Annotated in this window: 45 protein-coding genes; 26 read left to right on the top strand and 19 right to left on the bottom strand. The window is 70.2% G+C overall.

Annotated elements, in window-relative coordinates:
• Nucleotides 1-161 precede the first annotated feature (161 nt).
• The 7 genes from KQ305_RS06585 to KQ305_RS06555 form a co-directional block, all read right to left on the bottom strand.
• Complete coding sequence (locus tag KQ305_RS06585; RefSeq protein WP_259724622.1) at nucleotides 162-1,787, bottom strand: urea transporter; 1,626 nt, start codon at nucleotides 1,785-1,787, stop codon at nucleotides 162-164.
• Nucleotides 1,784-1,912 (bottom strand): hypothetical protein, encoded by a 129-nt coding sequence (locus tag KQ305_RS06580; RefSeq protein WP_259724621.1) that lies wholly within the window; start codon nucleotides 1,910-1,912, stop codon nucleotides 1,784-1,786. The genes KQ305_RS06585 and KQ305_RS06580 overlap by 4 nt, the downstream gene beginning before the upstream one ends.
• Before the next feature lie 330 nt (nucleotides 1,913-2,242).
• Nucleotides 2,243-2,710, bottom strand: coding sequence for a Fur family transcriptional regulator (locus KQ305_RS06575; protein WP_399230824.1), 468 nt, complete (start codon nucleotides 2,708-2,710; stop codon nucleotides 2,243-2,245).
• A 32-nt stretch (nucleotides 2,711-2,742) separates the two neighbouring features.
• Nucleotides 2,743-3,777: a lysylphosphatidylglycerol synthase domain-containing protein gene (locus tag KQ305_RS06570; protein WP_259724620.1), complete on the bottom strand. Its 1,035-nt coding sequence runs from the start codon at nucleotides 3,775-3,777 to the stop codon at nucleotides 2,743-2,745.
• Nucleotides 3,774-4,988, bottom strand: coding sequence for a LarC family nickel insertion protein (locus KQ305_RS06565; RefSeq protein WP_259724619.1), 1,215 nt, complete (start codon nucleotides 4,986-4,988; stop codon nucleotides 3,774-3,776). Before KQ305_RS06565 ends, KQ305_RS06570 begins: the two co-directional genes overlap by 4 nt.
• The gene (locus KQ305_RS06560) at nucleotides 4,985-5,626 is read right to left on the bottom strand and encodes a hypothetical protein (protein ID WP_259724618.1); all 642 of its coding nucleotides are present in this window, start codon (nucleotides 5,624-5,626) and stop codon (nucleotides 4,985-4,987) included. The genes KQ305_RS06565 and KQ305_RS06560 overlap by 4 nt, the downstream gene beginning before the upstream one ends.
• A 1-nt stretch (nucleotide 5,627) precedes the next feature.
• Nucleotides 5,628-6,368 carry a hypothetical protein gene (locus KQ305_RS06555; RefSeq protein WP_259724617.1) on the bottom strand — a complete coding sequence of 247 codons (741 nt, stop codon included), beginning with the start codon at nucleotides 6,366-6,368 and terminating at the stop codon, nucleotides 5,628-5,630.
• Nucleotides 6,369-6,485: 117 nt separating this feature from the next.
• Between KQ305_RS06555 and KQ305_RS06550 the strand changes: the two genes are divergently transcribed.
• On the top strand, nucleotides 6,486-7,337 hold the full coding sequence (locus tag KQ305_RS06550) for a tetratricopeptide repeat protein (protein WP_259724616.1): 852 nt from the start codon (nucleotides 6,486-6,488) through the stop codon (nucleotides 7,335-7,337).
• On the opposite strand, the gene KQ305_RS06545 is transcribed toward KQ305_RS06550, so the two are convergent.
• The gene (locus tag KQ305_RS06545; protein WP_259724615.1) at nucleotides 7,267-7,641 is read right to left on the bottom strand and encodes a hypothetical protein; all 375 of its coding nucleotides are present in this window, start codon (nucleotides 7,639-7,641) and stop codon (nucleotides 7,267-7,269) included. The genes KQ305_RS06550 and KQ305_RS06545 overlap by 71 nt on opposite strands.
• 82 nt (nucleotides 7,642-7,723) lie before the next feature.
• On the opposite strand from KQ305_RS06545, the gene xth reads away from it, so the two are divergent.
• On the top strand, nucleotides 7,724-8,557 hold the full coding sequence (gene xth / locus KQ305_RS06540; RefSeq protein WP_259724624.1) for an exodeoxyribonuclease III: 834 nt from the start codon (nucleotides 7,724-7,726) through the stop codon (nucleotides 8,555-8,557).
• 14 nt (nucleotides 8,558-8,571) lie between these two features.
• Here the strand turns inward: xth and KQ305_RS06535 are convergent, their stop codons facing one another.
• The gene (locus tag KQ305_RS06535) at nucleotides 8,572-9,162 is read right to left on the bottom strand and encodes a PAP/fibrillin family protein (protein WP_259724614.1); all 591 of its coding nucleotides are present in this window, start codon (nucleotides 9,160-9,162) and stop codon (nucleotides 8,572-8,574) included.
• A 113-nt stretch (nucleotides 9,163-9,275) separates the two neighbouring features.
• On the opposite strand from KQ305_RS06535, the gene mqo reads away from it, so the two are divergent.
• Complete coding sequence (gene mqo, locus KQ305_RS06530; protein ID WP_259724613.1) at nucleotides 9,276-10,763, top strand: malate dehydrogenase (quinone); 1,488 nt, start codon at nucleotides 9,276-9,278, stop codon at nucleotides 10,761-10,763.
• Here mqo and crtL read toward each other — a convergent pair.
• Nucleotides 10,760-12,016, bottom strand: coding sequence for a lycopene beta cyclase (gene crtL, locus KQ305_RS06525; protein WP_259724612.1), 1,257 nt, complete (start codon nucleotides 12,014-12,016; stop codon nucleotides 10,760-10,762). The genes mqo and crtL overlap by 4 nt on opposite strands.
• Before the next feature lie 15 nt (nucleotides 12,017-12,031).
• On the opposite strand from crtL, the gene KQ305_RS06520 reads away from it, so the two are divergent.
• Nucleotides 12,032-13,036, top strand: coding sequence for a hypothetical protein (locus tag KQ305_RS06520; RefSeq protein ID WP_259724611.1), 1,005 nt, complete (start codon nucleotides 12,032-12,034; stop codon nucleotides 13,034-13,036).
• Between the two features lie 16 nt (nucleotides 13,037-13,052).
• Here the strand turns inward: KQ305_RS06520 and gyrA are convergent, their stop codons facing one another.
• Complete coding sequence (gyrA, locus tag KQ305_RS06515; protein ID WP_259724610.1) at nucleotides 13,053-15,731, bottom strand: DNA gyrase subunit A; 2,679 nt, start codon at nucleotides 15,729-15,731, stop codon at nucleotides 13,053-13,055.
• 30 nt (nucleotides 15,732-15,761) lie between these two features.
• On the opposite strand from gyrA, the gene KQ305_RS06510 reads away from it, so the two are divergent.
• The 7 genes from KQ305_RS06510 (at nucleotide 15,762) to rsmD (ending at nucleotide 21,774) form a co-directional block, all read left to right on the top strand.
• Entirely contained in the window at nucleotides 15,762-16,919 is a 1,158-nt protein-coding gene (locus tag KQ305_RS06510) for a homocysteine biosynthesis protein (protein ID WP_259724609.1), read from the top strand.
• 71 nt (nucleotides 16,920-16,990) lie between these two features.
• The gene (locus KQ305_RS06505) at nucleotides 16,991-17,602 is read left to right on the top strand and encodes a CAAD domain-containing protein (RefSeq protein WP_259724608.1); all 612 of its coding nucleotides are present in this window, start codon (nucleotides 16,991-16,993) and stop codon (nucleotides 17,600-17,602) included.
• Between the two features lie 72 nt (nucleotides 17,603-17,674).
• Nucleotides 17,675-18,838: a GuaB3 family IMP dehydrogenase-related protein gene (locus KQ305_RS06500; protein ID WP_259724607.1), complete on the top strand. Its 1,164-nt coding sequence runs from the start codon at nucleotides 17,675-17,677 to the stop codon at nucleotides 18,836-18,838.
• Between the two features lie 282 nt (nucleotides 18,839-19,120).
• Nucleotides 19,121-19,444: a thioredoxin gene (gene trxA, locus KQ305_RS06495; protein WP_015110798.1), complete on the top strand. Its 324-nt coding sequence runs from the start codon at nucleotides 19,121-19,123 to the stop codon at nucleotides 19,442-19,444.
• Nucleotides 19,445-19,481: 37 nt separating this feature from the next.
• Nucleotides 19,482-20,540 carry an LOG family protein gene (locus KQ305_RS06490; RefSeq protein WP_259724606.1) on the top strand — a complete coding sequence of 353 codons (1,059 nt, stop codon included), beginning with the start codon at nucleotides 19,482-19,484 and terminating at the stop codon, nucleotides 20,538-20,540.
• Nucleotides 20,537-21,160: an imidazole glycerol phosphate synthase subunit HisH gene (hisH, locus tag KQ305_RS06485; protein ID WP_259724605.1), complete on the top strand. Its 624-nt coding sequence runs from the start codon at nucleotides 20,537-20,539 to the stop codon at nucleotides 21,158-21,160. Before KQ305_RS06490 ends, hisH begins: the two co-directional genes overlap by 4 nt.
• The gene (gene rsmD, locus KQ305_RS06480; protein WP_259724604.1) at nucleotides 21,157-21,774 is read left to right on the top strand and encodes a 16S rRNA (guanine(966)-N(2))-methyltransferase RsmD; all 618 of its coding nucleotides are present in this window, start codon (nucleotides 21,157-21,159) and stop codon (nucleotides 21,772-21,774) included. The genes hisH and rsmD overlap by 4 nt, the downstream gene beginning before the upstream one ends.
• Nucleotides 21,775-21,827: 53 nt before the next feature.
• Here the strand turns inward: rsmD and petG are convergent, their stop codons facing one another.
• A complete protein-coding gene (petG, locus tag KQ305_RS06475; protein WP_006170345.1) occupies nucleotides 21,828-21,941 on the bottom strand; it encodes a cytochrome b6-f complex subunit V in 114 nt (37 codons plus the stop codon).
• A gap of 110 nt (nucleotides 21,942-22,051) precedes the next feature.
• Between petG and KQ305_RS06470 the strand changes: the two genes are divergently transcribed.
• The 11 genes from KQ305_RS06470 (at nucleotide 22,052) to KQ305_RS06420 (ending at nucleotide 30,425) form a co-directional block, all read left to right on the top strand.
• Nucleotides 22,052-22,444 carry a cytochrome c gene (locus KQ305_RS06470; RefSeq protein ID WP_259724603.1) on the top strand — a complete coding sequence of 131 codons (393 nt, stop codon included), beginning with the start codon at nucleotides 22,052-22,054 and terminating at the stop codon, nucleotides 22,442-22,444.
• A complete protein-coding gene (locus KQ305_RS06465) occupies nucleotides 22,441-23,184 on the top strand; it encodes an RNA methyltransferase (RefSeq protein WP_259724602.1) in 744 nt (247 codons plus the stop codon). Before KQ305_RS06470 ends, KQ305_RS06465 begins: the two co-directional genes overlap by 4 nt.
• Nucleotides 23,185-23,214: 30 nt before the next feature.
• Entirely contained in the window at nucleotides 23,215-24,279 is a 1,065-nt protein-coding gene (locus KQ305_RS06460; protein WP_259724601.1) for a serine hydrolase, read from the top strand.
• Nucleotides 24,276-25,733, top strand: a complete 1,458-nt coding sequence (locus KQ305_RS06455; protein WP_259724600.1) for a DUF3370 domain-containing protein — start codon at nucleotides 24,276-24,278, stop codon at nucleotides 25,731-25,733. The genes KQ305_RS06460 and KQ305_RS06455 overlap by 4 nt, the downstream gene beginning before the upstream one ends.
• Nucleotides 25,730-26,815, top strand: coding sequence for a magnesium chelatase ATPase subunit I (gene bchI / locus KQ305_RS06450; protein WP_259724599.1), 1,086 nt, complete (start codon nucleotides 25,730-25,732; stop codon nucleotides 26,813-26,815). Before KQ305_RS06455 ends, bchI begins: the two co-directional genes overlap by 4 nt.
• Nucleotides 26,812-27,294: a crossover junction endodeoxyribonuclease RuvC gene (ruvC, locus tag KQ305_RS06445; RefSeq protein ID WP_259724598.1), complete on the top strand. Its 483-nt coding sequence runs from the start codon at nucleotides 26,812-26,814 to the stop codon at nucleotides 27,292-27,294. Before bchI ends, ruvC begins: the two co-directional genes overlap by 4 nt.
• Nucleotides 27,291-27,911, top strand: a complete 621-nt coding sequence (locus KQ305_RS06440) for a 5-formyltetrahydrofolate cyclo-ligase (RefSeq protein ID WP_259724597.1) — start codon at nucleotides 27,291-27,293, stop codon at nucleotides 27,909-27,911. Before ruvC ends, KQ305_RS06440 begins: the two co-directional genes overlap by 4 nt.
• 69 nt (nucleotides 27,912-27,980) lie before the next feature.
• On the top strand, nucleotides 27,981-28,157 hold the full coding sequence (locus KQ305_RS06435; RefSeq protein ID WP_259724596.1) for a hypothetical protein: 177 nt from the start codon (nucleotides 27,981-27,983) through the stop codon (nucleotides 28,155-28,157).
• 7 nt (nucleotides 28,158-28,164) lie between these two features.
• Complete coding sequence (locus KQ305_RS06430) at nucleotides 28,165-28,638, top strand: hypothetical protein (protein WP_259724595.1); 474 nt, start codon at nucleotides 28,165-28,167, stop codon at nucleotides 28,636-28,638.
• A 17-nt stretch (nucleotides 28,639-28,655) separates the two neighbouring features.
• Nucleotides 28,656-29,075, top strand: coding sequence for a SufE family protein (locus tag KQ305_RS06425; protein WP_259724594.1), 420 nt, complete (start codon nucleotides 28,656-28,658; stop codon nucleotides 29,073-29,075).
• Nucleotides 29,076-29,108: 33 nt separating this feature from the next.
• A complete protein-coding gene (locus tag KQ305_RS06420; RefSeq protein ID WP_259724593.1) occupies nucleotides 29,109-30,425 on the top strand; it encodes a homoserine dehydrogenase in 1,317 nt (438 codons plus the stop codon).
• 13 nt (nucleotides 30,426-30,438) lie between these two features.
• On the opposite strand, the gene KQ305_RS06415 is transcribed toward KQ305_RS06420, so the two are convergent.
• A complete protein-coding gene (locus KQ305_RS06415) occupies nucleotides 30,439-31,263 on the bottom strand; it encodes a hypothetical protein (RefSeq protein WP_259724592.1) in 825 nt (274 codons plus the stop codon).
• A 183-nt stretch (nucleotides 31,264-31,446) separates the two neighbouring features.
• On the opposite strand from KQ305_RS06415, the gene KQ305_RS06410 reads away from it, so the two are divergent.
• The 3 genes from KQ305_RS06410 to KQ305_RS06400 all read left to right on the top strand — a co-directional run bounded on the left by KQ305_RS06410 (nucleotide 31,447) and on the right by KQ305_RS06400 (nucleotide 34,933).
• Nucleotides 31,447-32,229, top strand: coding sequence for a hypothetical protein (locus KQ305_RS06410; RefSeq protein WP_259724591.1), 783 nt, complete (start codon nucleotides 31,447-31,449; stop codon nucleotides 32,227-32,229).
• Nucleotides 32,230-32,333: 104 nt separating this feature from the next.
• Nucleotides 32,334-33,917: an ABC transporter substrate-binding protein gene (locus KQ305_RS06405; RefSeq protein ID WP_259724590.1), complete on the top strand. Its 1,584-nt coding sequence runs from the start codon at nucleotides 32,334-32,336 to the stop codon at nucleotides 33,915-33,917.
• Nucleotides 33,914-34,933, top strand: a complete 1,020-nt coding sequence (locus KQ305_RS06400) for an ABC transporter permease (protein ID WP_259724589.1) — start codon at nucleotides 33,914-33,916, stop codon at nucleotides 34,931-34,933. Before KQ305_RS06405 ends, KQ305_RS06400 begins: the two co-directional genes overlap by 4 nt.
• A 2-nt stretch (nucleotides 34,934-34,935) precedes the next feature.
• On the opposite strand, the gene KQ305_RS06395 is transcribed toward KQ305_RS06400, so the two are convergent.
• Nucleotides 34,936-36,540: an alpha/beta hydrolase gene (locus KQ305_RS06395; RefSeq protein ID WP_259724588.1), complete on the bottom strand. Its 1,605-nt coding sequence runs from the start codon at nucleotides 36,538-36,540 to the stop codon at nucleotides 34,936-34,938.
• Here KQ305_RS06395 and KQ305_RS06390 point away from each other — a divergent pair.
• Nucleotides 36,528-37,751, top strand: a complete 1,224-nt coding sequence (locus KQ305_RS06390; RefSeq protein ID WP_311134326.1) for an MFS transporter — start codon at nucleotides 36,528-36,530, stop codon at nucleotides 37,749-37,751. The two genes, KQ305_RS06395 and KQ305_RS06390, sit on opposite strands and share 13 nt — an antisense overlap.
• Here the strand turns inward: KQ305_RS06390 and KQ305_RS06385 are convergent.
• From KQ305_RS06385 to KQ305_RS06365, 5 genes are all read right to left on the bottom strand, one after another.
• Nucleotides 37,725-37,946 (bottom strand): hypothetical protein, encoded by a 222-nt coding sequence (locus KQ305_RS06385; protein WP_259724587.1) that lies wholly within the window; start codon nucleotides 37,944-37,946, stop codon nucleotides 37,725-37,727. The two genes, KQ305_RS06390 and KQ305_RS06385, sit on opposite strands and share 27 nt — an antisense overlap.
• 34 nt (nucleotides 37,947-37,980) lie before the next feature.
• Nucleotides 37,981-39,150: a lipocalin-like domain-containing protein gene (locus tag KQ305_RS06380; RefSeq protein ID WP_259724586.1), complete on the bottom strand. Its 1,170-nt coding sequence runs from the start codon at nucleotides 39,148-39,150 to the stop codon at nucleotides 37,981-37,983.
• Complete coding sequence (locus KQ305_RS06375; RefSeq protein ID WP_259724585.1) at nucleotides 39,147-41,771, bottom strand: ABC transporter permease; 2,625 nt, start codon at nucleotides 41,769-41,771, stop codon at nucleotides 39,147-39,149. Before KQ305_RS06375 ends, KQ305_RS06380 begins: the two co-directional genes overlap by 4 nt.
• Entirely contained in the window at nucleotides 41,768-42,487 is a 720-nt protein-coding gene (locus KQ305_RS06370) for an ABC transporter ATP-binding protein (protein ID WP_259724584.1), read from the bottom strand. The genes KQ305_RS06375 and KQ305_RS06370 overlap by 4 nt, the downstream gene beginning before the upstream one ends.
• Nucleotides 42,488-42,549: 62 nt before the next feature.
• On the bottom strand, nucleotides 42,550-43,316 hold a 767-nt coding region (locus KQ305_RS06365), incomplete at its 5' end, for an NAD(P)-dependent oxidoreductase (RefSeq protein WP_259724583.1).

Here is a 43,316-nt window from a genome sequence, read left to right as displayed (position 1 = left end):
GGGGAGGAAGCGGTAGCGCATCGGAGAGGAGCGCCCTTATTGCGAACTGCTCGCAACCTAGACGCGCCGCCGCCCCTTTTGCAAGCGATTCTCAATAGCAGCTGGAGATTGCGAAGCGGCAGGCCGCTGGTCGGCTGGCCGGAACCGCGGCACCCGGGCCCTCAGGTGAGCAGCAACCGGTCGAAGAACGCGTGCCAGGACAGCCCGGAAAGCTCAGGCCCGAACACCGCCCGCTGCTCCCTTTGATTGAGCGGGAGTTGGCCGATGCTGCCCAGCAGCCGGTCCATCTCGCCGGGGTCGAGCCGCTCATCGCCATCCGCATCCACCGGGATCAGGTAGCGCTTCAGCCGCTCCTGTCCGTCGGAGAGTCGGCGCAGGCGCAGCATCACCTCGATGAACTCGGCCCTGTCCACCGCCCCGTCGCCATCGAGATCCATGGCCGCCAGCACCCTGGCCAGGGCCGCCACAGGGTCGCTGGGGCCCTGCTCGATCCCCTCGACCAGTTCCGACAGGCTCAGCTGGCCGTCCTGGTCGCGGTCGAGGCGCTCGAACAGCTCCTCGAGCCGCCCCAGCAGCGCTGGATCCGCCGACGGGGCCAGGCTGGTCCAGCCGCCCCCGCCCACGGCCCCGCGCAGACGGGAGCGGAAATCGTTCAGCAACCGCCGGGTCACCAGATAGCGCTGCAGATGCTCCTCCGGCGTGAGGATCGCGTGCAGCGCCACCGGTACAACGGTGGGCAGCGCCCGGCGCACCACCAGCAGGGTGGCCAGGGTGGCGACGATGAAGGACAGCGTGAGCGACGGCAATCCGAGCGGCATCAGCCGCTCCAGTGGCGGGGTGAGCAGGCTGGCGGCGAGGGCCGCCAGGGCCGCCGCCCCCAGGCTGCGCTTGGTGGGGGCATGGAAGATGCCACCGATGGCAATGGCGCTGAGAACGCCGTCGTAGCTCCAAAGGCCCATGCCGACGGCGCCAGCGGCACCGCTGGCCAGGCCCGCCAACGCCCCGATCGCCGCCCCCATCAGACCCACCCCTGCCGCCATCGGGCTGGCGACGGCCGTGGCCGCCAGCACCAACCAGCCACTGGCCAGATCAGCACAGAAGAAGACCTGACCGAAGCCTCGCGGCAGGGCCAGCAGAAAGGCCTGCAGGGCCGAACCCGCAGGTGGCACCATCGCGGGACTGTGGAGCTGCAGCGGCGGCACGTCCGCCAGGGTGACCAGCGCCAGCAACCCCCAGGTCACCAGGCAGAACGGCAGCGTCATCGGCGGCAGGCCGGTGGCGGCATGCAGACGACGGCCCGGGCCGTGGACCAGCACGGAGCTCAGCGCCCCACCCCCCAGGGCCGCCAGAGCCCAGAGAAGAACAGCTCCCGGAGGACCCAGATCGGCGAAGGTGGCGATGGCACTGCCGACCAAGGCTCCGTTGAAACCGTAGATGCCGTTGTGGCGGTCTTCCCAGGCGCTGCCGAGGGCCTTGGCCGCCAGATGGGCCGCCACGATTCCGAAGCCGGCGAACAGCGCCACCGACGGCGACTGAAGCAGCAGAGCCAGCAGCAGCAGCAGGCCGCTGAGCGGATTGTTGATGAAGATCACCTGGCCCAGGCTGCGAAAGCCCGCCACCACGGCAACGACGGCGCGCCGATCCCTCCAGCGGCTGGTGAGCTGGGGCAGGGTGCCGCTGCAGGGCAGTAACCGCTCGTACCAGCTCGCGAGCGGAGCTTCCGGCACCAGCAGGGAGAGCAGGAGCTGGTGAACGGGAAGGGGGTCTGGGGGGCCGGTGCGGTTCATGGCCAGGGTGCCGTGGCTTCGATCACCCCCGCCAGGGTGGAGATGGGGCGCAGCCGTCCCCGGGGGTTCCGGTGGGCCCCCTGGCGGAAGCCCCCATCACTGGTGGATGGATGTGGTTCAGTCACGGCGGCAGCGGCAGTTGCGCTCGGGAGGAGCGGATCGACCGCCTCCGATTGCTTGCACCGGCTCTGTCTAGGGGGATCGGCGAGTCGCTGCCTCGGATCATCAGGAGCTGCGCACCTCCCGCTGGTGGCCTCCGCCGGTGTCATCCGCTGCCCGGAGCCGTGCCATCGATCGCGCCGGCCCAGGGGACGGGCCCCAGCCTGGGGGCCGACCTTTCACCCTGCCCCCCATGCTCCGCATCCGTGGCGATCGTTCCAGCCTGCTGGCGGCCCTGGCCGCCCACTGGGCCGATCAGCAGCTGCAATTGCCGGCACGCAGCCTTGGCAGCCCCGTCAACCCTGCTCCTCAGCCGCGCAGGTCGGACAGAGGGCCCGCACGTTGAGCACGCACTCCAGCAACCGGAAGCCGAAGGCCCCAGCCGCCGCCTCGCCGGCGGCGAGCACGGGGCCGCTCTCGAACTCCTCGGTGCGGCCGCAACGGACACAGAGCAGGTGGTGATGGTCGCGGTGGGCGTCGCCGGCCAACTCGAAGCGGCGCCCCCCCTCCGGCAGTTCGAGTTCCTGCAGCAACCCCATCGAGCTCAGCAACCGCAGGGTGCGGTAGACGGTGGCCAGGGACACCCGCTCCTGGCTGCGCACCAGGCGCAGGTGCACTTCCTCCGCGCTCAGGTGGCTGCCCTCACCGATCCGTTCGAACAGATCCAGCACCCGCTGGCGCTGGGGCGTCAGGCGCTGGCCCCGATCGTTCAGGGTGGTGCGCAGGCTGCTGGGCTGGGCCAGACCGGTGGGGGGAGTGTTCACCACGCGATCCCAGATGTTCGCAAAACTAGAACCTATTGAGAAGGACTGCCTGATGACGGTGTCGCCGCTGACGGCTCCCGCACCAGTCGGCGGTCCAGGGCCACAAGGGCGGCCGCCAGCAGATCAGTGAGCGTGACGATCAGGCGGTAGCTGAGGGCCACCGCCAGCAGGGGTGCCTCCGGCAGGGCCACCCCCATCCGCAGCAGCAGCACCGCCTCGAACACCCCCAGCCCACCGGGTGCTCCGGGCACCACCAGGCCGGCGGTCCAGGCCAGGGCGAATCCCGCCAGCCAGACGGGAGCGTCGCTCCCCAGGGGCAGATCAAAGGCCCGGATGCAGCAGCAGAAGCCGGCGAAGCGCAACATCACGAACACCAGTTCCGCCAGCAGCGGCTGCCAGGGATAGCCCCGCAGCCCGATGGAGCGCACCAGGGGAGCCGCCTGTTCCAGCTCCTGCTGGATCTCCTCCTCCAGGCCCAGGTCGCGGGCCCGACGCCGCTGCAGCCGCGCCAGCAGGGGATCGAGCCAGCGGGGCAGCAGCAGGCCCAGGGGCAGCAGGCCCACCAGGCCCAGGCCACCCTGCCAGCCGCCCAGGGACACCAGGGCCAAGGCCGCCACCGCGGCCACCAGGGGGTCGAGCAGCACCGCCACCAGGGCCATGCTCGTGCTCACGGGGGCCGCCAGGGGGGCGCCCTCGCTGCGCAGCCGCTGCACCCGGGAGGCCAGGTGCCAGATGCCACCCGGCAGGAACTTACGCAGGTTGGTGGCCACGTGCAGTTCCACCACCGCGGCCCACTCGGGGCGCAGGCCCAGCCAGCGCAGGATCACGCCCCAGGCCACGCCGTTGATCAGCAGGCTGAGCAGGCTCACCCCGACGCCCAACACCAGCCACAGCCAACCCTGGCCATCGAGCCGCAACTGCACCAGCTGGCGGCCGTGGCTGAGCAGGGCCGCCATCACAAAACCGAGGCTGCCCAGGGTGATCCAGGGGCGCAGACCGCCCGGAAGCGCCGGCAGGGGCGGAAGGGCTGCCAGGGCGGGAAGGCGCAGGCGGGACCAGGGGCTCATGGCGTTTCCCCCTCAGACGCCAGGGCGCGGCGGACCTCGTCGCGCACCTCCTCGATGGAGCGACCCAGGCGCCCGGCCAGCTCCACCAGATCGGCGTGTTCGGCCTTGGCACGCCGGCGACCGTCGGGCAGGGTGGCCCACTTGATGCGCACCGGTCCGAGGTCGGTGGCGAGGGTGGCGCTCCGGCGGGGCAGGATCCAGCGGCTCTGCAGCTGCTCGCGCACCCCCAGCGTCGTGCCGTGGCGCCACCACACCTGGCGCAGCGCCGGCCCCAGCTCCGGGGGCACCAGGGCCGTCAGCAGGGTGCCGGTGCGGCCCTTCTTCATCGCCACCGGCTGGCTGAACACCTCCAGAGCCCCGCCGTTGCGTAGGGCCTCGGCCAGGTAGGCCAGGTCCTCAGCGCTGGCGTCGTCAATTTGGGCCTGTTGCTGCAACAGGACTTCGCTCACTTCGTTGGCTCCACCCACGCCATCGTCCCCCAGGGGACGGGCCAGGGTGAGGCGCAGCAGGTTGGCCCGATCCAGCTGGCGCGTGCCCAGCCCCACCCCCACCCCCAGCGGCACGGCCCCGGGGGAGGGGCCGAAACGGTCCGCCCAGCAGGCCATCAGGGCCAACCCGGTGGGGGTAGTGAGTTCGCCGGGTGGAAACCCCTCGCTGGAGGCCAGCGGCAGACCCCGCGAGCGGGCGATCTCCAGCACGGCCGGCGCCGGCAGGGGCAGGGCTCCATGGGCGGTGGTCACGCTGCCATGGCCCGCCGGCGGCACGCCGCAGACCAGCTGATCCACCTCCAGGTGCAGCAGCCCGGCACAGACGCCCACAATGTCCACCAGGGCATCGATCGCCCCCACCTCATGAAACGCCACGGCCTCGGCGGGGTGGCCATGGACCGTCGCTTCAGCCTCCGCGAGCAGGCCGAACACCGCCAGCACCTTCTCCTGCAACGTCGGCGCCAGGGGCGCCGCCTGGATCTGCTGGCGCAAGGCCCCCCAGGGGCGATGGGGCGGCTGTGTATCCAGGGCCTCCACGTCAAGATGCAGCCCCCGCAGCCCACCGCTGCGCCGTTCCTTGATCCGCAGCCGGTAGCGCCCCTCCAGACCCAGGGCCGCGAGGGGCGAATGGATGATCTCCTCGGGGAGGCCGAGATCCAGCAGGGCCGCCAGCAGCATGTTGCCGGCCAGGCCGGTAGGGCAATCCAGTAGGGCCAGGGTCATGGGGGCGGCCGCCGGCCCAATCGGGGGGCCGCCTGCAGCAGCCGTTCGGCCTCGGCCTCGATCTCGTCACGGCGTGCCCGCAGGGCCTGCTCCACCTCCCGACGCGCCCGGCGCTGTTCCAGGCGGGCCGTCGCGACATCAAAGCCCGAGAGGCCCCAGAGGCGCCCCAGCAGGGCCCGGTCGTCATCGCCGCCGACGCTGTCGCCGTACACCAGCGACTCAGCCACCATGCCGGCCTGCAGCACCCGGCTCCAGCGCCGCAGATCCTCGGCCGAGAGCTTCACGGTCTCGGGCAGGGCGAATTCGGTGCAGCCGCCGCTGTCGACACCGGCACGCAGACAGGCCAGGCTGCCCACCAGCACCCGCTGCACCGCCAGACCGTCGCTGCTCGCCGCCAGGGCGTGGCCGGCTTCATGGATGGCGATGCGGCGCAGTCGCCCGTGGCCGCCGGGCAGGGCTTCGGCCAGCAGATGGCCGCCCCGGCCGCCGAAGCGGGCCGCGTCCAGGGTGAGGGATCCCAGGCCCAAGGCCACGAACACGGTGAGCCACCAGGGGGACAGCCCGACCAGCGGGCCCGCCACGGCGCCAAGACTGACCAGCAGCACCACGACGCCGGCCGTGAGGGCACCGCTGGTCATCTCAACGGCCCTGGCGGGTCACGGCACGGCCATGGCCCTTGGGCTTGGCCGGGCCGCCCTTGTCAGCGCCGGGTTTGCGGGCCTTGCCGCCGCGGTTGCCCCGTTCGGCCACCGGGCCGATGACCTCGAAACGCTCAACGGCGAGCTGCTGTCCCTGGCGACGCAGATCAAGGGAGACGAAGTGGCGCAGGTGCTCCAGGGGAATGTCGCCGCGCAGCTGGAGCTTGAACGGCACCGGGCGGTTGCCATCGGGGCGGGGCTGCTGCCGCACCTTGATGACCAGATCGCCGGTTTCAGGGCGGGTGAAGATCAGCTCCCCACGGATCGAGAAGTAATCGTCACCCTCGGGAAGCTGGTCAGCGTCGGTGGCGGTGATGTCAGGGGAGGTGGCGTCCTGGTCTGTGGCGTCCTGGTCTGTGGCGTCCTGGTCTGTGGCCCCGGAGTCCGTGGGCGCGGCCAGGGTGCTGGGTTCCCACACGCCCACCATCTGCAGGTGAAGCTGGTTCTCATCCCGGGAGCGGGGATAAACGACCCACAGATGCGGCGTCTCCAGGTCGAGATGGCGGCGCATGAGGGTGAGCAGGCGCCCAAGCACCACGGCCTCGACCTCAGTGCCGTCGGCCGTGCGGATCAGACCCCGGGTGAGCTGGTCGGGCTCGGCCGGCACGTAGCAACCACGTACCACTCCGATGGCCCGGTACTGCATCGGCTCGGTGACAGGGGAAATGGGATGCTGGCGCATGGTGAAAGGAAGAACCCCGTGGCGGTGCCTGGAATGGCCCGGGTCAATGTAAGCAGCAGCGGAAGCGTGATGCCCAGGCCAGACTCTGACGCGACCTCGAGCCTTCACCGTCAACGGATGCCCTCCCCGAACCGAAGCCTTCCCGGCCTCTGGTCGCTGCTGGCGGCCGGCCTGGTCGGGGTGCTGGCCCTCGGGGGAGGCTGGTGGCTGGGCCAGCGCCAGTCGGCCACCCAGGCCAGCGCCGACCCAAAGCGGACCCTGCTCACCAAGGAGGCCACCCGGCTGCGGCTGCGGCTCGACGCCGACGAGGCCGGCCCGGCCGACCGCCAGCGGCTGCTGGAGCTGCTGGTGGCCCTCGACCGCAAGCCCGAGGCGATCAGCCTGCTGGAGCCCATGGCGGACAGGGAGCCAGAGCGCTGGTCGCTGCGGCTGATGCTGGCCGAACTGCGGCGCGACCAGGGCGACCGCAGCGGCGCCGAGCGCGAACTGCGCCAGATCCTCAACCTGCGGCCCACCCAGGTGGAGGCCTTGCAACTGCTCAGCCTGCTGAACCTGGAGCAGGGTCGGAGCGCTGCCGCCGAGGCCCGCGTCAAGGCCGCCTACGGCATGGCCATCAAACCCGACGTGAGGCCGGAGGCCCTGGGCATCGGCCTGCTCCTGGCTGAACTCCAGCTCAAGCGCAACGAGTCCACGACAGCAGCGGCCACTTACCTGCAGCTGGCCAACGTCTTTCCCCAGGACCAGCGTCCCCTGCTGGGCCTGGCCATGCTGCGGCACGACCAAGGCGACGCCAAAGGGGCCCAGGAGGCCCTGGCCCAGGCACGGCTGCGGAATCCCAATCCGGACAAGCCGGACCCGAGGCTCGACAAACTGGCGGCGAGCTGGGGGCTCGAACCGCTCAGATCCCCTTCAGCTGACCCGAAGACCCCGTCGGCGCGGGCTTCGGAGCCTTCGCGTCAAAGTCTTTGAGGGCCTGATCGATGGCTGAACTGGGTGGGGTGGCGTCGTCCAGGGCCGTGCTGCGCTTCAGCTTGTTCAGCAGGTCGAGCGGATTGGTGCTGTCGAGGAGCGAGCCGCTGCCTGTACCCGATTTGCTGGGCCCGTAGTCGTACAGCTGGCGCTCCATCGTGCTGGTGCCAAGGGTCTGGCCATAGCCGGCCTGCTGGGCCGAGGCCTCACCGGCCGGCAGCACGACCAGCGCCGCGGGCAGGGCCATGGTGGCCAGGGAGCCGACACCGGCGGCGCAGGCGCGCAGAGAAAACGAACGGTTCATGGCTCCTGCCGGCGGAGAGAAGAAACACCAAGAGCTCCATGATAAGGGCCCTTTGCCGGTCGACCGGCCCGTCGCCATGGCCCTGCGGATCGCCACCTGGAACGTCAATTCGGTGCGCACCCGGCTCGATCAGGTGGGCGCCTGGCTCAGGACCGAAGGGCCCGAGGTGCTCTGCCTGCAGGAAACCAAGGTGGCCGATGACCTGTTCCCCCACGCCGCCTTCGAGGCCCTCGGCTACCAGGCCGTGATCAGCGGCCAGAAGGCCTACAACGGCGTCGCGATCCTCAGCCGACTGCCGATCGAGGACGTGCGGGTGGGCTTCGCCGCCCTGCTGCCGGACGATCCGGCGGCCGTGGGACTGGGCGAGCAGAAGCGGGTGATCAGCGCCTCGATCGAAGGGGTGCGGGTGCTCAATCTCTATGTACCCAACGGATCCGCCCTGACCTCGGAGAAATACCCCTACAAGCTGGAGTGGCTGGCCTGTCTGCGGCGCTACCTGGAGGCCCAGGAGGCCGAAGGGGAACCCCTGGCCATGGTGGGGGACTTCAACATCGCCCTGGAATCCCGCGACATCCACGACCCGGAACGCCTCAACGGCGGAATCATGGCCAGCGAGCCGGAGCGCCAGGGCCTGGTGGCCGCCCTCGGCGATCGCCTGAGCGACGTGTTCCGCGTCTTCGAGCCGGAGGCCGGGCACTGGAGCTGGTGGGACTACCGCACCGGCGCCTGGGATAGGGACAGGGGCTGGCGCATCGATCACATTTATCTGTCTGAAGACTTGCTGGCCTGCGCCACGGGCTGCGTGATCCACAAGGGGGTGCGGGGCAACGAGCAACCCAGCGACCATGCGCCGGTGATGGTGCACCTGGCCTGGCCGCCGGAGGAGGCCGCCGACGGCGACGACGACGGCTGGTGACGGCCCCCGGGGCCTCAGCCCAGGAACGCCGCCATCTCCAGGTCCGCTCTCCGCACCAGGGCGAACAGGGTGCCGGAATTGCCGCGGCTGATCCGCAGCTCGTCATCGAGCACGGTCACATCGAGCCAGGCAGGAAAGCTCTGATTCACCTGGCGAAACAGCTGCAACCGCCGTTCTCCGATCTGGGGCCCCAGCCAGCCGCCCCGCTCGAACTGCACCGACACCCGCTGATGGGGCGGCTGGGGCTCCACGGCGATCCGGGCCTGCACCCCGATCCCCGCCAGGGGCCCGAGGGGGCCGGCCAGCCGCAGCAGGTTCAGGGCACGGCCTGCGGCGGGATCGAGCAGCTGCAGATTCTCCAGCCAGGGCTGGACCGCCAGATAGGGCAGGGAGCTGCTGCTCCAGCGCAGTTCCCACACCCCCGCCAGCTGGGACGCCTGGGTGTCCAGATCGGCCGGCTGCAGGCGCTCCAGCCGCTCGATCAGGGCCGGAATCCTCTGGGCGGCCTGGGTTGCGGAGCGGGCGGATCCGGCCCGCAGGCAGCCCAGCAGTTCCTGCCGGCAGGCCTGGGCACCGCCGGCGATCACAAGGGAAGGATCCGACACCGGCTTTCACCCGCAGCACGGGGGCGTATCAAGATCCATGCTGTCAGGGCCAGGAGGCCATCGGATACCGTGTCGCCCGGCCCGATCGCCGACCCGATCCAACGGCAGACCCCGTGACCTTGACCACCGTCGATGTGACCCTGGTGGGGGCGGGGATCATGAGTGCCACCCTGGGCACCCTGCTCAAGCAGCTGCGACCTGAGCTGCGCCTCCTGCTGATCGAGAGCCTCCCGCGGGAAGCCCAGGAAAGTTCCAGCGCCTGGAACAATGCCGGAACGGGCCATGCGGGGAACTGCGAGCTGAACTACACGCCGATGGCGGCGGACGGTTCGATCAGCCTCACCAAGGCGCTCGATATCAACGAGGCCTTTGATCTCTCGCGCCAGTTCTGGACCCATCTGGTGAAGGGCGGTGCCCTGGGCTCCCCGGAAGCCTTCATCCAGGGCGTCCCCCACATGAGCTTCGTGCTGGGGGAGGAGCGGCGGGCCTACCTGCGCGAACGCCATCGGTTGATGGGTGCCCACCATTGCTACCAGGGCATGGCCTACAGCGAGGAGCCGGCCCGGGTGGCGGACTGGGCTCCCCTGCTGATGGAAGGCCGGGATCCGGCCCAGGCGATCGGCGCCACCTACCTCGCGTCGGGCACCGACGTGAACTTCGGGGCCCTCACCAGCCAGCTGCTGGATCACCTGCGCGCCTGCCCACCGTTTGAGGCGCGATTCTCCACGGCGGTGACGGGCCTCCAGCGCCGGCAGGACGGTGGCTGGCGCCTGGAGAGCCGCGACCAGGCGAGCGGCGAGGTCCACCTGATCGATTCCGGCACCGTCTTTCTCGGGGCCGGTGGCGGCGCCCTCACCCTGCTGCAGAAATCGGGGATCCCGGAAGGGCGCGGCTATGGCGGCTTTCCCGTCAGCGGCCTGTGGCTGCGCTGCGGTGATCCGGCCGTGGCCAGCCGCCACCACGCCAAGGTCTATGGGATGGCGGCCGCCGGCTCGCCACCGATGTCAGTGCCCCACCTCGACACCCGCCTAGTCGATGGCCGGCACTGGATCCTGTTCGGGCCCTATGCGGGGTTTTCCACCAAGTTCCTCAAGAGCGGCTCCCTCTGCGACTGGCCCGGCTCCCTGCGGCCCGGCAACCTGCTGCCCCTGCTGGCGGTGGCCCGCGACAACCTGCCCCTGACCGAATACCTGATTGGCCAGGTGTTCGCCAGCGCCGAGCAGCGCTTCGCGGCCCTGCGCGACTTCTACCCCAACGCCCGCCCCAGCGACTGGACCCTGGCGGTGGCCGGCCAGCGGGTGCAGATCATCAAGGCCGACGCGAACCGGGGCGGGGTGCTCCAGTTCGGCACCGAGGTGGTGCATGCCGCCGACACCTCGCTGGTGGCCGTGCTGGGGGCCTCACCGGGCGCCTCGGCGGCCGTAGCGATCAGCCTGGAGATCCTGCGCTCCTGTTTCGGTGAGAAGCTGCCCGATGGCTGGGAGCGGACGCTGAAGCGGATCCTGCCCTCCTACGGCGAATCGATCCGCCTCGACGCCGACCTGTGCCGGCGAATCCGGAGCCAGAGCGCCGAGGTGCTCAGGCTGCCGGCTCCTGGTTAGGGCTGGCGCGGCGGCAACAGCAGACCGGCCCGCACGCCCCAGGACGACAGGGCAAACAGGCGCAGCATCGCCGCCAGCAGCTCCGGCACGTTCAGAGTGTTGGCCAGAAAGCCAGCCCACTGCGGACCGGGCAAGCTGAAGAAGCTGGCGAAGAACTGGCGCAGCTGGTCTTCGGGGAAGCCCATCAACTTGCCCAGTCCGAACTGGTAGAGGGCGTGCTTGCAGCGCAGCTCCGGGGGCCAGAGGGCCCGCCAGCCCGCCTGGGCCAGGAGAGCCGAGGGAACCTCCGGCGCCGCCATTGCCGCCGCCACCGCCGCGGCCACCGCCGGAGCCCGGCGCAGCAGGGCGCCCACCATGTAGCCCGAGGCAGGGTGCACCATCGAGGCCGCCCCGCCGAAGCCCAGCACCGGCTGGCGCAGATCCGGCAGGGGCAGGTTCATCGGGAACAGGCAGAACTCCTCGTGCTCCACCGCCAGCACCTGCACGCCGCGCTGGGCCAGGCGCCGGTGGAGGCGTTGCTGGAGGACCTCGAAGGGCACCGGGGGAGCCAGGGCCAGGGACGTCTCCTCAACGAAGAAGCGCCCCCCGCCCAGGTCCATCGCGTACAGGAAGGTGGGGGGCTCGGCCCGCTCCGCCTCGCTGAGGTGGTCGCAGCGGTAGTCCATGAGCACGAACTGATCGGGCGGCACAGGCGGCGCCGAGAAGCGCCCGACGACCCCATAGGCCGACTGCCCCGCCACCGGGCCCCGATCGGGCCGCCGCACCAGCAGCGGCTGATGGCCGGTGGCGTCCACCACCAACCGCGCCTGCCACGAGCCTCCATCCGCACCCTCCACCACACTCAGGGCACCAACGGCCTGGCAACCCGTGGCCAGGCCCTGAAGCAGCTCCACCCCGCCGCGATCACAGGCAGCCAGCCAGTGCTGCTGCAGGGCCTCGCGGTTGAACAGGCCGTAATCGCGGCCATGGACCGTGGGGAGGTTGGCCGCCGCCGTGGGGTCAGGATCGCCCGCCCCGAAGTAACTCACCGTGTGGCTCCAGCGGTGCTCCAGCAGGTGACCCAGGCCGAGGGCATCCACCTCATCCCCCCAGATGCCGTAGGTGTTGGGCCAGGGGGTGCGCGGATCCTGGGGCGCCAGCAAGGCCACCTGGAGCCCTTCCGCCGCCAGGGCCGCCGCGATGCAGAGGGCGGCGGGGCCACCTCCGAGCACCAGCACGTCCCTCGCCATCTCGCCGGTACGGTGATGGCTCATCCTGCATCACGGCCCATGCGCGCCATCGCCCGCTGGATGCTGGCGGCGCTTGCTTGCCTGGGCCTCAGCCTGATGCTGGGCCTGGTGCCGGCGACGGCAGCGCCGGTCTCCGCCGTGCCGATCCGGGTCGCCCTGAAGGTGGACAACGTCTACCGCTTCTCCTCGCGGGAGAAGACCTTCAGCGTCGAGGGGACGCTGCGACTGTCGGCGCCGGCGGCCACCGTGCGGCAGTGGCTGGCAGCGGAGGTGGATCTCCTCGAGCTGGTGCGCTTCCAGAACCTGGTGGAGCCATGGGACTCGCTGCTGGAGGCCAGCAGCGGTCCGCTTCGCCTGGGCACGGAGCTGGGCCGCGATTACCGCTTCAACGGCAATTTCTATTCCGATGAGATCGACTACCGGGGTTACCCCTTCGGCACACTTCCCTTGCAGATCCGGCTGGTGGCCGACCCAAGCTTTCCCGCCACGATCACTGAGCCGCCCAGGATCCGGCTGGTGGCCGACAGCGCCGCCTCCGGCGTCAGCGGCCGCAGCAACATGAACGGCTACCGGCTGAGCAACTGGCGCCTGTTCCACCACCGCGGCGGCGTGGAGATGGAACTGCGTTACGAGCCCATCGGCTGGGCGGCCCTGGTGAAGTGGCTGCTGCCGCTCACGATCACGATGGTGGTGATGCTGCTCACCCCCAACCTGCGGGCCGTGTTCAGCTCCGAGCGCCTGGCGATCCCGCCGGTGATCCTGCTGACGCTGGTGTTCATGCAGCAGGCCTACCGCGATTCGCTGCCCTCCCTGCCCTATCTCACCGTGCTGGACGGGCTCTACGCCTTTTCCTACCTGGTGACCCTGGTGTTCTTCTGCCAGTTCATCTGGTGCGCCAACCGGCTGGATCGCCTCGCCAGCGAGAGCAACGGGCTGGGCTGCCCAGGGCTCGAACGCCGTTTCGAGCGCCTGGAGCTGGCCCTCCAGCTGGCCAGCCTGGCCGGCTACGGGGTGCTGCTGTTCTGGGCCTGGGGCCAGCGCTGACCGTCGCCTGGAGGGCTCAGTCGTCCGCGTCTGGGGACTCCTCAGCGGCTGGAGCCGCGTCCTCAGGGGCCTCGGTGGTGGCGGCCGGAGCCTCCGGGGTGACATCCGGCGTGACCTCAGGAACCGCCCCATCGGCCAGCTCCTCCTCCTCGGCGGCCGGCGGCACCAGCACCACTTCGGTGAGGCGATCGCCGGAATCCAGTTTCTGCAGCCGCACCCCGGTGGCCGCCCGGGACTGCTGCGGAATGGCATCGGCCTTCATGCGCACGATCACCCCCCGCTCGCTCACCAGCAGCAGTTCCTCGCCGGCGCCGAGCACCTTGAGGCCCACCAGCACGTCGCCATCCCGGCGGAACTTGATCGCCCGCAGACCCATGCCGGCGCGCCGCTGCAGCCGGAACTGATCCACCGGCACCCGCTTGCCCAGGCCGCTGGCGCTGGCCACCAGCACCCAGGGACCCTCGCTGGGGGCGACCTCGTCGCCCTCCTCCTCGTCGCCGCCGGCGGCGTCAGCCGTGCTGGCGACACGGTCCGCCAGTTCCGCCGTAAGCACATCCATGCTCACCAGCTCATCGCCGGGGCGCAGGTTCATGGCCCGTACGCCACGGGCCGTGCGGCCCAGGGGACGCAGTTCCTCGTCGCTGAGGCGGAAGTGGATCGTCATCCCCTTGAGAGAACCGATCAGCACGCTGTCGCCGGGCAGGGCCAGGCGCACCCAGCGCAGGGCATCACCGTCCTCGAGGGAGATGGCGATCAGGCCGTTGGAGCGGATGTTGCTGAAGGCCGACAACCGGGTGCGCTTGATGTAACCACCGCTGGTGAGCATCACCAGCTGCACGTTGTCGTCGAAGGCGCTCACCGCCAGCAGGGAGGTGATCGCCTCCTCGCGGGGAATCGGCAGCAACTGGACGATCGGGGTTCCCTTGGCGGAACGGCTGCTGAACGGCACACGGTAGGCAGGGATGGAGTACACCACGCCTCGGTCGCTGAACAGCAGCAGGGCGTCGTGGTCGTTGCAGCTGATGAACAGCTTCACCGCCTCTTCGCCCTGGCTGCGGGTGCCGGCCTTGCCACGGGTGCCGCGGCTGGTGGCCTCGAACTCGCTCACCGGCATCCGCTTGAGATAGCCGTTTTCGGTGAGCAGCACCACCGAGCGCTCATTGGCGATCAGGTCGATGTCTTCGAGGCCGCCTTCGAGATCCAGAATCTCGGTGCGGCGGGGGGAGTCGTAGCGGCTGCGCAGCACATGGAGTTCCTCCTGGATCAGCCCCAGAACGCGCTCTTTCCGGCCGAGGATGTCGGTGTAGTCGGCGATCTTGGCGACGAGGTCGTCATGTTCCAGGCGGATCTTGTCGGCCTCCAGGGCCGTGAGGCGCCGCAGCTGCATCTGCAGGATGGCGTCGGCCTGGATCTCGCTGAGGCCATGGCGCTCCTGCAGCTGGGCCCGGGCGGTGGCGGTGTCGGGGGCGGCCCGGATCAGGGCGATGATCGGATCGAGCTGGTCGAGGGCCAGCAGCATGCCCTGCAGAATGTGGTCGCGCTCCTGGGCCTTGCGCAGGAAGTAGCGGGTGCGCCGCTCGATCGTGCCGATGCGGAACTCGAGGAACACCCGCAACATGCGGCCGAGGGTGAGCAGCACCGGCTCCCCCTTCACCAGGGCCAGCATGTAGGCGCTGAAGTTGTTCTGCAGCGGGGTGAGCTTGAACAGGTTGTTCAGCACCACCTGGGGGTAGGCGTCGCGGCGCAGTTCGATCACGATGCGCATGCCATCGCGATCGCTTTCGTCGCGGATGTCGGCGATGCCCTCGAGCTTCTTGTCGTTGACCAGCTCGGCGATGCGCTCGATCAGGGCGGCCTTGTTGGTCTGGTAGGGGAGTTCGGTGATGATCACCGCGTCCCGGTCAGGGCGGCCCTTGGCTTCCACCGTCTCGATGGAGGCCACCCCCCGCATGGTGATCGAACCGCGACCGGTGGTGTAGGTCTCGCGGATGCCGCGGCGGCCGAGGATCTGGCCGCCGGTGGGGAAGTCGGGTCCGGGGATGATCGCCATCAGGGCCCGGTCCTCGATCTCCGGGTCGTCGATCAGGGCCAGCAGGCCATCGATCAGTTCGGTGAGGTTGTGGGGGGGGATGTTGGTGGCCATCCCCACGGCGATGCCAGACGACCCATTGAGCAGCAGATGCGGCACCCGGGCCGGCATCACGGTGGGTTCCTGCTGGGAGCCGTCGAAGTTGTCGATGTAATCGACGGTCTCGGCTTCGATGTCCTCCAGCAGGCTGTCGGTGGTCAGGGCCTGCAGGCGCGATTCGGTGTACCGCATGGCGGCCGGCGGATCGTTGTCGACCGAACCGAAGTTGCCGTGCCCATCGATCAAGGGCATGCGCATGGAGAAGTCCTGGGCCATGCGCACCAGGGCGTCGTAGACGGCCGTGTCGCCGTGGGGGTGGTACTTACCGAGCACCTCCCCCACGACGCGGGCGCATTTCCGATAGGGCCGGTCGCTGGTCAGACCGAGCTCGTACATGGCGTACAGGATGCGCCGGTGCACCGGCTTGAGGCCATCGCGGGCATCGGGCAAGGCCCTCCCCACGATCACGCTCATCGCATACTCCAGATAGGAGCGCGACATCTCATTGCGCAAGTCGGTCTGGATGATCCGTCCGTCGGATTCACCGGGTCCGGTTGGATCCGCCATGCAAGACCATATGGGGCACACCCCACTCTAATGAAGACCCTGCCGGCCCGTCGTGAATCGGCCCTGCGCCAGCGTCAGCGCAAGGGCGTGCTGCGGGTGCGGGCCGCCGCCGACTTCCGCTGCCTGGTGGCTGAGGCCGGGCTGGCGGAGGCCTACGACAGCACCGACGTGGTGGTGGCCGCCAACGCCGAATTCACCGATCAGGGCAGCCTGCACCTCAACATCGGTCCCAGCGACCCACCGATCCGCTTCCGGGAGGCCCAGCTCGAGGCCCTCGGGGCCCAGGGCGGCGGCGGCGGCGGTGACCTGGTGCTGCCGATCGGCGGCGGCTTCGGGGAGGCCCAGCGACAGGGGGGAGCCCATCTGCTCGACCGCTTGCTCCAAGGGGGCTCCCTGACCCTCACCGCCAGCGGGGAGGTCACCGCCCTGCACCCGCGGCGGGACCTGCTGGCCCAGCTCGACCTGGAACGGATCGGGTCCGGCCGGCTGCTGCTGCACCGGGCCATCAGCGAAAACGGCGTGGTGGCCGTGAGCAGCGCCGAGGGGGTGCTGCGCAGCCCCTGGGGACCCGTGCTGGGACCGTTCGGGAATGCGCTCTACGGCTGCGGCGGCGCCGGCAGCATCGGCCTGACCATGCCGGGACTGGCGCTGCTGGGGCCGGGCTCACCGGTGCTGGTGGCGGGGGCCATCGGCTGGGTGGTGGGCAGCGGCAGCGGTCACCAGCCGGGGGTGCCGCGCTCCGCCGGCGGCCACGCCCTCAGCCCGGGTGCCGTGGCGGCGGTGAGCGTTGATCTGCATGGGCTGCGCTCCGAATGGCTGCGGCCCTGCTTCTTCGAGGGGCACGGGGCCGGACTGCTGGTGGGCCTGGCGGCCCCGGTCCCCCTGATCAACGAAGCGGTGGCCCGCCAGGCCGCCTGCGGCGACGAGGACCTGGAGGCGCCCGTACTGGATGTGGCGATTCCGCGGCGCCTGCGGCCCCGCTTCGGCTCGGTCAGCTACGCCCGGCTCAAATCCGGCCTGATCCAGGTGGAGGGGCGCCGTGTGACCGCCGCTCCGGCCCACAGTCCACGGCTGGCCGAAGCCGTCGGTGCGGAGCTGATCGCCTGGCTCCAGGACGGTCGCTTTCCGCTGCACCTGCCGGTCCAGCCGCTCTCGGGGCGTGGCGGTCTGATTCCCCTCGACAGCTGAACTCCCCGCACGCCGCGGCAGCGGTGGCGGAAAACGGCCGTAAGCTCCGCGATGAGCTTCCGGCGCCAGCCATGGCCGAGACCCCCTTCAGCCCCGAATCCCCCTTCAGCCCTGAGCCTCCCTCCAGTCCCGAGGCTCAGGACAGCGGACCGTCGTCCCAGCCATGGCCGACCGAGCCGGCTGAGGTGACATCGGAACCCGTCAGCCCCGAGCCGGAACCCGTAACGCCAGAGCCGGAACCGATCCTGGCCGGGCCGGATCCCGAAGCGGACGCCCCGGATCCCGAAGCGGACACCCCGGATGCCGGCATCGCCGCCATCGTTGAGGTGCCCCCCCTGGAGGGCTCCACCGACCCGGCAGAGGATGGCGGCGGGGAGTTCGATCTGCTGCTGCAGAAGATCAGGGACTGGATCGGCAGCGGTGAGCTCCAGGCCCAGTGGCAGCGTTTCCGCGGCCCCCTCAAGGGCCTGGCGATCCTCATCGGCGTCGTGCTGCTGTTGCGGGTTTATGCGTCCCTGATCGGCACCCTGGACAGCCTGCCCCTGGTGGGCGGCCTGCTGGAGCTGGTGGGCGTGATCGCCGTGACCCGTTTCAGCATCACCAGGCTGGTGCGCAAGAGCGATCGGGAGCAGGTCTTCGCCGACTGGAGCCGCCGCTGGAGTGAATTCCGCGGCAGGGAGTGATTCCCCGCCCGGGATCGTCCAGGGGCCGCCGCGGACCGGTTGATAGTTTGTGCCCACTGTGTCCGTCCAACGGTGAACATTCAGCTCGGTCGCTCCAGGACCGTCCGCCGCGCCTACGGCATCGACGAAATCGCCCTTGTCCCGGGCGGCCGCACCGTCGATCCCGAGGTGACGGACAGCAGTTGGAGCCTGGGGGGCATCCAGCGGGAGATTCCGATCATCGCCAGCGCCATGGACGGGGTGGTGGATGTGGGCATGTGCATCGAACTCACCCGGCTGGGGGCCCTGGGGGTGCTGAACCTGGAGGGCGTCCAGTGCCGCTATGACGATCCCGAACCGATCCTGGATCGGATCGCCTCGGTGGGCCGCGATGAGTTCGTGGGCCTGATGCAGGACCTCTACAGCCAGCCGGTTCGCGAAGACCTGGTGCGTCAGCGGATCGCGGAGATCAAGGCGGGCGGCGGCATCGCGGCGGTGAGCGCCACCCCGGCGGCGGCCCTGCGCTTCGGGGCGGCGGTGGCCGAATCGGGCGCCGACCTTTTCTTCGTGCAGGCCACGGTGGTCTCCACCGAACACATCGGCCCCGAAGGCCGCCAGACCCTCGATCTGGCCGCCCTCTGCCGCGATCTGGGCGTGCCCGTGGTGATCGGCAACTGCGTCACCTACGACGTCACCCTGCAACTGATGCGGGCGGGGGCCGCCGGCGTGATGGTGGGCATCGGCCCCGGCGCCGCCTGCACCTCCCGGGGCGTGCTCGGTGTCGGCATTCCCCAGGCCACGGCCGTGGCCGACTGCGCCGCCGCCCGGGACGACTACGAGCGTGAAAGCGGGCGTTACGTGCCGGTGGTGGCCGATGGCGGCATCGTCACCGGCGGTGACATCTGCAAATGCCTGGCCTGTGGTGCGGATGCGGTGATGATCGGCTCCCCGATCGCCCGGGCCTCCGAAGCCCCAGGCCGCGGCTTCCACTGGGGGATGGCCACCCCCAGCCCGGTGCTGCCCCGTGGCACTCGCATCAAGGTGGGCACCACCGGCAGCCTCGAGAAGATCCTCCGGGGTCCGGCGGGCCTCGACGACGGCACCCAGAACCTGCTCGGCTGCATCCGCACCTCCATGGGCACCCTGGGGGCCCGCACCCTCAAGGAGATGCGGGAGGTGGAGGTGGTGGTGGCCCCGTCCCTGCTGACCGAGGGCAAGGTGTATCAGAAGGCCCAGCAACTGGGCATGGGCAAGTAGCACAGCGAGGTCCGCCCTGGACCACACCAAAGCGTCGCAAGGCTGGACAACACGGCCTCAAGGCGAGATGGAGGCTAATCTCTGGATGTGGGGGCTCCGGCTCGCACACTCCTCACACCCCCCGGCCCGGCGTGTCCGGGCTTTTTGTCTTCCCCTCCGTTCGGCCGGCTGCCTTGCTCCCTGGAGTTGCCGGTTCCGCTACGGCCTGCAACGCTGACTCCTCCCCAGGGGAGAGCAGCCGAACCCGGTTGCTAGATTCATTCCATCCCGAGTTTGCAAGGAATGTCCAGCGCCGCTGCCGTCACCGATGCCTCCTTCGAGCAAGACGTGCTCAAGAGTGATGTGCCCGTGCTGGTTGATTTCTGGGCCCCCTGGTGTGGCCCATGCCGCATGGTGGCGCCGATTGTCGATGAAATCGCCAAGGAATACGAAGGCAAGATCCGCGTCTACAAGCTCAACACCGACGAGAATCCCAACGTCGCAAGCCAGTACGGCATCCGCAGCATTCCCACCCTGATGCTCTTCAAAGGCGGCCAGAAAGTTGACACCGTCGTGGGTGCCGTTCCCAAGAACACCCTGTCCGGCACCATCTCCAAATACCTCTGAAACCGTTCCGCTGACGCCGCCCCTCTCCTCGAACCCAGTGCCGGCGGCGGGCAGAAGTCCCCTCCAGGCCCTCGCCGACGAGCTTCATGGGCACCCCCAGCGCCGCCAGATCGAGCGGGCGGTGGTGTCCCTCCTTCAGGTGGCGCGCCAGGAAAAGGAGGAGCAGGAATGGCGTCTGATCGCAGGCTGCCTGGCTGACATCAGTGAGGCCCTGGAGGTCTTCCGGCCCCGCCGCAGCGCCCGCAAGATCAGCGTGTTCGGCTCGGCCCGCACCCGTCGCGACGACCCTTGCTACCTGCTGGCCGAAGCGGTGGCCCGGCTGGCCGTGGAGGCCGGTTTCGAAGTGATGACCGGTGCGGGGGCGGGCGTCATGGAGGGCGCCAACAGCGGCGCCGGCTGTGAGCACAGCATCGGCCTCAACGTGGACCTGCCCTTTGAGCAGCGTCCCAACCCCTACGTGAGTGCCTGCGACGACCGCCTGCTCTACTTCCGCTATTTCTTCACCCGCAAGCTGTTCTTCCTGATGGAGAGCGATGCCCTCGTGGTGATGCCGGGGGGATTCGGCACCCTGGATGAACTGTTCGAATGCCTCACCCTCATCCAGACGGGCCGCACATCGCCCATTCCCCTGGTGCTGCTCTGCCCGCCCGGCGACGATTTCTGGAGTGTCTGGAAGCGCAATGTCCGTCACGAACTCGCCACCCGGGAGCTGATCTCTCCGGAGGATGTGGATCTGATGGTGGAAGCCACGAGCGCCGAAGAAGCGGTGGCCCACATCTGCCGTTTCTACCGGGTGTTCCACAGCGCCCAGCTGGGGCAGGACCGCATCGAGCTGCTGCTCAATGCCGAGGTGCCGCGCGCCCTGCTGCCGGAGCTGAACCGCCGCTTCGCCGATCTGCTGGACCAGGGCGCCATCCAGAGCGGCGAGGGGGTCGACGACAATGGCCTGCTCAGGCCCTGCCTGCAGCTGCGCTTCGACAAGCGCCGCGTCGGACGGCTCTACCAGTTCATCGATCACCTCAACGGTCTCGATCTGCCCGCCTCCTCGGCCCTGGAGCATCCGGCCGAGCGGGTTCCCACCGGCAGCCAACCATGAGCCGCATCGGCCTGATCGATTACGGCATGGGCAACCTGCACTCGGTGCAGCGCAGCTTTGCCAGGCTTGGCGCCGAGCTGGTCAGCGTGCACAGCCCGGCCGACCTGGAACCCTGTGACGCCCTGGTGCTGCCGGGGGTGGGGGCCTTCGATCCGGCCATGGAGCGGCTGCGCGCGGCGGGGCTGGAGCCGGCCCTGCGCCGCTCCTGCGCCAGCGGGCGGCCCCTGCTGGGGATCTGCCTGGGGCTGCAGTTGCTGTTTGAAGCCAGCGAGGAGGGCCAGGCCGAAGGGCTGGGGGTGCTGGCCGGCCGGGTCACAACCCTGCCCCGGGTGGCGGGCCACCCCCTGCCCCACATGGGCTGGGCTCCCCTGATCCCGGCCACCGCCAGCCCGCTGCTGGACGCCCGCACCCCCGAGGCCTGGGTCTACTTCGTGCACTCCTTCGCCGCCGTGCCGGCCGTGCCGGAAGCCACCACGGCCCAGGTGGATTACGCCGGCACCCTGGTCACCGCGGCGGTCTGGCACGGCACCATCGCCGCCTGCCAGTTTCACCCGGAGAAGTCCGGGCCGGTGGGGGAAGCGATGCTGCGCCGCTGGCTCGACTGGGTGGCCGCCCTGTGACCTTGCGGGTCAGCGGGGGGCGCCGCCTGCAAAGCCCCCCCGGCAGCACCGCCCGACCCACCTCAGCCCGTGTGCGGCTGGCGGTGATGAACCTGCTGGCCGCCGAGATCCCCGGTAGCCGCTGGCTGGATCTGTGCTGTGGCAGCGGCGTGATGGCCTGCGAGGCCCTGCAGCGAGGCGCTTCTCACGTGATGGCGGTCGAGCGGGATCGCCGCATCGCCGCGGTGGCCAGGAGCAACCTGGTAGCCACCCTGGGCGGACGGGAGGTTCCGGAAGGGGCGGAGGCCCAACGGGTGCAGGTGGCGCAGGCGGACGTGCTGCGCTGGTTGGCGACGCGGCGGAGCGCAGCCCCGCCCATCAGCTTCGATCTGATCTACGTCGATCCGCCCTACGCGGCCGGACTGCACGGACCGATCGCTGCGGCGGTTCGCTCGGGACGGTGGATGGCGCCGGGCGGCACCCTGCTGTGGGAATGCGCCTCGGACGGGATTCCGCCAGACCCCCCGGGGTGGCAGCGGCGCGACTGTCGCCGCTATGGCGGCACTACGCTGGTATTGCTACAAGAGTTGCCTGCCCAGGACGGAACCACCCACCCGGAGGGATCCATCCCCTGACCACCAGCTCCTCCGCCCGGCCCGGGATCAAGGCTCCAGGCCCAGCGCCCCGATCAGCCCCCGAGGGCACTGCCGCGGCGGTACTGATTCCAGGCCGCCACGAAGAGCCCGACCAAGGTGATGGGGATCAGTCCAAGCACGATGCCGCAGAGGAGGGGTTCGATCATGGAGGGGCGGAGGCTTCAGGCGATGCACAATTCTTCCACGACTCCCGCCGGCGACGCGAGCCCCTCTGCAGCACCGTGATCAGCCCGTCCTCCACCCCCCCCCTGTCGCCGTGACGCCCGCCACTGTCACCGAGGCCAACCAGCCCCCCGCCCAGCGCCGCAGCCTCGTGGCGGCCCTGGCGACCCTGGCGGCGGTGGCCTGCATCCTGCTGGTGGTGGTGGTATTGCCGGCGGCCCGCAGCGATCCCTACACCCGCCAGACCCTCGATCTCACCGGCTCGGCCACGGACGGAGGTCGCCTGTTCCGGCTCAACTGCGCCGGCTGCCATGGCCTCGCCGCCCAGGGGCTGGTGGGTCCCAATCTGCACGGCGTCGACCGACGTAAGAACGATCGCCAGCTGATCCAGCAGGTGGTGAGCGGGCGCACCCCACCGATGCCGAGCTTCCAGCCGGAACCCCAGGCCATGGCCGATCTGCTGGCGTTTCTGCACGCGCTGCCTTGAGCCCCAAGCTGGTCCTGGTCGAACCGGCCGGCCCCCTCAACGTGGGCAGCGTGGCCAGGCTCTGTCGCACCTATGGCATCGAGGACCTGCGGCTGGTTGCCCCCCGTTGTGATCCCCTGGGCGATGAGGCCCGCCTGATGGCCGTCAAGGGCCTGCCCCTGCTGCAGCAGGCGCGCCTGTTTCCCACCCTGGCCGCCGCCCTGGCCGACTGCGGGCGGGTGGTGGCCACCAGCGGCCGACCGGAGGGCGAGCCCCTGCCCCTCGAGGATCCCGAAGACGCCCTGGCCTGGCTGCTGGCGGGCGATCCGGTGCTGCCGTCGGCTCTGGTGTTCGGCCGGGAGGACCGGGGTCTCAGCAACGACGAGCTGCTGCAGGCCGGCCGGCTCCTGCAGATCCCCACCCCCACACCCCACGGCTCCCTCAACCTCTCCCATGCGGTGGCCGTGGTGCTGCACGACCTGCACCGACTGGTCCGGCAGGCTCCATCCCCGGCTGTCGCCGCTGTCAGCGAAGCCCCCTGCCCCAGGGGGGTGATTGAAGCCATGCTCAGCGACGCCGAGGAGCTGTTGCTGGAGGTCGGATTCCTGCTGCCCCACACCGCCCATGCCCGGATGGCCAAATTTCGTGCCCTGCTGCAACGCGGTCAGGTCAGTGCCCCGGAGGTGGCCCTGCTGCGGGGCCTGGTGTGCCAGTTGCGCTGGGCGAGTCGTCGCCCTTTCCCTTCGTCCCAGGACCACTAGCGTCGACCCATTGCCCCAGGGTCCTTTTCCGTGCGTGCTGGCCGTCCATCCCGTCCCCCCAGCAACCCCTGGCTTCGCCCGGTGGGTCTGGTGCTGCGGCTCATCGTGCTGGGGGTGGGTCTGGGTGTGATCGTGGGCACTGCCCTCAAGCTGCTGGAGCCACGTCTCGTGCAGGGGGCGATCGGCACCCCCGCCCCGGCCACACCCGTATTGAAGAAACCGGGCACCGGATCAATGGCCATGGGCCGGTTCGAGCCACGCCGGGAGCTGGTTGGCCTGAGCCAGCAATGGACCCGGCTGGCGGCCGCCCAGAAGGATCTGACCGCCAGCGGCTTCCTGCTGGTGCTCGACGACGGTCGCTTCGCCCAGATGCAGCCGGATCTGGCTCTTCCGGCGGCCAGCGCCATCAAGGTGCCGATCCTGCTGGCCAGCCTGGAGGACCTGGATGGCGGCAAGCTGCGCTGGAACGAGCCCATGCCCCTGACCAAGGAGGTGTTGGGGGGTGGAGCCGGCTGGATGGCCAACAAGCCTTTGGGCACCCGCTTTCCGTTCTACGAAGCCGCCACCGAGATGATCCGGGTGAGCGATAACACCGCCACCAACCTGCTGATCCGTCGCCTGGGCGGCAAGACCACCCTCAACAGCCGTTTCCGCAGCCTCGGTCTGCCCGCCACGGTGGTGAACAACTGGCTGCCGGACCTTGACGGCACCAACACCACCAGTTCCCGCGATCTGGCCCGCTCCATCGCCCTGGTGGACACCGGCGACAAGCTCACCCCCCGGGCGCGTGATCTGTTCAGGGAAATCATGGCCACGTCACGCACCAACACCCTGATCCCCCTTGGCCTGCTGATGGGAATCGGCAAGGAGGCTTCCGATCCCGACAGCGAGCTGCTGCCCAAGGGCATCACCGTCTACAACAAAACCGGCGACATCGGCATCGCCTACGCCGATGCCGCCCTCATCCAGCTGCCCGATGGCCAGCGGGCCGTGGCGGCCTTCATGGTCAAGGGTCCGTTCAACGACCCCCGCTCCGCCGAGCTGATCCGGGCGATGGCCGGCACCGTCGCCAAAACCCTCGTCAAAGGCCAATGAGAGCCGCCATCCCCGCCCTGCTGCTGCCGTGGCTGACCACCCTGGGCAGCCCCCTGCTGGCCCAGCCCAAGCCGTCTCCAGCCCCGAAGCCGCCGCTGCTGCGGCCGGGCACCGTGGCGCCCCTGCCCGGTCGGCTGGATGCGGTGCCGATGTTGAACGACAACAACCCCGAGGTGATCAAGGGGCCTGGCATCCTGCTCTCCACCTTCGATGGCCAACGGGGCTACGCCGGCCGGCCCCTGGGTGAGCCCTCGGCGCACCTCAACACGGCCGTCAACGGCCCCTTTGAGCTGTTCAGCCACCACATCTACGCCGGAACTCCAGAGAGCCTCGACTCCACCCTCTGGCTGGCGGTGGTGGCGGCTCCCCGGGGCAATGCAGCGGTGAAGCTGAGGACGGTAGCGGGCTCCACTGCCCTGTCCCAGTCAGTGAACGCCGACCAGCCCTCGGCCCCCTTCCTGCCCCTGCCGGCCCTGTTGGAGCAAGGCAGCACGCCGATCTGGGCCGGCCCCGGCAGCCGGGTGGCCACCGAGTTGCTGGCACGGCAGCGCAGTCCCCTGGTGCCGGAGGGCTGGACCCTGCCGCCGGGGAAGCTGAGCACGCTCCTGGTGCTGCCGCTGCCGGTGCGTGGCCTCGATCCGTTGCTCAACGGCCTCAACCTGCAGTTGCGCCTCAACAGCGACGGACCGGTGGACGTGGCCACCCTGGCGGCGTTCGGCCCTGTCGACCGGCCGCCGGATGCGGCCACCTGGCAGCGTCTGCTGCAGGGCGGCCTCAGCCAGAAGGAGCACAGCCCCAGCCCCAGGGGAGCCAGCGGCCCGATGATCTACTCCCGCGTCAGCGGGGTGCAGGTGGGCAGCGCCTGGCAGGGGCGGATCACCGATCCCGGCCGGACGACCCTGTCCGTGAGCCGGGCGCCGATCTCCTGGCCGATCAGTTCCCTGGAGCGGGGCACCCTGGGCACCGGCCAGGTGCAGACGGCCACCCTGCGCTCCTTCTATCCCGGCACCGCCTGGGCCGCCCATGGCAACTACGGCGTCACCTACGACCTCAGCCTGCCGCTGCTCAACGACACAGGCGCACCGGCGCGGCTCGCGGTGGCCCTTGAATCTCCGCTCAAGAGCGACCAGCCCCTGGGCGGCCTGCGCTTCAACACCACCCCGGCGCGGGCGGTGATGTTCCGGGGCACCGTCGAGGTCAGCGGCCTCGACACCGAGGCGGGCGGCCCCGGCGGACGGCGCCGCTTCCACCTCGTGCTGCGGGCCGGCCAGCAGGGGCCGACTCTGGGCACGGTCAGCCTGCGCCCCGGCCAGAAGCGGCAGCTGCGGGTGCGGCTGATCTATCCGGCCGATGCCACGCCGCCCCAGGTGCTGTCGCTGATCCCGGTGGCCCCGGGGGTGGCCCCAGGGGCGGCTGTGAAACAATCCGTGGCTCCGACCGTAACCAGCCCGTGACGCCAACCAGGAAGCGCAGGGTCTTCCCCTTCACCGCCATCGTGGGGCAGGAGGAGATGAAGCTGGCGCTGCTGCTCAACGTGATCGACCCCCGCATCGGCGGGGTGATGATCATGGGCGACCGGGGCACGGGCAAATCCACCACCATCCGGGCCCTGGCCGATCTGCTGCCAGCGATCGACGTGGTGGCAGGAGATCCCTACAACAGCTCACCGAGCGACCCCGACCTGCAGAGCAGCGAGGTGCGTCAGAGGGCTGAACGGGGAGAGTCGCTGCCCGTGGAAGCCCGCCAGGTTCCGATGGTCGACCTGCCGCTGGGGGCCACCGAAGACCGGCTCTGCGGCACGATCGACATCGAGAAGGCCCTCAGCGAGGGCGTACGAGCCTTCGAGCCGGGGCTGCTGGCCAAGGCCAACCGGGGCCTGCTCTACGTCGACGAGGTGAACCTGCTCGACGACCACCTGGTGGATGTGTTGCTGGATTCGGCCGCTTCCGGCTGGAACACGGTGGAACGGGAGGGGGTATCGGTGCGGCACCCGGCCCGTTTCGTCCTGATCGGCTCCGGCAACCCGGAGGAGGGGGAGCTGCGCCCCCAGCTGCTCGATCGCTTCGGCATGAGCGTGGAGGTGCGCACCGTGCGCGATCCCGAGCTGCGGGTGCAGGTGGTGGATCAGCGCACCAGCTTCGATGCCGACCCCGACAGCTTCAGCGACCGCCTGCAGAGCACCCAGGAGGCCCTGCAGGCCCGGGTGGTGGTGGCCCAGGAACGGCTGCCCCAGGTGAGCATCGACGACGATCTGCGCATTCGCATCTCGGCGGTCTGCGGCGAACTGGATGTGGACGGGCTGCGGGGCGACATCGTCACCAACCGGGCCGCCCGGGCCCTGGCGGCCTTCGAGGGCCACCTCGAGGTGAGCGACGACGACGTGGCCCGCGTGGTGGCCTGCTGCCTGCGTCACCGGCTGCGCAAGGACCCGCTTGAGCAGATCGACTCCGGCGATCGGGTGGTGAAGATGTTCTGCAAGGTGTTCGACCACGCCGGAGGCGACCCCTCCGCCTTCCAGCTGGCCCTGGCGGGGTGAGGATTCTGGGCATCGATCCCGGCCTTGCCCGCGTCGGCTACGGGGTGATCGATGTGGAGGGTCGCTCCGCCGCAGGCGGCGGCCACCAGCGCCTGCTGGATTGCGGCATGATCCGCACCGAACCGGGCCGCAGCGACGGCGACCGCATGGTGGAGATCGCCAGGGATCTGCGGGTGATCGTGCGCCGCTGGCGGCCCCAGCTGGCGGCGGTGGAGAAGTTTTTCTTCTACCGCTCCAGCACCACCATCGCGGTGGTCCAGGCCCGGGGGGTGGTGATGATGACCCTGGCCCGCTTCGCCATCCCGGTGGTGGAGTTCCCACCCATGCAGATCAAGCTGGCCGTGGCGGGTTCGGGCCACGCCGAGAAGGACGAGGTGCTGGTGGCAGTGATGCGGGAGCTGGATCTGCAGACCCCCCCTCGCCCCGATGACGCCGCTGACGCCCTGGCGGTGGCCCTGACGGGGTGGTTCCAGCGGTGAGTGCACCACCAGCCAGCGGCCCCTCCAAGCAGGAGCTGCGGCGCCTGTTCCGACGGCGGCGGCGGCAGAGCCTGCCGGAAGCCGCCCCCGGAATCCTGGCGACAGCCCAACGGCACCTGGCCGCCCTTTTGGGCGCGCGTAGCGGCGATCTCGGGCTCTACTGGCCCCTGGGCAGCGAGCCCGACCTGCGCCCCCTGGCCCCGGCCTGGGCAGGCCGGCTGGCCCTGCCGGCGGTGGCCGAAGGCGCCCTGGTGTACCGGGCCTGGGTTCCGGGCGATCCCCTGGCCGACGACGCCTGCGGCATTCCGGCACCGATCACGCTGGCACCCGGGCATCGGCACGGCCAGGAGCGGTCGCCAGGGGCCATGGCCCTGCTGCTGGTCCCCGCCCTGGCGGTGGCACCCTGCGGCCTGAGGCTGGGCTCCGGCGGTGGCTGGTACGACCGGCTGCGAGCCGACCCACTCTGGGCCGCGGTGCCGGCGCTGGCGGTGCTGCCCGCTGCCTGCACGGGGGCGACATTGCCCCGTGATTCCTGGGACATCCCCTTCGACGGCTGGATCGATGAATGGGACTGCCACCTCACCGAAGCGGGACGGCGGAAGATTGCAAGCTCTTAACGAACGCCCTCCTGACGGGCCAATCTCCCGTTCGTTTGCCAGGATCTGCCCAGTGCATCCGTGCCGTCCTTGGATTCGATCCTCTCATCGCTGCAGAACCGTCCCATGACGGCCTCCGAGCGGGTGATGACCTCCGAATTTCAGACCCGTGGCGCCTCCAGCGACGCCCTCTCGATGATGGTCAGCTCGGTCGCGAGGATGGTGCAGGCGGGCAAAAGCAGCGATAGTCGCTGGAAATCCACCTGATTCGCGGATGAAGCCCCTTCTTTGTGCCGGGCTGATCGGACTCTCTGCTCTTGTCGTCGCCCCAACGCAGGTCAGGGCCCACGCCATCGAGAGCAGCCTTGAGAGGCTCACCAGCCTCACCGGCTCCCTGCGCCTTGAGAGTCAGTTCTCCAGCGGCCAGCCAGCCAGCGATGCCGCTGTCCGGATCGTTCCACCTGACGGGGGCACGCCGATCGAACTGGGGCGGACCGACGCCGCCGGACGCATTGTCTTCACCCTGCCCCCTCAGGCCAGCCGCCAGTGGGAAGTGCAGGTGGATGCGGGCCCAGGCCACCGCGATTACCTCGAACTGCCCGAGGCCACGGCGACCCCGCTTCCGCCCGCGCGGGTGAGCCGATCCCATCCCTACGCTCTTCCAGAGGGTTGGGCTTTGGTGCCTCCCCTCGGCGTGCTCGCCGTGGCCGGACTGGCCGGGATGCTGAGGCCGCGCCGTCCGTCCTAGTCCCCTCCTTCTCGTCCATGGCCACAGGCAGTCCCGCTCTCGACCGGATCGTGGAACGCCTGGGAAGCACCAGCGACCCCCGCCGTCGCTACGAGTACGTGCTGTGGCTGGCCAAGAAACTGGATCCTTTCCCCGAGGACTTGCGCCTGGACGCCTTCAAGGTCAAGGGGTGCGTCTCGCAGGTGTATGTGGTGGGCCACCTGGAGGAGGGCAAGCTCCACTGGCGTGGCGATTCCGATGCCCAGATCACCAAGGGGTTGCTGGCGTTGCTGATCGAGGGGCTGGAGGGGATGACCCCCGAGCAGGCCACCGGTCTGGATCCCGCTTTTATTGCCGCGACGGGCCTGCAGGCGAGCCTGACGCCCTCGCGGGCCAACGGGTTTCTCAACATCCTGCGCACGATGCAGGCCCAGGCCAGGCAGCTCCAGGCCGGTTGATTTCTAGGATGGTGGTTTGTGGGGTTGCAGCCCATGACCATCGGCATCGGCTTGCTCGGGCTGGGCACGGTGGGGAGCGGCGTGGCGGCGATCCTGGCCAGTCCCCAGGGCCGGCATCCACTGGTCGGCGACCTGGTGCTGGAAAGGGTGGCGGTGCGCGACCTCCATCGCCCCCGCCCGCTGACCCTGCCGCCGGAGCGCCTCACCACCGACCCTGAAGCGGTGATCGACGATCCGAAGGTGGACATCGTCGTGGAGGTGATGGGGGGTCTGGAGCCGGCCCGCAGCCTGATCCTGCGCGCCATCGCCGCCGGCAAGCCCGTGGTCACGGCCAACAAGGCGGTGATCGCCCGCTACGGGCAGGAGATCGCCGCCGCCGCCGCCAGACAGGGGGTCTACGTGCTGATCGAGGCCGCCGTCGGCGGCGGCATCCCGATCATCGAGCCGATCAAGCAGTCCCTCGGCGGTAACCGCATCCAGCGGGTCAGCGGCATCATCAACGGCACCACCAACTACATCCTCAGCCGCATGGCTGACGAGGGGGCGGCCTACGCCGACGTGCTGGCCGACGCCCAGCGGCTGGGCTACGCCGAGGCCGATCCCGCCGCCGATGTGCAGGGGGGAGATGCGGCCGACAAGATCGCCATCCTGGCGGGGCTCGCCTACGGGGGACCGGTGGAGCGGGCGGGGATCGCCACCGAAGGAATCGACCGGCTCGACGCCCGCGACGTGGCCTATGCCGCCCAGCTCGGCTTCGTGGTGAAGCTGCTGGCGGTGGCGGAACGGGTTCGGGACGACGCCCCTGCCGGGCCACCCGACGGGGTGTCCCTCGACGTGCGTGTCCACCCGACCCTGCTGCCGAAGCACCATCCCCTGGCAGGGGTCCACGGGGTCAACAACGCCATCCTGGTGGAAGGGGATCCGGTGGGGCAGGTGATGTTCTTCGGCCCCGGCGCCGGGGCCGGTCCCACCGCCTCGGCGGTGGTGGCCGACATCCTCAACATTGCCGGCATTCGCCAGGTGGGTGGCCCCCAGGCCGGCCTGGATCCGCTCCTGGCCGCCAGCAGCTGGCGCCACTGCACCCTGGTGGACGGCTCCATGAGCCTGCACCGCAACTACGTGCGCTTCAGCACCCGGGACGAGGCCGGTGTGATCGGCCGGATCGGCACCTGCTTCGGGGCGGCCGAAGTGTCGATCCAGTCGATCGTGCAGCTGGATGCCCGGGAGGGGGAGGCGGAGATCGTCGTCATCACCCACGAAGTGAGGGAGGACCGGTTCCGCGAGGCCCTGGCCGCCATCGAGGCCCTTGAAGGCGTGGAGACGGTGGCCGCCTGCCTGCGGACCCTGTAAGCAGGCCCCCGGCTCAGTGCCCCTGGCGGAGGCGCTGCCTCAGGCGGCGGCTGCAACGCCAGGCCATGGCCACGCCGGCCAGGGGCAGGGGGCCGGGCACCGACGCCGGATCGGGACCTTCACCCGAGCTGTTGGGCAGGTCGCTGGGAACGTCGTTGGGTTCGTCCTCCGAGGCCTCTCCCTGAGGCGATTCGAAACCAGGGGGCAGCAGGGCTGCTTCAAACACATCCCCACCGTCTTTCAGACCGGGGGCTTCCTCGGCGGGCTCGGCCGCGATGGGGAGATCCAACGGCCCAGAGGGAAAATCAGCCGGCTCCGAGGACCCGTCGGAAACGATCCGGAACGGGACAAAATCCCCGCTCGCCCCGTTGAACACGTTGTCAAAAAGCGTTCCGGCCTGCCAGCTGAGCTGCAGCGGAGGGGTGGAGGTGGTGCCGGACCAGCGGAAGGAGAGGGGGCTGCTCAAGCGGAAAACGCTGCCGCCGTTTGCGCTGCCGGTGCGCGCCAGGAAGACGCCTGAGGGCACAACGAAGCCATCGAGGCTCACCTCGTACGGGGCAAGGCTGTACTGGAAGGGCGGCACGACCAGACCCGTGACGGGATTGGCCAGGCCGATCCCTCCCGCACCAATGAGGACGTCCGGCAATGCGCTGAATCCGGGAGTCAGCAAGTCACGCAACTCCTGCAACGTTCCCTGGTCATCGTGACCAAAGCTGCCTTCGGCAGGTGCTGCGGTGCTCGCCACCAGGCAACTCAGCAGCACTAGGGGGGGGTACAGGTGGACGGAGGGACGAAAACGCCCCAGGGAGAGGGCACCAAGGGTGAAGGGGCGCGCCATGGATGGCTAACAATGTCTCACCAATCTATCAGTTTGCCTTCAGGTTGCACGGAGGCCCCCTTAAGCCCCACTGAAAGGTGGCCCTGGTGCCGTTCCGCACGGTTCCGCTGACGCCGCCGGTCAGCCCCCCTAAGGTCTGGGCCGCTGGGCCGCTCTCACCACCCTTCCCCGTACCGACCACGGATGCCTGACTACTCCGCCAGTCGCGAGGACCACATCGCCAGCTTCGGCCGCCTATTCGCCTGGAGCGGCGGAGGGCTGCTGCTCGTGTTTCTGGCCTTCGTTCTGGTCGATTCCCTGCCCCTCCAACTGCTCAATCCCGCCTGGCAGCTGCGGTTCACCAACCGCATGGTCAACACCTCGCTGCTGGCCCTGCTGGGGTTTCTGCTGCTGCACCTGGGGCTCTACATCGAGCCCACCAACGGCTTCCTGCGGGCGCAGCTGGCCACCGCCCGCCAGTGGGCCATCGTCGTGGTGTTCGCCTTCCTGCTGCTGGTGCCCCTGCAGGGTTTCGCCACCTGGCGTGTCCTTTCCCAGGCGCAAGGCAGTCAGGCGATCCAGCGCAACGTGCTCGGCGAGCGGGTGACGAAGATCCGCCAGGCCATCGAAGCGGCCACCAGCCCCGCAGACCTGCAGGCCCGTTTCTCCCGGCTGCAGGGTCCCCGCCCCCAGCTCCCCGCAGCAGCGCTCACCCTGCCCCTGGGCGAGCTGAAGCGCAGCCTGCTCGATGAACTCCAGCGGACGGAAACGCGCGCCATCAGCCGGATCGGCGGTCCCGCCCCCACCGACGTCTGGGCCCTCGGGCAAGGGGTGGCCAGGGTCAGCATCGCCTCGCTGGGATTCGCCGCGGCCTTCGCCTCCGGCGCCCAGCGACCGGGTGCGTCCCTCACCCTGCTCCAGCAGCTGAGCAGGCAGATGGAGATCCTGCTCAGGCGACGCCCGAAGACCAACCGACGCGCCCCCTGACCATCAACCGCGAGCCCCCCGCAGGCAGGCCGCTTGAATGGGTCCCACCGGATCGCAAGGTCTTGCCGACGACCAGGGGGAGAACAGCACGCCGGCCAGGCGCGATGGTGGCCAGCTTCGCCACCCTGCTGCTGGCCCTGCCTCTGCTGGCGGCCTGTCAGCCGACGCGGTCCAGCCAGTCCCTGATCGTGGCCACCAAGAGCCGCATCGATTCCCTCGATCCGGTCCAGGCCTCCCGCATCGGCGTGATGCAGGTGCTCAGCGGCCTCGGCGACCCCCTCTATGCCATCGACAGCAACGGCCGCCTCGAGCCGCGGCTGGCCACCGCCCTGCCACGGCTGAGTGACGACGGGCTGCGGGCCCGGATCCCCCTGCGGCGGGGGGTGCTCTTCCACGACGGCACCCGCTTCGATGCCGCCGCCATGGCGTTCTCCCTGAACCGCTTCAAGGCGATCGGCACCCTCGGCTACCAGCTGGGCGAACGGGTCGAGAGCGTGCGGGTCATCGCTCCCTACGAGATCGAACTGCTGCTGAAGCGCCCCTTCACCCCCTTACCGCGGCTGCTCAGTGCCATCTTCCTGACCCCGGTCTCCCCCACCGCCTACCAGCGGCATCGCGACAAACCCCTGAACGACCGCTTCGTGGGCACCGGCCCCTATGCACTGGCCTTCTTCGGCGGCCAGCAGCAGCGCCTGACGCCCTGGCCCCGGTATTGGGGGAAGCGGCCGGCCAACGCGGGCATTGACCTGGTGACCCTGAGCAACTCCACCGCCCTGTTCGGGGCCCTGCGCAGCGGCGAGGTCGACCTGCTGCTCAACAGCGGTCTGGAGATCGACCATCAGCAGGCCCTGCACCGGGACGCCGCCGCCGGCCGCCTGCGGGAGGCCATCGGTCCGTCCCAGGAGATCACCCTTGTGTCGCTGCTGAGCGACCAGCCACCGCTCAACCGGACCGTCCTGCGGCAGGCCGTGGCCCACAGCCTGGATCGGGCCACCATCGTCCGGCGGGTGACCCTGGGGCTGCGCTCCCCCCAGCGGCAGCTCCTCCCACCGAGCCTGCCGGGCTCCGACCCCACCGCCTGGCCGGCCTACGACCCCGCCGGGGCCCGAGCCCTCTACCGCCAGGCGGGCTATTGCCGAGGCCGGGTGCTCACCCTGCCGCTCACCTATCGCTCCGACATCCCCACCGACCGTCTGTTTGCCCTCACCTGGCAGGCCCAGCTGCGCCGTGACCTGGGCGATTGCGTGACCCTGGAGGTGAACGGTATGGAGGCCACCACCGCCTACTCCCAGCTCGACAAAGGCGCCCTGACGATGCTCTTCTACGACTGGATCGGCGACTACCCGGATGCGGAGAACTTTCTGATGCCGCTGCTGTCCTGCAGCAAGGCCGAGGGGGAGCGATGCCTGAAGGGCAACAGCGTGCTGGGCGGCAGCTTCTGGACGGCGCCGGGGCTGGAGGCGGAACTGCAGCGCAGCAGCCAGCTGGACGGCCCCGAACGGGTCGCCCTGCTGGTGGCCATCCAGCGCCGCGTCGCCGCCGCCAGCCCCTACCTGCCGGTCTGGCTCAGTGCTCCGACGGCGTGGGGCGGTCTGGGCGTCAGCCAGCCCCGTTTCGACGGATCCGGCCGGGTGCTGCTGGGCGAACTGCGCCGTCTGCCCGCCGCTGCCGGAGCCCGGCTGCCATGAGCCGTCGTTCCGACCTGGCGCGTTACCTGGCCTCCCGCCTGGCCCTGGCGCCCGTCATGCTCTGGCTGATCGCCTCGCTGGTGTTCCTGTTGCTGCGGGTGGCCCCCGGCGATCCGATCGATGCCCTGCTGGGCACCCGGGCTCCGGAGGCGGCCCGCGCCGCCCTGCGGGCCCAGCTCGGCCTGGATCGCCCCCTGGCCGAGCAGTACGGCCGCTTCCTCGGCCACCTGCTGCAGGGCGATCTGGGCCAGTCGCTCACCAACGGCGAGCCGGTGACCCGCCTGATCCAGGCCAGCCTGCCGGCGAGCCTGGAGCTGGGGGTGGTGGCGCTGTTGCTGGCCGCCATCGTGGGTCTGACGGTGGGCTTCAGCGGCATCGCCCGCCCCGAGGGTCGCCTCGATCTGGCCGGCCGGCTCTACGGCATCGGCACCTACGCCCTGCCCCCCTTCTGGGCCGCCATGGTGGTCCAGCTGGTGTTCGCCGTCTGGCTGGGCTGGCTGCCGGTGGGTGGGCGCTTCCCCGCCACCCTGATGCCGCCGCAGGGCACCGGCTTCTACCTGCTCGACAGCCTCAGGGCCGGCGATTGGCAGCAGCTGGGTGGCAGCCTGCGCCACCTCGTGCTGCCGGCGGCCACCCTGGGCCTGCTGCTCAGCGGCATTTTCACCAATGCCCTGCGGCTCAACCTGCGCCGAGCCCTCGGTTCCGACTACGTGGAGGCCGCCCGCAGCCGGGGCCTGAGCGAACGGCGCGTCGTGCTGCACCATGCCCTGCCCAACGCCCTGCTGCCGGTGCTCACGATCACCGGCATCACGGTGGCCTCCCTGATCGGCGGCGCCCTGCTGATCGAGGTCACCTACTCCTGGCCCGGCATCGCCTTCCGCCTGCAGGAAGCCATCGCCCAGCGCGATTACCCCCTGGTGCAGGGCATCGTCGTTGTTGTGGCGGCCCTGGTGGTGCTGGTGTCCGTGCTAGTCGACCTGGTGGTGGCCCTGCTGGACCCACGCATCCGCTTCTGAGTTCAGGGCTCCAGGCCCGCTCTCCAGCGCCTGGCGGCGGAGGCGTCAAGCACGTCGAGGGTGACCCCCTGATGCACACGTCGCTGGGCGGGCAGCAGCAGGGGCTGCTCCAGGGTGTGGAGGTACTCGGTGGTGAGGCGCAACAACGCCGACTGCACCCTGGCCGGATCCACCCCCACCAGCTCCGCATCGAGCCGGAAGAGCACCTCATCGGTGGGCATCAGCCGCACGGGGGAGAAGTGGCTGCCGCCTTCCACCATCACCAGACGACTGCGGGGATCCTTCCCTTGCAGAAACAGGCGCAGCTGCTCTTCCAGCGGCGGCGTGACCAGATCGAGGCTTCCCCCCACCATCAGCACCGGCACCCTGAGCGAGGCCAGACCCCGACGGGGCCAGAGCAGGCTGCCGAAGCCGTTGAGCAGCACCAGCCCCCGCAGGTCGGCGGGGGGGGTGGGGCGCTCCGGCAGCGGGGTGCTGGGAAGCTGGCACTGCAGCAGTCGGGAAGGGTTGGCGATCGGCAGCCGATCGAGGGCCTTGCGGCAGCGCTCTTTGAGGCCGGGTTCCGGCGCCACCCCGGCCGCCAGCAGGGCGGAGAGTCCCCCCATGGAATGCCCGACGAGCACCACCCCCTGGCCCTGCACAGGCAGCTCACCCCGGCGCTGGGCCGCCAGCACCGCGTTGATGTCGGCCAGCCGGATGGCCAGGGTCTCGGCTCCCGGTGGGGGGCGCTGGCCGTCAAGCGCGGCCTTGAGGGCGGGGCCATCACTGCCAGGGTGCTGCACCACCACCACCGGCCAGCCCCGTTCGGCCAGCTCACCGGCCAGCCAGCCGAACTGGTCGGCATTGCCCCCCAGCCCGGGCATCATCAACAGCCAGGGCCGGTCCTGAGCCACACTCCCCCGCTGACCCGCCGGGGCCGACGCCGGCCAGATCTCCAGGGGCAGGGGCTGGGGGCGGTGCGCCACCGCCAGCCCCTGCCGGCGCGGCCTCAGGGAGGTGCTTTCGCCGAAGGCGAAGGGGACGGTGCGGCGCTCCGGCAGCGCCAGGGCCTGGAGGCGCCGCAGGGCCTGGCGCTGCAGGTCGATCTGCTGGCGCCACTGCAGGGCCAGGTCGTAGAGGCCGTCGAGCTGGAGGCTCAGCCGCTGCACCGGCAGGGCCCGCAACAGGCCGATGGTGGAGACGTCCTGACGCGTTTCCAGCAGACGCCGCAAGGTGGTCTGCAGCACCGCCGTGGAACTGCGGCCGTCGGGGGTGGTCAGCAGGTCGCCCAGGCGGGCCAGCATCTGGCTGCCCGCCCAGCTGTCCAGCAGCTGCTGGCCGAAGCTGGTGTCCCGCAGCAGGGGGGCGCGCAGCAGGATCTTCAGATCCTGGCGACTGCGGGGATCGAGCAGATCCAGCCAGACCGCCAGATCCCCGCCGGAGCCTGGACGCCCACTCGGGCTCTGGGACCAGCCATGAAGCTGCTCCAGGCTCACCGGCAGCTCCAGGCCATCGAAACGGAGCTCCAGCACTTCGGCGGCAGCGGCCGGCGTTGCCAGGCCCGGCACCGCGATCAGCAGACTGGCCAGCAGGCCCTTGAGTTGGCGAAGGCGACGTGAAACAGGCACAGGGATGGGCCAGGGCGCGGTCCTGGTTCACCCAGTTTCCAGCAGCCCTGCGCGAAGTCGCCCTGATTCGCACGATCGCCATGCTGGGGGCCGGTGGCGTGCTTTATCTGACGCCGATGGTGTTCCACCAGGCCCAGTTCAGCGCTGGCCGCGTCACTGAGGGGCTGGCCCTGGCGGCGGTGGCGGGGACCCTGGGCCGAATTCTGAGTGGGGTGCTGCTGGATCGCGGCCTGAACTGTTCGGTGCCGGTGCTGCTGGCGGCCCTGATGGCCATCGCCGCCGACGCCAGGTTGATGGGCACCGGCTCCTTCGGCGGCTACCTGCAGGGGCAGGTGCTGCTCGGCATGGCGATGGGGTTCTACTGGCCCGCGGTGGAGTTGGCGGTGCCGCTCAGCTGCGCACCGGTGAGCTCGGGGCGGGCCTTCGCCCTGACCCGCAGCGCCGATGCCCTCGGCATCGCCACAGGGGCCCTGGTGGGGGCCGTGCTCGCCTGGCGGGGATGGTTGAGGGGCATCTATGCCGTGGACATCGGCTGCATGATCGTGTTGCTGCTGGTGCTGCTGCGCCAGGGCCTGCCGGATCCCAGACCCAGGGAGGCCCTCGCCCACCCCAGCCCCTGGGGCCAGTGGATCCCTGACCTGGCACCGCTGTTGGCCATTGCGGTGCTGGCCACGGCGATGCCGGCCCTGATGCAGAGCGCTCTGCCACTGGAGCTGGTGCGGGGCAGCCTGTTGCGGCGTGCCCTGCCGGTGAGCCTCGGTGCCCTCACGATCGGCCTGCAGCTGGGTCTGGTGCTGCTGCTCCAGTGGCCGGTGGGTCAGGCCCTGGCCCGGCGGCCGGTGACGACGGGTCTGAACCTCAGCCTGCTCTGCTTCGCGACCGGCAACCTGCTGCTGGCGGCTTCGGCCTTCAGCGAACGGGGCCTGGCTCTGCTGTTACTGGCCCAGCTGCCGCTGGCCCTCGGTGTGACCGCCTTCCTGCCCACCGCCACCGAGGCGGTGGTGGAACGCTGCCCGCTTGAGCACCAGGGCCTGGCGATGGCCCTGCTGTCCCAGTGCTTTGCCATCAGCGGCTTCGGGGCCCCGCTGCTCGCCGGGCGGCTGCTGGACGGCCAGGGCCATGGCGCCGGCCTGTGGCTGCTGATGGCCCTGGTCTGCCTGGGGGGCCTGCTGCTGGTGCGGGACCTAGGCCCCCGCAGGGCGTTCGGCTGAGGCCTGGGCCTGTTTCTCGACCCAGGCCTCGTGGGGCAGGGGTTCGGTGCCGTACTCCCAGTCGTCATAGTCCGGATCGTTGCGGATGCGGCGATGAATCTCCTTCTGGGCCTCGAAGTTATGGGGATGCTCAGGGGACTCGCCCGGGGCATCCGGCAGGGGAGACGGGGTCTCGGGGTGGTCCGTTGCTGCCATGGCCCTGCACTCCTGGTCCATCCATCTTCGCCGATCACCCACCCCGCAGGCTGTCGAGGCGGTCGGCATAGCCCGTGAGTTCGCCGTAGCCCCGGCCCCGCAGCGGCTGCTCGCCCCGATGGCCCCCGTAGCGCAGGGCCCCCTCCCAGTAGGTGGCCGAGGCGGTGCTCAGCTCCTGATCGGCCATCTGTGGGGTGATCGCCAGCTCCAGGTCCAGTCGTGGAATGGTGAGTGTCCAGGCGGCGGGGTAGCGGGCGCCGCTGTGGGGACTGCGCCAGGTGGCCGTGACCGTGAGGTCGTAGTCCTCGGCACCCAGCTCCACCTCCTCATCGCCATGGATCCAGCGGCCACCGCTGAAGGGTTCCTTGCCGCCATCCTCCTGGCGCAGGCCGTAAAGCATCAGGGCGGAGCCGTCCTCGAACTGGGCGGAGAACCAGTCCCAACCGACGGTGCCCGGGCTGAGGACGCTGGTGGAGAACTCATGGTCCTTCCAGCTGACACCGTGGACGGCATGGTCGCGGCCCGCCACCGTGATCGTGCCCTCGGTGGGCTGCTGCACGAGAGAGTAATAGTGCGAGGCGTTGCCCGCTTCGGGCCCCTTGCGGCTGAGGCCCCCCTGGCCCTGGAGCACGGGGGGCCGGCTCTGGCGGAGCGTCAGATCGATGGCCATGGCACCGGTGGCGGCCCGCAGCCGCACCCGATCGGGACCCTCGGCGCTGATGCGCCAGTCATTGAGCCAGACCGCGTAGGGATCGGCCTCGGCCCCGGCCAGGCCCAGGGTGCCGCGGGCGAAGCGCTCTTCCTGCAGGAAGGTCTCGGTGGCGATGTCGCTGACCGTGAAATGGGCGGAATACACCTGGGGGGTGCGCCAGGCCGACCCGCCGGCCCCAGAAGCCTGCGCCGGGGGCAACTCGGGCGCCAGGGCCTGGCGGAAGATCGTGAATTGATAACCGAAGGGCCGACCTTCAGCGGTTTCCAGGTTGCCCGTGTAGTACCACCACTCGGTCTGGTGGTCGGGATGGGCGCCGAAATCGGCGGGGAAGCGCCACTGGCGGGGGGTGGTGGCCCGGGCGAAGCCCTGGGGCTCCGGCGTCTCCCCCCATTGGATGCTGCTGCTGGCCCCGGCAGGGGCGGGGCCGGCCAGGTTCAGCAGCAGCACGGCCACCAGGGTCAGCAGGGAGCGCAGGGGATGGCGGTGATTCATTCCTGCCGCAACGCCTCACTGATGTTCATCCGGCCGAGCCGCAGGGCCGGGTAGAGGCCCGCCAGCACGGCGGCCCCCACGGCGATCAGCAGCGACTGGATAAAAAAGCGCGGCTCCAGGGCGATCTGGAGGGTCCAGCCAAAGGAGCGCACGTTGATCACATGCACCAGCACCCAGGCCAGCACGAAGCCGAGGGGCATGGAGCAGGCCCCGGCCAGCAAACCCATCAGGCCGGTCTCCAGCAAGGTGAGGCGCCCCAGCTGGCGGGGTGTCATGCCGGTGGCCCGCAGCACGGCGAACTCCCGGCCCCGCTCCAGCTGCAGGCTCATCAGGGTGCTGAAGATGCCGATGAAGGCCACCACCACCGTGAGCAGCTGCAGGGCGCCGGTGATGGCGAAGGTGCGATCGAAGATCTCCAGCGAGCCCTGGCGCAGGGAGCCATTGGTCTGCACCAGCAGGGTCTGGCGGGAGCCGAAGCCCTGCCGCAGCTCGGCAGCCACCGCATCAGCATCGGCGCCGGGGGCCAGGAACAGTCCTAGGGAGGCGACGCTGTCGTCGTGCCAGAGCTCCGCCACCTGGGAGCGGTCCATCAGCACGCTGCCGCGGTCGGAGGAGTAGTCGTAAAACACGGCGATCACCGGGAAGCTCCTTTCGCCATCAGGGGTTTCGAGCCTGATCTGCTCGGGGATGGCGCTCTGGCCATCGCGCAGGTAAACGGCCTCGGAGAGGATGACTCCCTGGCGGGCCTCCAGGGCGGCGAAGGGGTCATCGAGGCCCGGGCGGATCCAGGCGTAGGGGCGACGGCCGGCGGAAACATCGCCGCCGGCGGCGATCAAGGTGATGTCCCGGTCCTGGTCGACCAGGTGCACATCGAAGTTGTTGTAGGTGACCATGGCCCGCAGGTCGGGGCGCTCGGCGATGGCCTGGATGATGGCGGGATCCACCTTGCCCAGCACCCGGTTGGCCGTGGTGCTGGGGGGGGAGACGAACAGATCGGCCTGGAGGGTCTGGTCGAGCCAGGTGACCACCGTGCCGCGGAAGGAGCCGATCATGATCGAGAGGCCCACAATCACGGACACCGCGACCATCAGGGCCGCCACGGCCACCGCGGTGCGGCTGAGGGAGCGCAGGATGTCGCGGGGGGCGAGGCGGGCCACCACCGGCAGGCCCCGGCTGGCCCAGCCCAGGCCCTGCATCGCGGCGACCAGCACCGGCGGCATCAGCAGGGCGGCACCCATCAGCAGCGCAAACAGCCCGGCGAAGGCGGACACCAGTCCATGGCTGTTCCAGCGGAGCAACAACACCCCGAGGCTGCCGCAGAGGAGGGCCGCCAGCAGGAACCAGGGCAGCAGTCGCTGCCAGCCAGACTCCAGGTTGGAGCGCTGCAGGGTCATCTGCGGCGGAGTGGCCATCGCCTCCCAGGCGGGCAGGGCTGAGGCCACCAGGGCCGAAGCCACCCCCACCAGCATCCCTTTGGCCAGGGTGAACCCCGACAGGCTGATCTGGCGCACCGAGACCACGAAGTAGAAGTCGTTGATCGTCTGGGTGATCAGGCCCACGACGGTGCGCCCCAGCAGCACCCCCAGGGCCAGGCCCAGCAGGGACCCCACCAGGCTGAACAGGGCCGCCTCGCCCAGGATCAGGGCAAACAGCTGGCCCCGGGTCACCCCCAGGCAGCGCAGCACCCCGAACAACCCGCGGCGCTGCACAACGCTGAAGGTGACCGTGTTGTAGATGAGAAAGATGCCCACCACCATCGCCAGCAGGCTCATGGCGGTGAGGTTGAGCTCAAAGGCGGCCGTCATCTGCTGCACGGCGTTGCCGCGGGCTGCCGCCGTTTCCAGCTTCAGACCCCGGGGCAGCCATTCGCTGAGGGCCGCCTCCTGGGTGGGGCCCTCCAGGATCAGATCGATGTGACCCACCGCTGGCACCGCAGCAGCGCCGGTGGGATCGAGCAGGTCCTGGGCGGTGGCGATGTCGACCAGCAGCAGCGTCTCCAGGCCGCGGCGCTCAAGGGCCCCATCACTGCTGACACTGCCCACTAACCGCAACTCCGACGTGCGCCCGGCCAGATCGAGATGCAACGTGCCGGAGCCGTCGGCGGCGCCGGGATGGAGGCCGAAGCGCGCGGCGGTCTCGGTGGCAATCACGGCCGTGCCGGGTTCGGTGAGGAAGGGCACGAAGCCCTTGCCACCGCCTCTTTCGCCACCGCCTTCGCCCCCCAGCAGGCCGCGGAAGGGCGCTTCGCTGAACAGATCGACGCCCACCAGCCGCAGCAGTTCACCGTCCAGTTCCTCGGCCCGGCCATAGGCCTCGATCACCGGGGCCGCGGGAATCTCCGGGAAGCGGTGGCGCAGCTCGACGAAGGTGGTGTCGGGGACGCCACCGGGGCCGATCGCCACCAGCCGATGGGTGGTGCGGCCGGTGATCGCGTCGGTGGAGAGGGAGAAGGCCCGCTGGGCCGAGCCACTGGCCAGATCGATCGACACCAGCATCGCCACCCCCAGGGCGATGCCCAGGATGCAGAGCAGGTACTGCAAGGGACGCCGTCGCCAACGGCGGGCCGCCAGACGCCAGAGGGGGCCATTGCGAACCACGGGCAGGGGACTCGCTTCGCTCACGCCGTCACCGGCGCAGCCGCTGCGCCGGTCTCGATCAGATGGCCCTCCTGCACCCGCAGCACGCGGTCCGCCTGCGCAGCGATGGCGGCGTTGTGGGTGGCCATGATCAGGGTGCGGCCCTGCTGGCGGGTGAGGGCGATCAACAGCCGCAGCACCTGATCGCCGGTGTGTTCATCGAGGTTGCCGGTGGGCTCGTCGGCCAGGATCAGCAGGGGCTGGTGCAGCAGGGCGCGGGCGATGGCCACGCGCTGCTGCTGGCCTCCGGACAGCCGGTCAGGCATCGTCGAGGCCCGCTCCGCCAGCCCCACCTGGCCGAGCAGATCGAGCGCCGCCGTCTCCAGGGCCGGGCGGGGCAGGCCCGCCAGCTCGCTGGGCAGGGTGACGTTCTCCAGCACCGAGAGGGTGGGGATGAGGTTGAAGAACTGGAAGATGAAGCCGATGCGATCGCGGCGGAAGAGCGTGCGGCGCCGCTCGTCGAGGGCCGTGAGGTCCACCCCGCCGATGCAGACGCTGCCGGAGGAGGGGGAGTCGATGCCGCCGATCAGATGCAGCAGGGTGCTCTTGCCGCTGCCGCTCTGGCCCAGCAAAACAACGAACTGGCCCGGGTCGATGACCAGGTCGACGGCCTCAAGCACCGTGCGCTCGGTGTCGCCTTCCTGAAACCGTTTGCGCAGCCCCCGCAGTTCGATCGCGGCGGCCTGGGGAGCTTCAGCCATTCACGCCAAGACCTTGCGGCCACCAGCTCAGGAGCGCGTCCAAGGTAAGGAGGGAGCCGCGCTCAGCGGGAGTCGGCGCTGAACCAGCGGGCCAGGGCCGACACGTCCTCGTCGCCATGGCCGGCCGCGATCAGGTCGTCCTCCATCGCCGCCACCTGGCGCGCCACCGGCAGCTCCAGGCCACCGGCGGCGGCGGCCTCCAGGGCGATCGCCAGATCCTTGCGGTGCAGAAGCACCCGGAAGCCAAGCGGGAACTCGCCCCGCAGCATCGAACCGCCACGGTGCTCCAGGGCCCAGGAGCCTGCGGCCCCACCCAGCAGCGCCTGACGGACCACCTCCATCGGCAGACCCAGACGCTGCCCCAGGGCCAGGGCCTCCGCCACCGCCGCGTAGCAGCCCGCCACCAGCACCTGGTTGACGGCCTTGGCCTCCTGGCCGGCCCCCACCGGGCCGAGGTGGGTGATGGTTCGGCCCACCGCCTCGAGCACGGGACGGGCCCGCTCCAGGTCGGCGGCCCCACCCCCCACCAGCACCGAGAGGGTGCCCGCCCGGGCCCCCTCGGTACCACCGGTTACCGGTGCATCGAGATAGGCCACGCCGCGCTCGGCCAAAGCGGCAGCCATGGCACGGGAGGACGCCGGCGAGATGGTGGAGAAATCCACCACCAGGGCGCCCGGCGCCAGACCGGCCACGGCAGCGACGGCGCTGTCGCCACCCCCCTCACCCAGCAGCACCGCCGCCACCGCCGCGTCGTCGCTCAGGCAGACCGCCAGCACAGCAGCGTCCCGCGCCGCCGCTGCGGGCGTGGCTGCCCGCCGGGCCCCGGCGG

It is taken from the genome of Synechococcus sp. CS-1332 (assembly GCF_025127995.1).
GTDB lineage: Bacteria > Cyanobacteriota > Cyanobacteriia > PCC-6307 > Cyanobiaceae > Cyanobium.
This window is presented reverse-complemented; position numbering and strand designations above follow the sequence as displayed.

Coding starts and splice junctions, on each gene's coding strand:
- KQ305_RS06555 (WP_259724617.1), bottom strand. CDS start 6,368: ATGCGCCAGCATCCCATTTCCCCTGTCACCGAGCCGATGCAGTACCGG.
- KQ305_RS06550 (WP_259724616.1), top strand. CDS start 6,486: ATGCCCTCCCCGAACCGAAGCCTTCCCGGCCTCTGGTCGCTGCTGGCG.
- petG (WP_006170345.1), bottom strand. CDS start 21,941: ATGATCGAACCCCTCCTCTGCGGCATCGTGCTTGGACTGATCCCCATC.
- KQ305_RS06415 (WP_259724592.1), bottom strand. CDS start 31,263: ATGGCGCGCCCCTTCACCCTTGGTGCCCTCTCCCTGGGGCGTTTTCGT.
- KQ305_RS06420 (WP_259724593.1), top strand. CDS start 29,109: ATGACCATCGGCATCGGCTTGCTCGGGCTGGGCACGGTGGGGAGCGGC.
- KQ305_RS06570 (WP_259724620.1), bottom strand. CDS start 3,777: ATGAGCCCCTGGTCCCGCCTGCGCCTTCCCGCCCTGGCAGCCCTTCCG.
- KQ305_RS06385 (WP_259724587.1), bottom strand. CDS start 37,946: ATGGCAGCAACGGACCACCCCGAGACCCCGTCTCCCCTGCCGGATGCC.
- KQ305_RS06430 (WP_259724595.1), top strand. CDS start 28,165: ATGAAGCCCCTTCTTTGTGCCGGGCTGATCGGACTCTCTGCTCTTGTC.
- KQ305_RS06410 (WP_259724591.1), top strand. CDS start 31,447: ATGCCTGACTACTCCGCCAGTCGCGAGGACCACATCGCCAGCTTCGGC.
- KQ305_RS06380 (WP_259724586.1), bottom strand. CDS start 39,150: ATGAATCACCGCCATCCCCTGCGCTCCCTGCTGACCCTGGTGGCCGTG.
- KQ305_RS06370 (WP_259724584.1), bottom strand. CDS start 42,487: ATGGCTGAAGCTCCCCAGGCCGCCGCGATCGAACTGCGGGGGCTGCGC.
- KQ305_RS06545 (WP_259724615.1), bottom strand. CDS start 7,641: ATGAACCGTTCGTTTTCTCTGCGCGCCTGCGCCGCCGGTGTCGGCTCC.
- KQ305_RS06425 (WP_259724594.1), top strand. CDS start 28,656: ATGGCCACAGGCAGTCCCGCTCTCGACCGGATCGTGGAACGCCTGGGA.
- hisH (WP_259724605.1), top strand. CDS start 20,537: ATGAGCCGCATCGGCCTGATCGATTACGGCATGGGCAACCTGCACTCG.
- trxA (WP_015110798.1), top strand. CDS start 19,121: ATGTCCAGCGCCGCTGCCGTCACCGATGCCTCCTTCGAGCAAGACGTG.
- KQ305_RS06565 (WP_259724619.1), bottom strand. CDS start 4,988: ATGACCCTGGCCCTACTGGATTGCCCTACCGGCCTGGCCGGCAACATG.
- crtL (WP_259724612.1), bottom strand. CDS start 12,016: ATGAGCCATCACCGTACCGGCGAGATGGCGAGGGACGTGCTGGTGCTC.
- gyrA (WP_259724610.1), bottom strand. CDS start 15,731: ATGGCGGATCCAACCGGACCCGGTGAATCCGACGGACGGATCATCCAG.
- KQ305_RS06400 (WP_259724589.1), top strand. CDS start 33,914: ATGAGCCGTCGTTCCGACCTGGCGCGTTACCTGGCCTCCCGCCTGGCC.
- KQ305_RS06505 (WP_259724608.1), top strand. CDS start 16,991: ATGGCCGAGACCCCCTTCAGCCCCGAATCCCCCTTCAGCCCTGAGCCT.
- KQ305_RS06405 (WP_259724590.1), top strand. CDS start 32,334: ATGGTGGCCAGCTTCGCCACCCTGCTGCTGGCCCTGCCTCTGCTGGCG.
- KQ305_RS06560 (WP_259724618.1), bottom strand. CDS start 5,626: ATGACCAGCGGTGCCCTCACGGCCGGCGTCGTGGTGCTGCTGGTCAGT.
- KQ305_RS06455 (WP_259724600.1), top strand. CDS start 24,276: ATGAGAGCCGCCATCCCCGCCCTGCTGCTGCCGTGGCTGACCACCCTG.
- KQ305_RS06585 (WP_259724622.1), bottom strand. CDS start 1,787: ATGAACCGCACCGGCCCCCCAGACCCCCTTCCCGTTCACCAGCTCCTG.
- KQ305_RS06520 (WP_259724611.1), top strand. CDS start 12,032: ATGCGCGCCATCGCCCGCTGGATGCTGGCGGCGCTTGCTTGCCTGGGC.
- KQ305_RS06510 (WP_259724609.1), top strand. CDS start 15,762: ATGAAGACCCTGCCGGCCCGTCGTGAATCGGCCCTGCGCCAGCGTCAG.